This window comes from Frigoribacterium sp. 9N (assembly GCF_902506305.1).
GTDB lineage: Bacteria > Actinomycetota > Actinomycetes > Actinomycetales > Microbacteriaceae > Frigoribacterium.
Genome location: NZ_LR733392.1, coordinates 2009409 through 2064090 on the forward strand (window position 1 = coordinate 2009409; position 54682 = coordinate 2064090).

The following is a 54682-nucleotide window of genomic DNA, read 5'->3' on the forward strand; positions in this document are numbered from 1 at the left end:
CGATCCGTGGTCGGGCGGCGGGCCGGACCGGTCAGACCGAGAAGCCGCCGTCGGCCTTGATCAGCTGGCCCGAGATCCAGCGTCCCTCGGGCGACAGCAGGAAGCGCACGACCCGACCGAGGTCGGTGGGCGTGCCGAGACGGCCGGTCGGTTGCCGCTCGATGCCGCTCGCGCGGATCTCGTCGTCCATCCAGCCCGTGTCGATCGGCCCGGGGTTCAGGGCGTTCGACGAGACGCCGAGGTGCCCGAGCTCCCGGGCGGCCGCGATGACGAGCCGGTCGAGGGCACCCTTGCTCGAGCCGTAGGGCAGGTTGTGCACGACGTGGTCACTCGTCAGGGCGACGATGCGGGCACCCTCGTCGAGCAGGTCGACCGGGGGCAGCTGCTCGGCGAACGCCTTGATCGCGAGCCACGCCGCCCGCACGTTGACGGCGTAGTGCGCGTCCCAGCTCTCGAGCGTCGTGTCGAGGATCGACGAGTCCACGCTGTGCGAGTGCGACAGCACGAGCGCCGTCACCGGCCCCAGGTCGTCGTTCACCGCCCCGAGGAGGCGCGCGGGGGTAGCGGGGTCCGCCAGATCCGCCGGGTACACGGCCACGCGCGCACCCGCGGCCTCGAGCTCGGAGACGAGCGAGCCCACGTCGACGGCCGCGAGTCCCCAGGGCATGGCAGCGTCGTAACCGTCCCAGGTGGTCAGCGCGAGGTCCCAGCCGTCGGCGGCGAGCTCGTGGGCGATGCCGTTCGCGATCGAGTTCGTGCGGCCGGCACCGGTGAGCAGACAGATCTTCTTCGACATGCGGGGCTCCTTCGACACCCGCTCAGCTTGGCAGACCGGCCGGCCCGTCGGCGAGGGGGTCAGCGCCCTCGGCGCGGTCGGCTGCGACCCGTGCCGCGCTGGGGCCCTCGGCCCTTCGGCGGCGTGCGCTTCGGCTTCGCCCCGCGCGGGTCGGGAGCCGACCCCTTGCGGGCCGGGGCCTCCTGCTCGGGCTCGTCGCGCCTCCTCGACCGGGAGCTGCGGGCCGTGCGACCCCGCACGACGCCGATGAAGTCGTCGAGGTCGTCGGTGAGCTCGCCCTCGGGCCAGACCAGCGCGATCGTGGTCGGCGGCAGGTCGGCGACGTAACGGTAGGTGACCTCCTTCCGGGCGTGCAGCCGTGCCAGCGACTGCGGCATGACGGCGACGCCGGCCCCGGTCGCGACGACGGCCACGGCGTCGGCGAGCGACAGGGACGGGTCGAGGTCGTGCCGGTGCTCGTCGGCGAACGCCGCGGCCTCGACCTCGTCCTCGGCGCCGGCCGCGGCGACGGCGTGGTCCTTCGGCACGACGACGACGGCCCGCTCGTCGTAGAGGCGGATGACCGACAACCCCTCGACCTCGATCGGCAGTCGGGCCAGGACCATGTCGACCCGGTCGTCGCCCCGATCGTCGTCGAGGGCGGGCACCGCGTCGAGGTCGGTGAGCGGCACGAAGGCCAGCGGGGTCTCGGGGCGGCGCTCCTCCCAGAGCCTCGACCACTTCGACAGGGTCACGCCGGGCACGACCCCGATGCGGAACGGGACGCGGGTCGGCTCGGTCGTCATGGGTCGAGGGTATCGGCCCGGTACCCTGGGCAGATGACCTCCGACGCGCCGTCCGGCAAGCAGCCGCAGACCCTCAAGCCCTTCACGGCCGCCAAGAAGCTCGGCGTGTACCTGCCGGCCACGCCCGCCGAGTTCCAGGCCGCCCCCGTCACGCGCGAGGCCTTCGCCGAGCTCAGCACGAACCCGCCCGAGTGGTTGTCCGACCTGCGCCGCACCGGTCCGCACCCGCGGCCGGTCGTCGCCCAGAAGCTCGGCATCTCGACCTCGGGCCTCGCCCGCGCCGGCGTCGACGACGTCATGACCACCGACGAGATCCACGCCCTGCTCGACGAGATGCCCGACTGGCTGCGCACCGAACGCGGCATCCACGCCGACGTGCGCGAAGAAGAACTGCGTGTCAAGGAGCGCAACGCCGGCCGCGAGGTCCTCCGCAAGGAGCGCGAGGCGAAAGAAGCCGCCGAAGGGCACTGACCCCCGCCCTGCGCTACCGTCGGCGACATGTCCTTCAACGATGACGCGCGCCTCGACGGCAGCAAGGTCAAGCGACGCGGTCGCGGTCGCACGGTGGGTGTCGCCGGCGGCGGCATCGGCATCGTCGGCGTGATCGCCGTCTTCCTCATCAGCCAGGTCACCGGCGTCGACGTCTCGGGACTGCTCGGCGGTGGGACGGCCGGCGGAGGCGCCCAGCCGGTCAGTGAGGGCGACCTGTCGTCCGAGTGCACCACCGGCGCGCAGGCCAACGACAGCGTCGACTGCCGCATGGTCGGTGCGGCCGACTCGCTCGACGCGTACTGGGCCGCCGAGGCCCCGGCACTCGGCGTCACCGACTACCGCACCCCCGACTTCTTCCTCTTCAGCGGCTCGACCGACACCGGCTGCGGTGGGGCGACGAGCGCCACCGGCCCGTTCTACTGCCCGCCCGACGAGGCCCTCTTCGTCGACACCGACTTCTTCGAGCAGCTCCGGTCGCAGTTCGGCGCAAGCGGCGGCCCCCTCGCCCAGATGTACGTCGTCGGCCACGAGTGGGGCCACCACGTCCAGCAGCTGACCGGGGCCTTCGACCGCGCCGACCGCAGCGACACCGGGCCGGGCTCCGACACCATCCGGCTCGAGGTGCAGGCGGATTGCTACTCCGGGGCGTGGGTCGGCTCGGCGTCGACCATCGCGGACGCCGACGGCACCACGTTCCTCGAGCCCGTCACCGACCAGCAGGTCGCCGACGCGCTCGACGCGGCCGCGGCGGTCGGCGACGACCGCATCCAGTCCGCGAGCGGCGGCCAGGTCGACCCCGACACCTGGACGCACGGCTCGGCCGAGCAGCGTCAGAGGTGGTTCGAGACCGGGCGCAGCCAGGGCGCGACGGCCTGCGACACCTTCTCGGTGCCGACCGACCAGCTCTGACGACGAGGCCGACCCGCGCCTCCCGACGGTCGGCGCCGCACCGCGGCACGGTGCGTCCAGGCAACTCGAAGCGCGTCCTCCGGGCGACGGCGGTCCGGAGGGCGCACACTTCACTCACCCTCGCGACGGCACTGGCGCCGCCGCGACGACAGCAGTGGAGGCGCGTCATGGCACGACCGGGCAAGGCCATCGAGTTCGACGGGTACGGAGACGTCTCGCAGCTGCACTTCGTCGAGCAGCCGCTGCCGACGCCCGCCGACGACGAGGTCGTCGTCGAGGTGATCTGCGCCGGCCTCAACCACATCGAGAACTTCATCCGGCAAGGGGACTTCGTCGACCGGCTGCCCCTCGACTTCCCGGCCCGCGAAGGGTCGTGCTTCGCCGGCATCGTCAAGAAGCGCGGGGCCGCCGTGCGCAACTTCTCCGTCGGCGCCGAGGTGATCGGCCACGCGGTGGGCGGCGGCGCGCACGCGACCTACATCGCCGTGCCGGCCAGCGCCGTGGTGCCCAAGCCGCAGCACGTCCCGTGGGAAGTCGCCGGTGGGCTCTACCTCGCCGGGGCCACCGCCTACGACACGGTCCGCAGCCTGCACCTCGGACCCGACGACGTCGTGGTCATCACGGCCGCGGCGGGCGGCGTCGGCCACATCGAGTGCCAGCTCGCCCTGCAGCTCGGAGCCAAGGTGATCGGCACCTGCAGCCCGGGCAACCACGACTACCTCCGCTCGATCGGGGTCGTGCCCGTCGACTACGGCGAAGGCCTCCGCGAGCGCATCGACAAGGCCGCGGGCACCGACCGCCACGTGACGGCGTTCATCGACAACTTCGGCGGGGACAACCCCGCCCTCAGCACCGACCTCGGCGTGCTGCCGGCGCGCTTCAGCTCGAGCGAGGACCGCCTCGAGCGCGAGATCCGCTTCATCGGCGCCGAGCGCGACGACACCGAACCCGCGATGATCCTCTCGGCCCTCGCGAAGCTCATCGCCGAGAACAAGCTGCGCGTGCTCGTCTCGGGCTTCTACCCGTTCGACTACATCGCCCAGGCGTTCGAGGACCTCGCCGAGCAGCACTCGCGCGGCAAGGTCGTCGTCGGCATGCAACCGGTCGAGACCGGCGCCCGATCGCACTGGTACCTGTCGGGCAAGGCGCGGGCGGTCGCCGAGTCGCTGGGCTGAGCCTCCCGCCCGGCGGGCGAGGCGGGCGGGCGCAGGAGGCGCGCACCACCGGACCCGCCGACGTCACCGGGGCAGCCGGAGGAGCGCTCCCGGAGCCCTGACCGTCGCCGCCGCCACGTCCATGGCCCGCCCGAGGGCGGCCGCCCAGTCGACCGAACCGGGCCCGCGCCGCTCGGCGAGCAACGAGGCGACGATCGACGCGAAGGTCGCGTCGCCCGCACCCATCGTGTCGACGACCTCGCCGTCGGCGTCCGAGATGCCGCGGGTGAGCGAGGTGCCCGCCGTGTCGCCGGCCGACGGGGCCAGCACCAGACCCGCCCCGGCCGAGCCGCGGGTCGCGAGCACTCCCCCGGTGCCCGCCGCGAGCAGCGCCTCCTGCCAGTCGTCGAGCGAGCGCCCGGCGACGAGTTCGGCGTCGTCGTCACCGATCTTGACGAGCAGGGCCGAGGCCGCGACCCGCTCGAAGCCGGCGGCGAAGTCGGCGATCTGCGCGGCCCCGCCGGGCAGGAACCCCGGCCGCGGGTTCGGGTCGACGACGAGCCGCACGGGGTCGGTGCCGACCGCGCGCAGCAAGCGATCGGTCAGCGGGGCGTCGTCGAACGGGTACGAGCTGACGGCGACCACGGGGGCGGCGTCGAGCACGGCCCGCTGCCCGGGCGAGAAGTCGAGACCGCGGGCGACGGCGGCGTCGGTGAAGACGTAGGTCGGCTCGCCGGCCACCCGCAGCGAGACCGCCCGGCCGGTGCCGAGGGGGTTGATCGTCGGGACGAGCTCGACGCCGTGCTCGGCGAGGAACGACCGGATGGCCTCGCCGTCGGCGTCGTCCCCGATCGAGGCGAGCAAGGTCGTGGGCACGCCGAGGCGAGACAGCCCGACGGCGACGTTGAGGCCGGCCCCGCCGACGTGGTCGGTCGAGCCCTCGTCGGTCCGGAGCTCGTCGATGAGGGCGTCGCCGAGAACGGCGACCCGACCGTCGGTGGTGTCCATGGGGGTGCCTTTCGTCAGCGTGCCGGGAGCCACCCTATTCCGGCACGCGGTCGGGCCGCACTCCCCCGCTACGCTGGCCGACGTGACCGATTACGCACTGGCCGTCGACGTGGGCGGAACGAAGGTCGAGGCGGCGCTGGTCGCCTCCGACGGAGCCCTCCTCGACGGAAGTCGCGACCGACGCCCCACCGGTGCCGGGTCGACGTCCGACGAACTCGCCGAGGCGGTCCGCGCGGTCGTCGCGCACGCCCTCGACGCCCTGCCCGACGGTCACGTCCTCGTCGGGGCGGGCATCGGCAGCGCCGGGCCCGTCGACCTCGTGCACGGCACCGTCTCGCCGATCAACCTGCACGCCTGGCGCGGCTATCCGCTGCGCGAGCAGGTGGCGGCCCTGGCGGCGTCGACCCTGCCCGACGCGGCCCCGGTCACGCTACGGCTCGACGGCGTCAGCCTCGCCCTCGCCGAGCACTGGGTGGGTGCCACGCAGGGGGCGGACAACGCCCTCGCGATCACCGTCTCGACCGGCGTCGGCGGCGGCCTGATCGTCAACGGCCGGCTGCTCTCGGGAGGCACGGGCAACGCCGGTCACATCGGCCAGATCCAGATCGCGGACCGCCCCGAGGGCGAGAGCGCCTGGGCCGCCACGCTCGAGGTCATCGCCTCGGGCCCGAACGTCGTCGCCTGGGCCCGGCAACGAGGCTGGACGGGCGAGCGCGGCGAGGACCTCGCCGCCGGCTACGTCGCCGGGGACGCGATCGCCGTCGCGGCGGTGCGTCGCTCCGCGAACGCCGTGGGCGAGGCGATCTCGTCGGTCACGACCCTGCTCGACCTCGACGTGGTCGCGATCGGCGGCGGCTTCTCGCGCGTCAGCGACGACTACCTCGACCTCGTCCGGGCCGCGGTCCAGGAGGCGCCGGTCAACGAGTACGCCCGTCGCGTCCGGGTCGTCCGCTCGGGCCTGAGCGACGAGAGCCCCCTGGTCGGGGCCGCGGCGCTCGTCTGGCAGGCCGAGCTGCTCGGCTGAGCCGCGCCTCCTCGGGTCGACGACCCGCGCCTCCTCCGGTCCGCCGCTTCTCTGGGAGCCGCTGTCGGGGGCGCCGCCTAGGCTGGGTTGCATCCCACAACGTCGTCGGAATCCGTCGCGCCCGCGGGGCGCGCACCACCACCGCACCACCACTCGCAGAGAGGTCATCTCATGCCCACCACCGTCCCCGTCCTGCTCACGCCGTCCGCCGGCGCCCCCTTCGAGCACTCCACGGTCGAACTGCGCGACGTCGGCCCGAACGACGTCCAGATCGACATCGCGTTCGCCGGCATCTGCCACAGCGACATCCACCAGGCCCGCGAAGAATGGGGCAAGGCCATCTTCCCGATGGTGCCCGGCCACGAGATCGCCGGCATCGTCACCGAGGTCGGCTCCGACGTCACGAAGCACAAGGTCGGCGACCGCGTCGGCATCGGCTGCTTCGTCGACAGCTGCCGCGAGTGCGAGAACTGCCTCGCGGGCGAGCAGCAGTTCTGCGTCAAGGGCAACGTCGCGACCTACAACGGCCGCCAGTACTCGGGCGAGCCCACCTACGGCGGCTACGCCAAGCAGATCGTCGCCGACGAGAACTACGTGCTGTCGATCCCCGAGGGCATCTCGCTCGACGAGGCCGCGCCGCTGCTCTGCGCCGGCATCACGACCTACTCGCCCCTCAAGCACTGGGGTGCCGGTCCCGGCAAGAAGGTCGCGGTCGTCGGCATGGGCGGGCTCGGCCACATGGCCGTCAAGATCGCCCACGCGCTGGGCGCCGAGGTCACCGTCATCAGCCAGACCCTGTCCAAGCAGGAGGACGGCCTCAAGCTCGGTGCCGACCACTACTACGCCTCGAGCGACCCCGAGACGTTCACGCAGCTGCGCAGCTCGTTCGACCTGATCATCAACACGATCTCGGCCGACATGGACATCGACGCCTACGCCCGCACCCTGCGCCTGAACGGCACCATGGTGTTCGTCGGCCTGCCCGAGAACCCGCAGTCGTTCAGCGCCGGCTCGCTGATCGGTGGCCGGCGCAGCCTCGCCGGCTCGAACATCGGCGGCATCCCCGAGACGCAAGAGATGCTGGACTTCTGCGCCGAGCACCACATCGGAGCCGAGATCGAGACGATCGGCGCCGACGAGGTCGACGAGGCCTACGAGCGCGTCGTCGCCAGCAAGGTCCGCTACCGCTTCGTGATCGACACCGCGACCATCTAGCACCCGCCTGCACGCACGAAGGCCCCCTCCCGTCACGGGAGGGGGCCTTCGTCGTCGCGGGGCGGGGCGCTGCCAGACGGCTCCGGCGCTACCCGGCGGGGGTGTTGAACCGGCGCAGCCAGCCGGCGAACTCGGCGAGCTCGTCGTCGGACCAGCCCTCGACGTGGTTGCGGAACACGGCGCGGTTCTCGTGGCGCACCTCGAGCATGCGGCTCTCGGCGCGCTCGGTGCTGCGCAGGGTCATGACCCGTCCGTCGGCGGCGTCGGGCACCACGTCGACGAACCCGGCCTCGCGGAGCAACGTGACCTGCCGGCTGACCGCGCTCTTGTCCATCGCCATCGCCTTGACGATGTCACCGGCGCTGCACGGCTGGTGCTTCATCACGTAGCGCAGCACGTAGAAGGCCGTGGGCGGCACGTCCGGGTCGAAGCGCGACGCCGCCGCGGCGATCGTGCGCTTGGCCTCGACCATCATCGAGCCGATCTCGTCGACCACGCCGGCCATGAGGCCCTCGCGGCCGTCGTCGTCGGGACCCGGGAGGTGCGGTGCGGCCTGCCCTGCGGCCCCGAGGAGGTGCGGTGCGGCCTGGTCGGCAGGGTCGCCCCCCGAGGGGCGCGGCGCGTCGAGCACCGCACCCTCGGGCTGGCCGTCAACGGTCGGCTGCGACATCTTTCTCCTCGACCAGGGACGAGAACACCGGACTCTCGGCCAGTTCGTCGGCGGGCACCGGGTGCCCTGCCACCTCGGCGGCGCCCGTCGCGATGATCGTGTCGATGGTACCGGTGGCGGTCGTCGTGTGGCCGTGGTGACGGCGCTGGCCCTCGTCGATCGGCGAGACCGGTGCCGGCGTCGACTCCGTCGCCGGGGCGCTCGACACGGCGGGGGCCAGGCCGGCCGTGGCCGCGGCTCCCTTGGCGGCCGGGGACGCGGCGTTCGCGTCGACCGGAGCCGCGCCTCCGTCGTGCTCGACCGAGGCCGAGGCCGAGGCAGCGCCGTCCGCCGGGTCGTCCGTCTTCGCCGCCGCACGCTGGAGGCCGGTCTTGGTGCCGAGCTCGACGTTGGGCAGCAGGCAGACGAACACGATGGTGATGATCGCCAGCGGGGCCGCGATCAGGAACACGTCGGCGACGCCCTGACCGTAGGCCGATTCGATGATGGTCCGGATCGGGCCGGGCACGGTGCTGAGGTCGGGGATGCTCGTCGAGCCGCCGCTGCCGAGCGCGCTGGGGTCGACCCCGGCGTCGGTGAGGCCGTCGGTGATGTAGCCCGAGACCTTGGTGCCGAGGACGGCACCCATGACCGAGACGCCGATCGTGCCGCCGAGGCTGCGGAAGAACGCGACGCTCGACGAGGCGGCACCGACGACGCTGACGTCGACCGAGTTCTGCACGACGAGGACGAGGTTCTGCATGACCATGCCGATGCCGAGCCCCATCATGGACATGAAGACCGAGACGATGGCGAAGTTCGTGTCGTACTCGATGGTCGACATGAGGAAGAGGCCGGCGGCGAGCAGGACCGATCCGACGATCATGTAGGGCTTCCACTTGCCGTACTTCGAGATGAGCGCACCGGCGACCATCGACGAGATCAGCAGGCCGAGCACCATCGGCAGGGTCAGGATGCCGGCCATGGTCGGGGACTGGCCGCGCGCGAGCTGCATGTACTGGCCGAGGAAGACGCTGGTGCCGAACATCGCGACGCCGACGCTGAGCGAGGCGATCACCGCGAAGGTGAAGGTGCGGTTCGTGAAGAGCGTCAGGGGGATGATCGGCTCCTTCGAGCGGAACTCCACGACGACGGCAAGCGCGAGCAGGACGGCCGCGCCGACGCCCATCAGCCAGCTGGTGGTCGAGTTCCAGTCGAATTGCTTGCCGCCGAGCGACACCCAGACGAGCAGCAGCGAGACGCCGCCGGCGATCAGGCCCGCGCCCCAGTAGTCGACGACGACGGCCTTCTTGGGCTTCGGGGGCAGGTGCAGGGTGCGCTGGATGACGATGAGGGCGGCGACGCCGACGGGTACGCCGACGAAGAAGTTCCAGCGCCAGCCGATCGAGTCGGTGAGCACGCCGCCGAGCAGCGGCCCGCCGATGGTGCCGACGCTCATCACGGCGCCGAGGTAGCCCATGTAGCGGCCGCGCTCACGTGGGCTGATGATGTCGCTCATGACGACCTGCACCAGTGCGGTGAGGCCACCGGCGCCGAGCCCCTGGAAGACGCGGAAGGTGATCAGCGTCGCGGTGTTCTGCGAGAAACCCGCGGCGACGGAGGCGAGCACGAACAGCACGAGGGCGACCTGCAGCAGCACCTTGCGGTTCGTCAGGTCGCTGAACTTGCCCCACAGCGGGGTGCTGACGGTGGTGGCCAGCAGGGTCGCGGTGATGACCCAGGTGTACGAGGTCTGGCTGCCGTTGAGGTCGCTGACGATGCGCGGCAGCGAGGTCGACACGACGGTCGACGAGAGGATCGCCACGAGCATGCCCATCAACAGGCCCGACAGGGCCGTGAGGACTTCGCGGTGGCTCATGCCGGGCGCTTCGCCCGGTTCGTGAGGTGCCGCGGGCTTCGTGCCCGCGGCGGTCGTGGTCTGCGACAAGGTGCGCTCCGGTGGTTCGAGATGGTGAGGACTGACCGCCGTTGGCCGGGTCCGTTGGTTGCCGAATGTCAACCATACGCTTTCGTTGACGATCCGCAACCATTTGAGTGCAGTTGCTGCACATTTCTCTCGAACGCCCGCGCGAGGGGGGCTCTCGACCGCGGACGCGCAGGAGGCGCGGTGCGAGTCGTCCTCGCACCGCGCCTCCTGCGGGCCCCGCCTCGCCCGTGAGCGCTAGCGGACCTCTTCGGGCCGCTTCTGGCGGAACATCTCGGCCGGTTGGTGGTCGCCGTTCCAGACCTGGGTGATGCCCCAGACGACGGCCATGAGCGGCACGGCGATGACGGCCCCGACGACGCCGCCGAGGATCGTGCCGGCGGTCAGGGCGACGAGGATGACGAGGCCGTGGAGCTGCAACGTGCGGCCCATCAGCACCGGCTGCAGGAAGTTGCCCTCGAGCTGGTTCACGACGACGACGATGCCGACGACGATCAGCGCCTGGACGGGGCCGAGCGCGACGAGGGCGACGAGCGCCGCGAGGATGCCCGCGGCCGTGGCGCCCACGAGGGGGATGAACGCCGTCAGGAACACGATGACCGCGAGCGGCAGGGCCAGCGGCACGCCGACGATCCAGAGGCCGACGCCGATCCCGATGGCGTCGACGGCGGCGACCGTCGCCGTGCCGCGCACGTAGCCGCCGAGGGTGGTGACCGTCTTGTCGCCGATGCGACGGGCGCGGGCGTAGTTCTCACCCTTGAACGGACGGAGCAGGAACTCCCAGATCGCCGGGCCGTCCTTGAGGAAGAAGAACAGCACGACGATCATCAGCACGAGGCCCGTCGCGAAGCTGCCCACGGCCGAGGCGCCGGCGAGTGCGCCCGAACCGAACTGCGAGCTCGTCACGAAGTCGACGGCCGTGTTGCGGACGTCGTCGATCTGCTGGTCGCTGATCGAGAACGGAAGGGTCGTGACCCAGTCCTGCAGCTTGTTGAAGCCCGAGGTGGCCGAGTCGGCGAGCGAGCTGGCCTGGCTCTCGACGGCCCAGACGATCAGCCAGGCGACGAGCCCGAGGATGATCAACACGGCGAAGAGGCAGATCAGGGTCGCGAGCACCGAGGGCACCTTGTGGCGCCGCAGGAAGGCGACGACCGGCAGCATGGCCGAGGCGAAGATCAGCGCGAGCAGCACCGGCAGGGTGACGAGGCTCAGGCTGAGGAAGACGTAGATGACGCCGATCGCGACGACGAGCACCGCGATGATCTGGACGGCGCGCGTCGCGAGCGTGCCGAACGCGTCGGCCCAGAGGGAGTGCCGGACCGCGGCGTCCTGTTTGGCCACCTCGGCTTCTTGGCTGCGGAAGAGTGCCACGGTGTCGTCCTCGTTTCTGGGGGTGCGGGGGTCGAGAGGGGCGCCGGGAAGGGCACGGCCGGGCACGGCCGCGTGCCGGTGCGCCGACGGAGGCGTCGGGGGTGATCGGCCCGACTAGGACAGCCAACCCCGTCACGAGAATATCGGGCCGGATCGGTGCCCCCGCGACCCGACGCGCGCCTAGCGTGGGAGGCATGCCGACCTCCGTCCTCGTCGTGTCCGACACCCACGTGCCGCAGAAGGCCAAGGCCGTTCCGGGTGCCGTGTGGACCGCGGTCGAGAGGGCCGACGTCGTCGTGCACGCGGGCGACTGGACCGGCGAACCGCTGCTCGACGAGTTCGAGGCCCGCGCGCGCCTCCTGATCGGGGTCTGGGGCAACAACGACGGCGACGCGCTGCGCGCCCGGTTGCCCGAGGTGGCCCGCACGACGATCGAGGGCGTGCGCCTCGCCGTGGTGCACGAGACGGGAGCCAAGGAGGCGCGCGAGCGACGCATGGACCGTGACTTCCCCGAGACCGACCTGCTGCTGTTCGGGCACAGCCACATCCCGTGGGACACGACGACCCCTGCGGGCTTGCGCCTGCTGAACCCGGGGTCGCCCACGGACCGGCGTCGCCAGCCGCACGCCACCTACCTCACGCTGACCCTCGACGCGGGCGAGGTGCGCGACGTGGTGCTGCACGAGCTGCCCGTGGCCGCCCGGGACCGCACGGGGGTGCTTCCGCACCCCCGGATGACGACCTAACCGGCCGGCGTCTCGGCCGGGGCCGACTCGGCAGGAGCCGACTCGGTCGGGGTCGGCGACGGGCTGGCCGTGCCCGACTCGGTGTAGCTGTTGCCGGCCGCCGTCACGACGAAGCTGCGGAACTCCTGCACCGTGAACGGACGGCTGCCGTCGTACTTCTGCCCGTTGACGAGGACCGTCGGCGTGCCCGTCAGGGCGTCGAGGTCGCTGTTCGGCAAGGGACCGTCGATGGCCCGCTGGGTCGCCGCCGTCACCCACGAACCGAACTCGTCGTCGTCGATGCACCTGGTGATGTCGCTCGCCTTCGTCACCCCGTCGACGCCGGTCGCGATGTCGGCGAGCTGCGAGTCGTCGAGACCGCGCGTGCCCTCTTCGGGTTGCTGCTCGAACATCGCGGTGTTGAAGTCGAAGAACGAGTTCGGCGAGTAGTTCGCCACGCAGGCCGCCGCGTTGGCCGCCCGGTTGCTGTACTTCGTGCCGAGGGACTGGTTCGTGAGGATGGCGACCGGGTGGTACTCGACCGTCGCCGCCCCCGACTCGACGAGGCCGCTGATGTAGTCGTTGTTCGCCTGCTCGAACTCGCCGCAGATGGGGCAGAGGTAGTCGAGGTAGACGACGATGTCGACCGTGTCGCTCGACGCCGTGGACGCCGACGCCGTGGGCTCGTCGTCGGGGCCGAGGGCCCCGGTCTGCACGGCCTCGAAGCCCTGACCGATCTTGATGCCGTCGCTGGCCATGTTGGCGGGGCCGGGGCCGGCCGGGCGGATGCTGTTCGTGATGACCAGCACGACGCCGACGACGATCGCGATCACCACGAGGGCGAGACCGCCCTGCAGCGCCCACTTGCCCGCGCGCTGGCGCCGCTTCTGCTTCTGGCGCGCCAGCTGGGCCTTCTGGCGGGCCGCCGCGCGCCGCTGGTTCTTGGTCAACGACGAGTCGTCGGGATTCAGGTCAGTCATGGGGCTCCGGTGCGCGACGGCCTCGCATGGTCGCGTCGAGCGGGTGGTGGGGACGGTCGCCACGAGTCGTGGCCACGAAACATGGTACGAGGCGAGCCTGGCAGAAGTCCGCCAGGCGCGGGCGAGAGCGGGTGGAGAAGAGGCGCTCCCGTGGTGATCCGAGAGATTTTCATGGCATGCTGATCGGTGGTGGTCACCGCAGACCTCTGAAGTTGATCACCGTCCATTCACAACGGATCGTCCGGCACGTACCTGCCGGTGAAGGAGAAGATCATGGCGTCAGTCACGTTCAGCAAGGCAACTCGTCTCTACCCCGGCAGCACCCGCGCCGCGGTCGACGGCATCGACCTCGAGGTCGCCGACGGCGAGTTCCTCGTCCTCGTCGGCCCCTCCGGCTGCGGCAAGTCGACCACCCTGCGCATGCTCGCGGGCCTCGAAGAGGTCAACTCGGGTGACATCTACATCGGCGACCGCAACGTCACCGACGTCCCGCCGAAGGACCGCGACATCGCGATGGTCTTCCAGAACTACGCGCTCTACCCGCACATGACGGTCGCCGAGAACATGGGCTTCGCCCTGAAGATCGCCGGCGTCGGCAAAGAAGAGCGGGCCACCCGCGTCCTCGAGGCCGCCAAGCTGCTCGACCTCGAGCCCTACCTCTCGCGCAAGCCCAAGGCCCTCTCGGGTGGTCAGCGTCAGCGCGTCGCCATGGGCCGCGCCATCGTGCGTCAGCCCCAGGTGTTCCTCATGGACGAGCCGCTGTCGAACCTCGACGCCAAACTGCGCGTGCAGACCCGCACCCAGATCGCGTCGCTGCAGCGCCGACTGGGCGTCACCACGGTCTACGTCACGCACGACCAGACCGAGGCGCTCACCATGGGCGACCGCATCGCCGTGCTGAAGGACGGCGTCCTGCAGCAGGTCGGCACGCCGCGCGACCTGTATGAGAAGCCGCAGAACGTCTTCGTCGCCGGCTTCATCGGCTCGCCCGCCATGAACCTGCTGCCCGCCGACGTCGTCGACGGTGGCATCCAGTTCGGCACCGCCGTCACCGCGGTCGACCGCGACACCGTCGGCCAGGCCAACGGCAAGAGCGTGACCGTGGGCGTGCGTCCCGAGGACGTCGTGGTCAACACGACCGGCGAGGGCCTCGCGGTCACCGTCGACGTCGTCGAAGAGCTCGGCGCCGACGGGTACCTCTACGGCCACACCGAGGTCGACGGCAACCGCGTCGACGTCGTCGTCCGTGTCGACGGTCGCAACCACCCCAAGCTGGGCGAGACGATCTACGTCACCCCGCAGGCGCACCACGTGCACGTCTTCGACACCGAGAGCGGCGAGCGCCTCGGCGACAAGGCCGTCGTCAGCGCGTAGCACCCCGTCGGGTCGGCCCGTCGAGTCCGCTCGGAGCACTCCTCCGATCGACCCGGCGGGCCGTCCCGCGTTCCGGCCCCGCGCCTCCCGAACCTCCCCCGCCGCCTCGCCTCAGGCGGCGCTCCCCCGCACGAGAGGCCCTCATGCCCGACTCCCTCAACATCACCTCGGCCACGGCCGACCCGGCGCTGCTCGACCTGCCCTGGGCCCTCCCGCTCGAGGAGTGGCCCGACGAGGCCATCGCGACCCTGCCCAAGGGCATCTCGCGCCACCTCGTCCGGTTCGCGCACCTCAGCGGCTTCGTCATCGCCATCAAGGAGACGTCGGGCGAGATGGCCCGCGGCGAGTACGAGATGCTGCGCACGCTGCAGCGCATGGACATCCCGTGCGTCGACCCGCTCGCGGTCATCACCAACCGCCAGGACGCCGACGGGTCGCCGCTGAACCCGGTGCTCGTCACACGGCACCTGAAGTTCTCGCTCCCCTACCGGGCGCTGTACTCGCAGACGCTGCGCCCCGACACGGCTCGTCGCCTCGTCGACGCGCTCGCCCTCCTGCTCGTCCGGCTGCACATCATCGGCTTCTACTGGGGCGACGTGTCGTTGTCGAACACGCTGTTCCGCCGGGACGCCGGTGCGTTCGCGGCGTACCTCGTCGACGCCGAGACGGGCAAGCTCTACCCGGGCGGCCTCTCGAACGGGCAGCGCGAGAACGACCTCGAGGTCGCCCGCGTCAACATCGCCGGCGAACTGCTCGACCTCGAGGCCGGGGGTCGCCTCGACGACAACCTGGACCCGGTCGACGTGAGCAACGGCATCGTCGCCGCGTACCGCAGCCTCTGGACCGAACTGACCGGGGCCGAGACCTTCGACAGCTCGGAGCGCTGGCGCATCAACGACCGCGTCGAACGCCTGAACGACCTCGGCTTCGACATCGAAGAACTGGCCATCAAGACGGCCGAGGGCGGCAGCCAGGTCAAGATCCAGCCCAAGGTCGTCGATGCTGGGCACCACTCGCGCCGCCTGCTCCGACTCACCGGCCTCGACGTCGAAGAGAACCAGGCCCGTCGACTGTTGAACGACCTCGACGCGTACCGCATGCGCACCGACCAGTCGGACTCTGACGAAGAGATGATCGCCCACGAGTGGGCCTCGCGCGTCTTCGAGCCCGTCGTGCGCTCGATCCCCCGCGACCTGCGCGGACGGCTCGAACCCGCCGAGGTCTTCCACCAGCTGCTCGAGCACCGCTGGTACCAGTCGCAGGCCGAGAACCGCGACGTGCCGATCGCCGAAGCCCTCACCTCGTACATCAACGACGTGCTGCGCCACCGTCGCGACGAGCAGATGGTGATCGAGCCCGCGACCGAGTCCCTCACGCTGCCCGAGGCCGCCCAGCTCGAGGCCGACGAGGCCGACGCGGACGAGGACTGGCGCAGCAAGGTCTGAGAACGCAGGAGGCGCGGGCCGGCGACCAGCCGACCCGCGCCTCCTCGAGGCCCCGCGTCTCGCGGGCGCCCGCGCTACTTCTTCTTGCGCTCGGCGCGGAGCTTCGAGATCTCGTACAACGTGACCGAGGCCGCGATGCCGGCGTTCAACGATTCGACGGCACCGGTGATCGGCACCGACACGATCGCGTCGCAGGTCTCGGCGACGATGCGCGACAGGCCCTTGCCCTCGCTGCCGACGACGACCACGATCGGGCGGTCGGCGAGCTCCAGCCCCGGCAGCATGACGTCGCCGTCACCGTCGAGGCCCACGACGAACACGCCCTGCTCCTTGAACGACTTGAGGGTCTGGGTCAGGTTCGACGCCATCGCGACGGGGATGCGCGCGGCTGCGCCGGCCGAGGTCTTCCAGGCCGACGCCGTCAGGCCGACCGAACGACGCTGCGGGACGATGACGCCCTGCCCGCCGAACGCGGCCACCGAGCGGATGATCGCTCCGAGGTTGCGCGGGTCGGTGATGCCGTCGAGCGCGACGAAGAGCGGCTTCTGCTGGCGCTTGACCGCGGCCTCGAGCATGTCGACGGGGTGCGCGTACTCGTACGGCGGCACCTTGAGCGCGACGCCCTGGTGCACGGAGTCGTGCCCGGTGATGCGGTCGAGCTCGGGGCGCATGACCTCGAGGATCGGCAGGCCGCGGCGGGTGGCGAGCTGCAGGATCTCTTTCGTGCGCTCGTCCATCTCGATGCGGGCGGCGATGTAGAGCGTCGTCGCGGGGATGCGCGTCCGCAGGGCCTCGACGACGGAGTTGCGACCGGTCACCATCTCGTGGTCGTCGGCCGACTTGGGGCGACGACGGGGGGCGTCCGGTCCGCCGCGACCGGCGATCGGCGATCCGGCACGGGGACCGGCTCCGCCACGACCACGGGCCGCCTCGAGTCGCTCGCGCGCCGCCTTGGCCTTGCCCGCGGGGTGGTACGGGCGGTCCTCCGCCGCGGGGGTGGGCTTCTTGCCCTCGAGCGCCTGGCGCCCCTGGCCGCCGCTGCCGACCTGCTTGCCCTTGCTGCCCTGACGCACGGCACTGCTGCCGGGACGGCCCTTGCGTGCTCCGCTGGTGTTCTTCACTGTTCGAGGCTCCAATGCGACCCGCTGGGGGTGTCTTCGATGGTGATGCCGGCGCCCGTCAGGACGCCTCTGATCTCGTCGGCCCGCGAGAAGTCGCGATCGGCCCGGGCTTGCTGGCGTTCGGCCAAGAGTACGTCGACCAGCGTGCTGAGCGCGCGGTGCGCGTCGGCCTCGTCACCGGCACGCCACTCGGGCGCCGTCGGGTCGATGCCGAGCACGGCCACCATGGCGGCCACGTGCTGCCAGGAGCGCGCGGCGGTGTCGAGGTCGCCGTCGTCGAGGGCCACGTTGCCGGCGCGCACCGTGTCGTGCAGCACGGCCACGGCCTGGGGGACGTTGAGGTCGTCGTCCATCGCCTCGCCGAACTCGTCGGGCACGACGCGGGCACCGACACCGGCGAAGCGCGTGTCGGCGAGGCGACGCTGAGCCCGTTCGAGGAACGTCTCGACGCGGTCGAGGGCTGCCTCGGCCTCGAGCAGCGCGCCCTCGTGGTAGTCGATGGTCGACCGGTAGTGCGCGGCGCTGAAGAAGTAGCGGACGACGACGGGACGGGCCTGCGCCAGGAAGTCGGCGGCGAAGATGGAGTTGCCGAGGGACTTCGACATCTTCTGGCCCTCGACGGCGACGAGGCCGTTGTGCATCCAGTACGAGGCGAAGCCCATGCCGGCCGCGGTCGACTGCGCCAGCTCGTTCTCGTGGTGCGGGAACCGCAGGTCGAGCCCGCCGCCGTGGATGTCGAACGCCTCACCGAGGTAGCGGGCCGACATCGCCGAGCACTCGATGTGCCAGCCGGGTCGCCCGTCACCCCAGGGCGAGGCCCACGAGGCGGACTCGGGCTCGTCGGCCTTGTGGCCCTTCCAGAGGGCGAAGTCGCGGGAGTCGCGCTTGCCCCGCGGGTCGGCGTCGGCCGCGGGTGCCATGTCGTCGATCGACTGGTTGGTCAGGGCACCGTACGTCGGCCAGGCGGCGGTGTCGAAGTAGACGTCGCCCGAGCCGTCCGGGGCGACGTAGGCGTGCCCCTTCTCGAGCAGGGTCGTGATGATCTGCTGCATCTCGCTGACGCTGGCGGTCGCCCGGGGCTCGTAGGTCGGCGGCAGGATGCCGAGCGCCTGGTAGCCGGCGGTGAACTCGAGTTCGTAGCGGTAGGCGCGCGCCCACCATTCTTCGGTCGTGTCGGCGGCCAGCGCGAGGATCTTGTCGTCGATGTCGGTGACGTTGCGCACGAGGGTGACGTCGAGGCCACGGTAGGTGAACCACCGACGCCAGAGGTCGTAGACCAGAGCCGAACGCAGGTGCCCGATGTGGGGCGACGACTGGACGGTGGGTCCACAGACGTACAGCCCGACCTGGCCGGGCACGAGCGGGACGAAGTCGACGAGCGTCTGCTGACGGGAGTCGTAGAGCCTGATGGTCACGTGATCAGCCTATTTGACGCGGCTTCGGTCGCGTCGCCCGGGGACGCCCCGTGGCCCGTGGACGACCCGTCGCGCGTGACGAGTGCCGTCGCGATCACGGCCACGCCCTCGCCCCGACCGGTGAAGCCGAGCCCGTCGGTCGTCGTGGCCGACACGCTCACCGGGGCGCCGACCACGCGCGTCAGCCCCGCCTGCATCTCGACGCGGCGGGAGGACAGCCGGGGCCGGTTGCCGACGACCTGGACGGCGACGTTGACCGGAGCGGCCCCCGCCGCCGCGAGCAGCTCGAGGGTCGCCGTGAGGAAGACGTCGCCGGACGCCCCGGCGAACCGGGGGTCGTCGGTGCCGAAACTCGACCCGATGTCGCCGAGGCCCGCGGCCGAGAGCAGGGCGTCGACGATCGCGTGGGCGACCGCGTCGCCGTCGCTGTGGCCCGCGAGGCCCGCCTCGCCCGGGAAGTGCAGCAGCCCGAGGTGCATCGGCTGGGCCGCGTCGAACGCGTGGACGTCGGTGCCGACCCCGGTCAGGAGGCGCGGGGCCGGTCGAGCGCTCGCGTCAGGACCCGGCCGGGTCGCCTCGGTCTCGGCGACGACCGTCTCGGCCCGGCGCAGGTCCCACGGGGTGGTGATCTTGAAGGCCACGGGGTCGCCCGCCACGACGCGGACGCGGTGACCGGCGGCGGCGAAGAGCGCCGCGTCGTCGGTGTGCTCGACGGACGCCGTCGCGTAGGCGTGGTCGAGGGCGGCGCGCGGGAACCCCTGCGGCGTCTGCATGGCGACGAGTTCGCTGCGGTCGACGGTGTCGACGACGAAGGCGGCGTCAGAGTCGACGCGTTTGATCGTGTCGGTGACCGGGAGCCCCGGGACGACGCCGTCACCGCTCGCCTCGACGGTCGTCGCGACCAGGTCGAACTGGGCGGTGGGCGTGAACGGTCGGGCGCAGTCGTGGACGAGCACGGTCTCGACGTCGGGCCCCAGGGCCGTCAGGCCGGCGGCGACCGATTGCTGGCGGGTGGCACCGCCGACGACGACGGAGGCGTAGTCACGGGCCGGGCCGGCGAGGGCGTCGACGAGGGTGCGGGACTCGTCGACGAGCGCCTCGGGCACGACGACGACGACTTGCGTCGGCACGGCCGAGGCGAAGACGGCGTCGAGCGAGCGTTCGAGGATGCTGCGCCCGGCCACCTCGACGAAGGCCTTCGGCTTGCCGAGGGCGAGGCGCGTGCCGCTTCCGGCCGCAACGACGACGACCGCCCGACCGGCGGCGGACGGGGTGTGGACCCCGCCGTCGTCGACCGAGCGGTCGTCGGGAGTGCTAGGACGCAAGGACCTCGTCGAGGACGCTCGACGCCTTCTCTTCGTCGGTCTTCTCGGCGAGCGCGAGCTCGCTGATCAGGATCTGACGAGCCTTGGCGAGCATGCGCTTCTCGCCGGCCGAGAGGCCACGGTCCTGATCGCGACGCCAGAGGTCACGGACGACCTCGGACACCTTGATGACGTCACCGCTGGCGAGCTTCTCGAGGTTCGCCTTGTAGCGGCGCGACCAGTTGGTCGGCTCTTCGGTGAAGGGGGCGCGGAGCACGTCGAAGACGCGGTCCAGCCCTTCTTTGCCGATGACGTCTCGCACGCCGACCAGGTCGACGTTGTCTGCGGGTACTTCGATGGTCAGATCACCCTGGGTGACGCGAAGCTTGAGGTACAGCTTCTCTTCGCCCTTGATGATCCGCTTCTTGACTTCTGAGATTGTCGCTGCCCCGTGGTGCGGGTATACAACGGTCTCGCCGACCTCGAACTGCATGAATCAGGCTCCATTCTGCGACACCCAGGATACCATAAGCCGGCGTTGGTAAGGCTGCCCTAAGGAACCGACCCCTGCGGGCGCGGATAAGCTGGACGACGTACGTTTGTCGTGACGCTGATCCTGGAGGACACCTGTGCGAGCCCCAACCCTGAAGTCGCGTGGCTTGACGACGCGGCTCGTCTCGGCCGCCGCCGTCGGTGCCGTGGTCGTCCTGACCGCCGCCGGCTGCAACTTCATCAGCCCCCAGGCCACCACCAAGCAGTACGACGCGAGCGACGGCACGAGCGTCAACGTGGGCGCCATCCAGGTGCGCAACGCGATCGCCCTCACCGCGAGCGAGGGCGACGGCGGCACCGCCAGCCTCAGCATGGTCGTGCTCAACACGAGCGACGAGGCCGCCGAGGTCTCGTTCGAGTACCCCACGACCGACGGCAAGAAGACCCAGACCGTCGACCTCGACGGCTCGTCGCAGGTCTCGCTGGGCACCGAGCCCGGTCAGGACCAGTTCCTCATGGAGTCCCTCGACTCCGACCCGGGTGCCCTCGTGACGATCTTCGTCCAGTACGGCAGCGAGACCGGCAAGTCGTTCGTCGTGCCCGTCCTCACGGGCGCGCTGGGCGAGTACGCCACCCTGCTGCCCTCGCCCACGCCGTCCGGCGAGGCCACGCCGTCGTCGACGCCGTTGCCCGAGGCGACCCAGCAAGCGCCCTCCTCGTCGCCGACGCCGTAGCGTCTCCACCACGTCAGCCGAGAGGCCCGGCCCGCCGAGTGCGGTGCCGGGCCTCTCGCGTACTCCGTGCACCGCGCCTCCTCGGGGCCGTCGGCGCGGTGGGGACGGGCCGACGGCCCGCCCTCGGGATCAGGCCTCGATGCGGTAGCCGAGACCGCGCACCGTCACGAGCGCCTTCGGCTCGGACGGCACGGCCTCGATCTTCGAGCGGATGCGCTTGATGTGCACGTCGAGCGTCTTGGTGTCGCCGAAGTAGTCCGAACCCCAGACCCGGTCGATCAGCTGACCGCGGGTGAGCACGCGGCCGGCGTTGCGCATGAGCAGTTCGAGCAGCTCGAACTCCTTGAGGGGCATGGCGACGTCGTCCCCGCGGACCGTCACCACGTGACGCTCGACGTCCATGCGGATGTCGCCTGCCTCGAGCATCGAGTCGGACAGGTCGTCGGGGTCGACGCGGCGGCGCAGCACCGCCCGGATGCGGGCGAGCAGCTCCCGGGTCGAGTACGGCTTCGTGACGTAGTCGTCGGCACCCAGCTCGAGGCCGACCACGATGTCCACCTCGCTGTCCTTGGCGGTGAGCATGACGATCGGCACCTGGGACCTCGTGCGGATCACGCGGCAGACCTCGGTGCCCGGGATGCCCGGGAGCATGAGGTCGAGCAGCACGAGGTCGGCACCGGTCTTGTCGAACGCCGCGACGGCGGCCGGTCCGTCCTCGGCCACGCTCACCTGGTAGCCCTCGCGCTGCAGGATGTAGGCGAGCGGCTCGCTGAGGGACTCTTCGTCCTCGACGATCAAGATGTGGGTCATCGGGTCTCCATGGTCATCGTGTCTCCTGGTGCTCGGGTGCCGAGGCGGCCGTGGTCGGGATCGATCGGGTGACGGGGTCGACGTCCGCCGCCGGCAGGCGCAGGGTGAAGGTCGACCCCTTGCCGACCTGCGACCAGACGCGCACGTCGCCGCCGTGGTTCTGCACCACGTGCTTCACGATGGCGAGTCCGAGTCCCGTGCCGCCGGTCCGTCTCGAGCGGGCCGGATCGACCCGGTAGAACCGCTCGAACACCCGGTCGAGCTCGTCGTCGGGGATGCCGTAGCCCTGGTCCGTCACCGAGATCTCGACCACGCCGGCCTGGTCGAGGGTGGCGCCGATGCCGACCCGCGAACCGTCCGGCGAGTAGTTGATCGCGTTGGCGACCAGGTTGTCGACGGCAGTGACGAGCATCGCCTGGTCACCGATCACGTGCGCGTGCTTGCCACCCCGGACGACGAGGTCGATGCCCCTCGCCTCGGCACCCACGCGGTTGCGGTCGACAGCGGTGTCGACCACGTGGCGCACGTCGACCGACTCGCTGGTCTCGAGGGCGTCGGTCGCCTGCAGACGCGACAACTCGATGATGTCCTGCGTGAGGCGGCCGAGGCGGCCGGCCTCTCGGGTCAGCCGAGCGGCGAAGTGGCGCACCTGCTCGGGGTCGGACGACGCGGACTCCAGCGCCTCGGCGAGCAGGCCGACGGCCCCAATCGGCGTCTTGAGCTCGTGGCTGATGTTCGCGACGAAGTCACGGCGCATGTCGTCGAGCCGACGACCCTCGGTGCGGTCCTCGGCGAGCACCAGCACGAATCGTCCACCGAGTGCAGCAGCCCGCACGTGCACGGCGATGGTGGCCTCGCTGCCGGGCAGGCGCGGGAGGGTGAGCTCATCGACCACCGGGTCGCCGTGCCGACGCACCGCGTCCACGATCGTCTCGACCTCGGGATGCACGAGGTGCTGTTGGGCCGAGACCAGGCCGAGCTGACGTGCCGCCGCCGAGGCCTTGAGCACGTTGCCCGACGGGTCGACCACGAGGCCCGCCGACTCGAGTGCGTCGAGCACGGCGTCGATGCCGTCGGGCAGGGCGACGTCGACGAGTGCCGCGGCACGCACGGCTCGTCGGTGGGCCGAGACGACGACCACCACGATCGCGGCGCCGACGACGACCCCGAAGGCCAGCGACAACGGCACCAGCCAGGCGGATTCCATGTCGTTCACAGTAGTGACCCCCCAGCGGGCGGATGAACGGGAGGTCGTCCCATCCGCTGTACTTTGGTCAGAGTTCAGGCGGTGATCACCGGTCGTTAACCTTCACCGGAGAGCATCGTCGGGACTGTGCGGGCGACTCTGCCCCCACGTCACGAGCCGAGCGTGCGTCCCGCACGTCGCTCACAGCCACCGTGCTCCCAGGGCCACCGAGCCCCAACGACGAGAGGGTCGAACACGACATGCGCGAGGTATTCCAGCAGGAACTCCTGGAGGTGCAGGAGCGTCTCGTCGAGATCGCCGGCCTCGTCGCCGTCTCGATCGCGAACGCGACCACGGCCTTCAACGAGTCGAACGTCTCGTTGGCCGAGCAGGTCATCGCCGACGACGACAAGATCGACGAGCGCGCCATCGCCCTCGACGAGCTGGCCATCGACATCCTGGCCCGCCAGAACCCGGTCGCCCGCGACCTGCGCATCGTGGTCAGCGCGCTGCGCATCAGCGCCTCGCTCGAGCGCATGGGCGACATGGCCGAGCACATCGCCCAGCTCGCCCGCTACCGGTTCCCCGAGAAGGTCGTGCCCAAGTCGCTGCGTCCGACGTTCAAAGAGCTCGGCGAGCTCGACGTCGCCATCGCGAACAAGCTCACCGAGCTGCTCACGACCGAGGACGTCCGCCTGGCGGAAGAGATCCGCAACGACGACGACCGCATCGACGAGCTGCACCTCAGCGTCTTCGACAAGGTGCTCGGCGAGACCTGGAAGGGCGCGGCCGTCGACACGGTCGACTCCACCCTCGCGTCGCGCTACCACGAGCGCTTCGCCGACCACGCCGTCTCGATCGCCAAGAAGGTCCAGTACCTCGCGACCGGCGACTGGGTCGCGCCCGAGGTCTGATCGACCCTCGGACCACAGGAGGCGCGGTGACCGTTCGACGGGCACCGCGCCTCCTGCGTCCGGTCCGGCCTGCGTCGTCCGCGAGGATGGGGGCATGGCTTCAGTCGCGATCCTCGTCAACGGTCTGCCCGGATCGGGCAAGACCACCCTCTCGGCCACGCTCGCCGGGGTGCTCGGATGCCCGCTGCTCGCGAAGGACCCCGTCAAGGAGGCGCTGGTCGACCTGGCCGGGCCGATGATCGCCCCCGAGGCCCTCGGTGGCATCGCGATGGACACCGTCTGGGCGATGGCGGGCGAGGTCGAGGCGGGGGTCGTCGTCGACGCCTTCTGGCACCGGGAGCGCGACCTCGAGTTCGCCCGGGCCGGCGTCGAGCGTGCCGGGTCGCCCCGCACGGTCGAGGTGTGGTGCGACGTCGACCCCGACACCGCGCTGCAGCGCGTGGTCGACCGGCTCGCGTCCGGCGGCCGTCACCCGGCGCACGGCACGGTCGAATCGGCCCGGGCCTCGTGGCCGACATGGGCCGCTGCGGCCGGGCCACTCGGCGACTGGCCCGTGATCCGCGTCGACACGAGCGCACCCGTCGACATGGACGACCTGGTCATGCAGATCAGCGAGCGGTTCGTCTGACGACCGCCCCGAACCCGGGGGTGCCGGGGGTGCCGGACGCCGAAGCGCCCCACGCCCCGAGAACGGGGCGCGGGGCGCGGGAACGTCGGGAGGCGCTACTTCTTGCCCTGGTTCGCGACGGCGGCGGCACCGGCGGCGGCGGCCTCGGGGTCGAGGTAGCGGGCCGGGCCGGTGGGCACGAAGTCGTCGTCGAGCTCGTAGACGAGCGGGATGCCCGTGGGGATGTTCAGCTCGGCGATCTCGTCGTCGCCGATGCCGTCGAGGTGCTTCACCAGCGCGCGCAGCGAGTTGCCGTGTGCGACGACGAGGGTGACGTCACCGGCGGCCAGGCTCTCGGTGATGTCGCTGTGCCAGTAGGGCAGCATGCGCTCGATGACGAGGGCGAGGGATTCGGTGCGCGGCGCGTCGATGCCGAGTTCGGCATAGCGCTTGTCGTGCGCCTGCGAGAACTCGCTGTCGTCGTCGAGCGGGGGCGGCGGCACGTCGAACGAGCGACGCCAGGTCTGGAACTGCTCGGGCCCGTACTGCTCGAGCGTCTGGGCCTTGTCCTTGCCCTGCAGGGCGCCGTAGTGGCGTTCGTTGAGTCGCCACGACCGCTTGACGTCGATCCAGAGCCGGTCGGCCTCTTCGAGCGCGATGTCGGCGGTCTGGATCGCCCGGGTCAGGCGCGACGTGTAGAGGATGTCGGGCAGCAGGTCGGCCTCGCGCAGCAGCTCGCCGGCCCGCTTGGCCTCGGCGCGGCCCTGCTCGGTGAGCCGCACGTCGACCCATCCGGTGAAGAGGTTCTTCGCGTTCCATTCGCTGTTGCCGTGACGCAGGAGGATGAGGGTCGAAGTCATGCCGCCAGCGTATCGCGACGGCCCGATGGCAGACTTGGCTCATGCCCATCGGTTCCGTCACGCGCGGCACGACCGGCACCAACCGCCTGCGCCGCGTCGATCGCTGGATCGCCGCGCACCCGTCGTTCCGGCGGGCGGACGACCCGATGGTCGTCGACCTGGGGTACGGGGCCAGCGCGACGACTCCTCTCGAACTGCACCAGCGCCTCCTGAAGGTGCGAGACGACGTCGAGGTCGTGGGCATCGAGATCGAGCCCGAGCGCGTCCGGCTGGCGAGCCTCTCGGCGCGGCCGGGCGTGAGCTTCCGGCGGGGCGGCTTCGAGGTGCCGCTCGACGGCGACCGGCGACCCGCGGTGATCCGGGCGTTCAACGTGCTCCGGCAGTACGACGAGTCCCAGGTCGCCGACGCCTGGGCGTTGATGACCGGCCGGCTGCAGCCCGGAGGCGTCCTCGTCGAGGGCACCTGCAACGAGGTGGGGCGGGTCGCGAGCTGGATCGACGTGACCCCCGAGGGGCCCACGACGTTCACGATCTCGCTGCGCCTGGCCGGGCTCGAGCTGCCCTCGATCGTGGCCGAACGGCTGCCCAAGGCCCTGATCCACCGCAACGTGCCGGGTGAGCGCGTGCACGACCTGCTCGTCGACCTCGACCGGCAGTGGGCGGTGGCGGCCCCGCTCTCGGTCTACGGGCCGGTCCAACGGTGGCTCGCGACGGCGCAGGGGCTCCGCGACATGGGTTGGCCGGTGCTCGGCGGGGCGGGTGTCCTCAGACGTGGGCGAGTCGGCCTCGGGCCTCGTCGTGGTCCAGGCCGGTGGCCATGAGCAGGTCGACGAGCAGCGGGCGCAGCATCAGCACGACCATCGCCTCGGTCACGGGTGCCCCGGGCAGCACGACCGTCGGATCGAGTCGACGGGCGACGGCCGACAGGGCCTCACGGGCGACGGGCCGCTGCTCGACGTCGTGCACCGACCGGCCCAGCACGGCGACCGCGCGCGAGGTCGACTCGAGGAGGTCGGCCAGGGCCGACCGGTCGACGCCGTCGCCGAGCTGCGTGTCGAGCCGTCGCGCCACCACGCGCAGGTTGCGCACGGCGAGGTCGACGTAGCGCCGGACCGTCGCCTGCTGCCGCAGGTCGGGCAACCGGGAGCGGAGGAACGGTGACAGCCGCGCGATCGACTCGGCGGACTCGAGGGTGGACGACCAGTCGTCGAGCACCGGCTGGGTCGACCGCAACCGCTCGAGGGCGTCGTCGGCCCGCGGGGCGTCGTCGGCGCGGAGGGCGCCGACGAGCGCCGCGAAGGCCCGGTCGAGCTCGTCGAACAGGCGCCGGGCGTCGTGGCGGGCCAGGCCGACCGGGTTGCGCGGCACGATCGCCGTGACGAGCAACGCCACCGCTCCCCCGACCGCGCCGTCGATGCTGCGGACGAACGCCCCTCCGTCGGGGTCGGGCAGCAGCATGACGAGCATCGACTGGGTCGCGGCGGCCGCCGCGAAGGCGCTGCTCGACGAGAAGAACCGGGCGACGAGGAGCGTCACGAACAGCACCAGGGCGATCTGCCACAGCCCCTTGCCCACCACCATGAGCAGAACCTCGCTGAGCGCGATGCCGATGAGCACGCCGACCGCGTTCTCGAGCACCCGACGCGGACGGGCGTCACGGGCCAGGCCGAGCGACGAGATCGTGACGGTCACGGCCAGCAGGGGGACCGCGTGCCCGAGTCCGTAGTGCGTGATGGCGTAGGCCCCCGCCACGGCGAGCACGATCTGGACGATCGCCGGACCGGACGCGATCGTCCGCGCCGTCGCGTCGCGCACGTCGAAGGACGAGGAGGCGCGGTGCCAGCCGCGTCGCAGCCCGCCGCCGCGCGTCGGCCCGGTCACGACCGGGCCCGGGTGCACCGCGTCACCAGGCCGTCAGCGGCGGACGGCGCCGAGGCGCGGCAACCGGGGGACGCCTGCGGCGGCACCGGCCGAGGCGGGCACGACGATCTCTTGCGCGGCCGCGATCATCAGGTCGTCGACGACGACGACGAGCGGTGCGGCCTCGTCGGTGCCGCGCTTGACGAGTGCGAGGGCCACCGGGCCCAGCTCGTGGTGCAGGGCGACGCTCGTGACGTGCCCGACCGACTTGGGTGCGGTCGCCTCGGGATCGGACACCGCGCCTCCGGCGGTGACGGCCGCGTCGGGGGCACCGCCGGCGGCCGGGGCCAGCACGACCTCGGCACCGCGCGGGGGCAGCACGCCGTCGCTGCCGTCGAGGTGGAGCATGACGAGCCGACGCGGCGGGTGACCGATGTTGTGCACCTTGGCGACGGTCTCTTGCCCGCGGTAGCAACCCTTGGTGAGGTGGACGGCGCTGCGCATCCAGTCGAGCTCGTGCGGGATGGTCCGCTCGTCGACCTCGGTCGAGAGCCGGGGACGCCAGGCCTCGATGCGGAGGGCCTCGAGGGCGAGGGTGCCCGCGACGGCGAGCCGGTCGGCCGGCGACGCGGCGAGGGCGTCGAGGTCGGAGCGCCGGACGAGGCTCTCGCGGTAGGTCCAGTCGTGACCCGGGTGACGGTCGGAGTCGGCGTAGCTGTGACCGCCGGCCGCGACCTCGTGCCAGGGGTCGACCCACACGAGCGCCGTGTCGTGTGACGTCAGGACCGGGACGAGCGGAGCGGAGCCGTCGGGGCCGTCGGGGCCGTCGAGCAGGTCGTGCATCGAGCCGATCGTCGCGACGTCGGCCGTGCGGTCGGCGACCTCGACGCGCAGCATGAAGCGCATCCGGTCCAGCCAGGTGCCGAGCGGTTCGACCTCGGAGCGGTCGACGAGCAGCCAGGTGGTCTCGCCGTCGTCGAGGACGCGGGCGGCGTGCTCGAGGCGGCCGTTGGCGTCGAGCAGCAGGGTCTCGGTCGAGACGCCCGGCGCGAGACCGACCAGGGCCTGGCTCGTCAGCGAGTTGAGCCAGCTGAGCCGGTCCGGCCCCGTGACGGTCAGCACGCCACGGTCGGAGAGGTCGACGATCGCCGCCCCCCGGGCGAGCAGTCGCTGTTCGCCGAGCGGATTGCCGTAGTGGGACGCCACGCCCGAGCCGTCGTCGACGAAGCCGTCGCGCGACGAGAAGGGCGAGACCACGGGCCCCGTGGTGTCGGGGGACGCGTCGGCGACGTCAGTCAACGCGCGCCAGCTGCCCGGATGCGTGCGAGCGCAGTTCTTGCCCGAGGGCCGCGATGTCCCACGCCCAGAAGAGCTTGCCCTCGACGAGGCCGTACATGCGGGTGGCCGCCGAGTACTCCTTCGCGTTGCTCGACCGGACGACGGCGTCGGTCGCGAGGTCGATCCGCGGCCCCTTGACCCGACCGAGGTAGAGCTCGTTCACGCCGGTCGGGTGGGCGATCTGCACCTCGAGGCCGAAGCCGTCGTCGGGCGTGCGGAGGATCTCGACCGCCCGGGCCGACGTGAAGGGCTGGACTCCGACGCCGGGCAGCATGCCCGGGCCGCGGTCACCCGGCTCGGCCGGACGTTCGAGCCGCCAGTAGCCCGTCTCGCTCGTCAGTGGCGTGTGCTCGTCGTCGAGCAGCCAGGTGAACGAGCTGTAGTTGAGGAAGGGCAGGCCGTCGTGGCTGAAGCTGATGCGCTGCCCGAACTCGTGGGTGCGACGCTCGGTGCCCGGTTCGGAGTCGGGGTCGCCCTCGCCGATCTTGTAGTCGACGACGCCGGTGCCCTGCCAGACGCCGATCAACCAGGAAAGGGGGACGAGCTCGGACGGCAGGTCGGTGGGGATGTCGATCATGGAGCGGTCAGCGCTGACCCTTGAACAACTTGAGCAGGACGACGACCGAGACGAAGCCGATGGCGATGGTGGCGAGGCCGAGGAGCCCGATGTAGAACACCTCGAGTGCGAGCAGGGAATCCATGCCGTCGAGCCTACCCGGCGACCGCGGACGTGCCCAGCCCTTCGGGGCGACCGTTCAGACGAGCCGGGGGTCGGGCGTTCAGACGAGTGCGAAGACGCCCGTCACGACGGCCAGGATCACCAGGCTGCCGCAAGTGCTGAGCATCGTTCGCGAGACCAGGCCGTCCTTCTGGCTCGTGGCGAGCTGCAGCACGAAGGTGAGGACGATGGCCCCGCCGAGGGCCAGGACGACGTGGTCCCAGTACTCGGAGGCGGGCGACCGCAGGCCGATCAGCACGGCCACGACGAGCGTGGCGGCCCAGACCGGGACGACCGTGATCGGCTTGAGCCGTGCCGTCGTCGCGTCGACGTCTCGTTCGCCTGTCTGCACCGTTCGTCCCTCGTTCGTGTCCGCCGTTCTGCCGACCTGCCCTAGCATCGGATGGTCGGAGTGGCGGGGTCTCATGTTTTAGACTGCTCGACAGTACATTCACTGGAGGTCGTGTGGCGCAGCTCTTGGTACTGACGTCTGCGGGCGGCCCCGAGGTCCTGCCGTCTCTCGCCCTGCTAAGCCACCGTACCCGGCAGATCCCGGCCGAACCCGCGCAACTGGTGAACGCCCCCTCGAGCGACCTGATCTTCGTCGACGCCCGCGTCGACCTCGCCAGCGCCAAGTCGCTCTGCAAGATCCTGCGGACCACGGGCGTCACGGTGCCGCTCGTCCTGGTGCTCACCGAGGGCGGACTGACCGCCGTCAACAGCGAGTGGGGCGTCGACGACGTCATCCTCGAGACGGCCGGCCCCGCCGAGATCGACGCCCGCATCCGACTGGTCACCGGTCGCCTCGCCCAGTCGCAGAACGGCTCGAAGATCCACGCCTCCGGTGTCGTCATCGACGAGGCCAGCTACTCGGCGAAGGTGCACGGTCGCCCCCTCGACCTCACCTTCAAAGAGTTCGAGCTGCTGCGCTTCTTCGCCACGCATCCCTCCCGCGTCTTCACCCGTGAACAGCTGCTCAGCGAGGTCTGGGGCTACGACTACTTCGGCGGCACGCGCACGGTCGACGTGCACGTCCGGCGACTCCGGGCCAAGCTCGGCGACCTCGAGTCGTTGATCGGCACGGTGCGCAACGTGGGCTACCGGTTCAACGTCTACGACGACGACGCCCAGGCGGTCGTCTCGTGAGCACGGTGTCGCGGTGACCGACGCCGCCGACGCGACCGGCGCCTCCTTCGTGCCCACGCTCGCCCGAGCGGCCACCACGGCCGACGGCAGCCCGCCGTTCTCCGACCAGACCCTGGTCGACGTCCGGTCGGGCGTCGCGACCGTCGTCGGCGATGCGCACGCCGCGGCGGTGCTGCGCGAGGGCGAGGCCGAGCTCGTCGTGCATCCCGACGACCGCCGACAGGGTCGCGGTGCCGAGTTGCTGCAACGACTCGTCGACGAGACCGAGGGCCCGCTGCTGTTCTGGGCACACGGTGACCACCCCGGCTCCCGCGTGCTCGCCGCGCGCTTCGGCCTCGCCGAGACCCGTCGCCTGCTGCAACAGCGTGCCGACGTCCCCGCCGAACCCCGTGCGCCCCGCCTCCGCGACGCCGACCGGGTCGCCTCGTTCCGGCCGGGAGTCGACGACGAGGCCTGGCTCGACCTCAACGCCCGCGCGTTCGCCGACCACCCCGAGCAGGGCTCGCTCGTCCAGGCGGACCTCGACGCCCGGCAGGCCGAGTCGTGGTTCGACGCCGACGACTTCCTCCTGCTCTGGCGCGGCGACGACCTGCTGGCCTTCTGCTGGCTGAAGCTCGACGAGGGTCAGCCGGGGGAGTTCTACGCGGTCGGCGTCTCGCCGGACCACCAGGGCGAACGACTCGGAGGCGCGGTGGTCGACGCCGGGTTCGCGCGCCTCGCCGAGCGCGGTGCCGGCACCGCGGCGCTGTACGTCGAAGGGGACAACACCGCCGCCCTCCGGCTCTACGCGGCCCGCGGGTTCACGGACCACGCCGTCGACGTGCAGTACACCCTCACCCGCTGAACCCCGCCCGGGCACGGCCCGTCCTCGGGGGGTGCGGGCCCCTCCGGTCCACCGATATGCTGCGGATCGGATGACAGCGATCGAGGGGGCATCATGACCGATCAGACCAGACCGGACGGCGACGACCAGGGGCACGACGAGCCGCAGCACGACGGGGCACCGGCCGGGGGCCACGAGCAGCCCGCCGCGTTCCCGTACCAGGGACTGCCGTACGGGCAGCAGCCCGAGGGGAACCCGCACCAGGCGAACGGCTACGGGGACCAGCTCTACGGCTCCTCGCCGCAGCCGGGCGACCAGGGACAGCCGCAGGGGGCGTACCAGCAGCCGTACGACGCCTCGGGCCAGCCGACCTCGCAGTTCGCGTACGCGCAGGCTCCGACTCCCCCGGCACCGAGGACGCCCGAAGAGGCCGCACGACGTCGACGACTGCTGATCGGCCTGATCGGTGGAGCAGCCCTGCTGCTCGTGCTGGTCGTGGCGGGTGCCGTGACGTTCGCCACGATGAGCGCCTCCCACCGGCCCGAGGCGACCGTCCGCGACTACCTCGGCGCCGTCCAGGCCGGCGAGATCGAACGCGCCCTCGCGCTCGACGGCACCGAGGTCGCCAAGGGCGACGTGCTGCTGACCGACGTGGCCTATGCCGCGGCCGGCGACCGGGTCGACGGGTTCCAGGTGGGTGCCGTCTCGACCGACGGGGACGACGCGCAGGTCGAGACCGTCGTGCACCGCGGCGACGGGTCGACCCACGCCCAGGAGTTCACGCTCGTGCGCGACGGGCGCGATCTGCTCTTCTTCGACCGATGGGCGCTCCAGCCGGTCGACCTCGGCACGGTCTCGGTGCAGGTCGCCGGACCGGCATCGGCGGAGATCGCCGTCGACGGGGCCCCCGTGACCCGGGGGTCCGACGGATCGGTGAGCCTCAAGGCCTTCCCCGGCAGCTACGAGGTCGCCCTCGCCGCCGAGAACGAGTCGTACTCGGCGACCGCCGCCACCGCCGTGGTCGAAGGCGCCGACGCCATCGCCCAACCGACCCTGCTCACGACCGCGCTCACGCCCGTCGGCACCGAGGCGGCGACCGCGGCCGTCGACGCCTGGGTGGCGGGCTGCATCGCCTCGACCGACCTGCGTCCGGAGGGCTGCAGCTTCGGCCTGTACGACACGGAGTCCGGTCGGTACACGCTGTCCGGCCAGAAGTGGACCCTCGAGTCCGCGCCGCAGTTCACCGTCGGCGACTGGCAGGACGGCGGGTGGACGGTGAGCACCACGACACCGGGCTCGGCCTCCTTCACCGCCCAGGGCGTCGACGCTGCGGGCAACAGCGGCGTCTACGGCTCGCTCGCCCCGGTGCCCGTGCGGGTGGGCGGTCTCGTCAGCGACGTGACCGCCGACGGCGCCACGTTCACTTCGAGCGTCGCCACGCCGCTCACCTGACCCGAGGGGTACAACCGGGGTACAGAAGCGGGGCGGCGAGGCATACTCCTGGGGTCAGAGCCGGCCTGCCACCGCACTCCCAGCACCGGGGAGTGGATTGAGGCACCGCGCAAGGCACGCATCCCATCGTCAGGAGAACAACATGAACCCCGTCAAGTTCCTTTCCGATCTCGGCCTCCAGAGCAAGCACGCCTACTGGGGCGGCTTCGCCTCGATCGTCATCGCCCTCGTGGCCTGGCTCGCCTCGCAGGGCAAGGACTCGTCCGACAAGGCGCAGTCCGACCGCTGGGGCATCTTCATCGGCCACTGGGCGCCGACCTTCTTCGCCCTGGGCCTCGCCCTGAAGAACGAAGAGAAGTAACCGCAGGACCTCCCCACGACGACGCCCCCGCCCACCCGGTGGGGGCGTCGTCGTCCCCTCGACCGCTCCTCCCCCGCGGCCGGGTGTCCACACGTCATCTCGCGTTTACCCGGGACGACGCTGCGAGGCGGTCGGGGGTGGCACGATGGTGCGATGGACAGCAGCGAACCCCGCGTCGACGGCGCCGGCGTCACCCCCGACTTCCTCGACGACTTCGACGAGATCGTCAGCTTCGAGGACGGCACCCTGCCGGCCGAGCGCTACCTCGACCGCGAGCTGAGCTGGCTCGCGTTCAACCAGCGCGTGCTCGAGCTCGCAGAGGACCCGACCACGCCGCTGCTCGAACGGGCCAACTTCCTCGCGATCTTCGCGAGCAACCTCGACGAGTTCTTCATGGTGCGGGTCGCCGGCCTCAAGCGCCGCATCGCGACGGGCCTCGCCGTGCCGACCAACGTGGGGCGCGGGCCGAACGAGGTGCTGGCCGACATCAACCGGAAGGCCCACGAGCTGCAAGAGCGCCACGCCCGGGCGTTCCTCGACCTCGTCAAGCCCGACCTCGACGACGCGGGCATCCACATCGAGAACTGGTCCGACCTCGAAGAGGCCGACCGGGTCCGCATGCGCGAGATCTTCGCCGAGCAGATCTTCCCGGTCCTCATGCCGCTGGCCGTCGATCCGGCCCACCCCTTCCCCTACATCTCGGGGCTGTCCCTGAACCTGTCCATCCGCGTCCGCAACCCCAAGACGATGCGACAGGAGTTCGCGCGCCTCAAGGTGCCGCAGATGCTGCCGCGCTTCGTGCAGCTGCCCGACAACGACAGCGGGCGCGTGCGGTTCATCCCCCTCGAGGACTTGATCGCCAACCACCTGCAAGACCTCTTCCCCGGCATGGAGGTCGTCGAGCACCACGTGTTCCGCGTCACCCGCAACGAGGACGTCGAGGTCGACGAGGACGAGTCGGAGAACCTCATCCAGGCCCTCGAGCGCGAGTTGCTGCGCCGCCGGTTCGGTCCGCCGATCCGTCTCGAGATCACCGACGACATGGACCCGGTCACGCTCGAGCTGCTCGTGCGCGAACTCGACGTGACCGATCAAGAGGTCTACAAGCTGCCGGCCCCGCTCGACCTGGCCGGCCTGTTCGAGATCACCAAGATGCCGCGGGCCGACCTCAAGTACCCCAAGCACCTGCCGACCACCGCCGTGCAGCTGCAGCAGACCGAGCCGAACATGAAGCCCGACATGTTCGCGAGCATCGCCCGGCAGGACATCCTCGTGCACCACCCGTACGAGTCGTTCGCGACCAGCGTGCAGGCGTTCCTCGAACAGGCCGCGGCCGACCCCAACGTGCTGGCCATCAAGCAGACGCTCTACCGCACCAGCGGCGACAGCCCGATCATCGAGGCGCTCATCGACGCCGCCGAGGCGGGCAAGCAGGTCCTCGCGCTGGTCGAGGTCAAGGCGCGGTTCGACGAACAGAACAACATCACCTGGGCCCGCAAGCTCGAGAAGGCCGGCGTGCACGTCGTCTACGGCCTCGTCGGGCTCAAGACCCATTGCAAGCTCGCCCTGGTCATCCGCCAGGAGAAGGGCACGCTCAAGCACTACACGCACATCGGAACGGGCAACTACAACCCGAAGACCAGCCGCATCTACGAAGACATGGGGCTCTTCACCGCCGACGACCAGGTCGGGAAAGACCTGACGCGCCTGTTCAACGAACTGTCGGGCTACGCGATCGAGAAGAAGTTCAAGCGGCTGCTCGTGGCTCCCCGCTACCTCCGCCGAGGTCTGCTCAAGCAGATCCAGAACGAGATCGAGAACGCCCAGGCCGGCCGACCCGCCGGCATCCGCATCAAGATCAACTCCATCGTCGACGAGCAGATCATCGACGCCCTCTACAAGGCGAGCCAGGCGGGGGTGCCCGTCGACGTCTGGGTACGCGGCATCTGCACCATCAAGCCGGGCGAGCCGGGCCTGAGCGAGAACATCCGGGTGCGGTCGATCCTCGGGCGGTACCTCGAGCACAGCCGTCTGTTCTGGTTCCTCAACGACGGCGACCCGCAGGTCTTCATCGGGAGCGCCGACATGATGCACCGCAACCTCGACCGTCGCGTCGAGGCCCTGGTGCGCCTGACGCAGGCCGACCACCTCGCCGAGGTCGCTGACCTGTTCGAGCAGGCGATGTCGGACGAGACCGCCTCGTGGTGGCTCGAGGCCGACGGCACCTGGACCCGCCACGCGCGTGACGCCGACGGCCGCTCGCTGACCGATCTGCAGAACGCCCAGATGAAGGCCATCACGCAGCGGAAGCGCTCCAAGCGATGACCATCACCTCGACGACGGTCGTCGCCGCGGGTGCCGTCTGCTGGCGGCTGGTCGACGGCAAGGTCCGGGTGCTGCTGATCCACCGCGACCACCACGGCGACGTCTCGCTGCCGAAGGGCAAGGTCGACCCGGGCGAGGCGACGCCGCAGACGGCCGTGCGCGAGATCCACGAAGAGACGGGCTACCGGGTGACGCTGGGCGCCCCGCTCGGCACGGCCGAGTACCTGCTGCCCGGCGGTCGCGACAAGGTGGTGCACTACTGGTCCGCCGAGGTGACCGACGAGTCCTTCGCCGCGGCCGGGACGTTCACGCCCAACCACGAGGTCGCGGCCATCGAGTGGGTCGGCATCGAGAAGGCGAAGGCCATGCTGACCTACGCCCGCGACGCCGACGTGCTGCAGCGCTTCGCCGACCGGGTGGCGACGGGCACGGCCCGCACCTTCCCGATCGTGGCCCTGCGCCACGCCAAGACGACCTCGCCGTCCGACTGGCACGGCTCGGACGCCACGCGCCCCCTGCTGCCCCAGGGCCGCCGCCAAGCGAGGTCGGTCGCCCCCGTCATCGCCGCCTGGGCCCCCACCCGCATCGTCAGCAGCACGGCGGCGCGGTGCCTGGCCACCCTCGAGCCCCTCTCCGAGCTGACCCGGGTCGGCGTCAAGCAGACCGACGCGATCAGCCAGGACGCCTTCGAGCAGGGCACGGACGACGTCGCCGGCGTCGTCAAGAAACGCCTCAAGAAGAAGGCCGCGGCCGTCATCTGCAGCCACGGCCCGGTGCTGCCCGAGGTCATCCGACAGATCTCGTTGGGCACCAAGGGCGGCGACCGCATCGACCTGCGCCGTGCCTCGTCGCTCGGCACGGCCGAGTTCACGGTGCTGCACGTCTCGGTCGACGACACGGCGCTCGTCGCGATCGAGACGCACGGCCCGGCCGCCTGACCCGCGCCTCCTCGGCTCGCCGCGACGCCGAGACGGTCGACCCCCGCCCGCACCGGGCCGGGGTCGACCGCCGTCCGGACGCGCCTGTCCGGGCCGATGTTCCCCCCTCGTTCACCTTCCGTTCACCGGGGCAGGCGACCGTGGTTAACCCGTCGCCGTAGCGTCTCGCACGGGTCGGCACCTGGCCCACAGCACCCAGCCATCACATCCCGAAAAGGACCCCCCTGTGAACTTCAAGCGCACCGGCAGCATCGTCGCGATCGCCGCGGTCGGAACCATGCTCCTCGCGTCCTGCGCCAGCAACGAAGGCGGCGCTTCGCCCTCGGGCGACGCATCGGCCAGCGACCTCTCCGGCTCCATCTCGGGCATCGGCGCCTCGTCGCAGCAGGCTGCGCAGGAGGCCTGGGTCGCGGGCTTCCAGACCGCCAACCCCGACGTCACGATCAACTACGACCCGCAGGGTTCGGGTGGCGGCCGTGAGAGCTTCATCTCGGGCGCCGCGGACTTCGCCGGCTCCGACCGTGCGTTCAAGACCGACGAGATCTCGTCGAGCACCTTCGCCGGCTGCACGCCCGACACCGGCATCATCGAACTGCCCGCCTACGTCTCGCCCATCGCGGTCGTCTTCAACCTCGACGGCGTGAAGGAGCTCAACCTCACGCCCGCCACCCTCGCCGGCATCTTCAGCGGCAAGATCACCACCTGGGACGCCTCCGAGATCAAGGCCGACAACCCCGACGCCGACCTGCCCAGCACGGGCATCACGGCCGTCCACCGCTCGGACGACTCGGGCACCACCGAGAACTTCACCGACTACCTGCACGCCACGGCGGGCGACACCTGGACCGAAGAGGCCGACGGCACCTGGCCGACCGCGTTCGGCGGCGAGGGCGCCTCGGGCACCACCGGCGTGATCGACGCCGTCACCAACGGCACCGGCACCATCGGCTACGCCGACGCCTCGCGCGCCGGTGACCTCGGCGTCGCCAAGGTCAAGGTCGGCGACGACTTCGTCGGCTACTCGGCCGAGGCCGCAGCCGCCATCGTCGACGAGTCGCCCGAAGAAGAGGGTCGCACCGACGGCGACATCGCCATCGAGCTCGACCGCACCTCGAGCGCCGCAGGCGTCTACCCGATCGTCCTGGTCAGCTACCTGATCGCCTGCGAGTCCTACGAGGACGCCGCCAAGGGCGAGCTCGTGAAGGCGTACCTCTCGTACGTCACCAGCGAGGACGGCCAGAAGGTCGCGGCCGACGCCGCCGGTTCGGCCCCGATCTCGAGCACCCTCTCGGGTCAGGTCGCCGACGCCATCGCGCTCATCAAGTAACACGGCACCACCCCGGGGGCCCGGGAACGCACCGCGTGCGTTCCCGGGCCGTCGGCCTGACAGGCACCACCAGCACCAGCACCAGCACCAGCACCCGTGTTCGTCCCCGAACCCCACCCGAGCCTCCGGAGGACCCCGTCCGATGACCGCCCCCGCCACGACCTCGGCCCCCGCCGTCGTCCCGAAGCCCAAGCGACGTCCTGCCGACCGGATCTTCTCGGGCAGCACGGTCGTCGCCGGTGGTCTCATCCTCGCGATCCTCGCGGCCGTCGCGCTCTTCCTCATCGTGCAGAGCATCCCGGCCCTCACGGCCGCTCCCGAGGACGTCTCGCTCTCGGGTTACCCCGGTTCGTTCTGGGAGTACGTCGGACCGCTGGCGTTCGGCACGGTCTACGCCGCCGCGCTCGCCCTGCTGATGGCCCTCCCCGTCGCCATCGGCATCGCCCTCTTCATCTCGCACTACGCCCCCCGCAAGCTCGCCCAGGGGCTCGGCTACGTGATCGACCTCCTGGCCGCCGTGCCGTCGGTCGTCTTCGGCCTGTGGGGCAGCATCGTGCTCGCCCCCGCGATCCAGCCCTTCTACGACTGGCTGGTCAGCACGTTCGGCTGGTTCCCGCTCTTCGCCGGCCCGGTCTCGGGCACCGGTCGCACCCTCTTGACCGCCTCGATCGTGCTCGCCGTGATGATCCTGCCGATCATCACCGCCTTGAGTCGTGAGGTCTTCCTCCAGACGCCGGTACTGCACGAAGAGGCCGCCCTCGCCCTCGGCGCCACCCGCTGGGAGATGATCCAGATCGCCGTGCTGCCGTTCGGTCGCCCCGGAGTCATCTCGTCCGCGATGCTCGGCCTCGGTCGTGCCCTGGGCGAGACCATGGCGGTGGCGCTCGTGCTCTCGCCGGCCCTCGTCATCAACCCCGCGATCCTGACGTCGACGAACTCCTCGACCATCGCGGCGAACATCGCCCTCCGGTTCCCCGAGGCGCACGACATCGGCATCAACACCCTCATCGCGACCGGCCTCGTGCTGTTCGTCATCACCCTGATCGTCAACTCGATCGCCCGCTACGTCATCAACCGCCGCAAGGCCTTCTCGGGAGCGAACTGATGGCCACCACCACCGCCGGCGTGCGCCGGTCCACCCGCACGGTCAACGCCCTCACGACGGGGCGCCTGCCCAAGGCCGCGCCCCTCGTCATCCTGCTCGGCAGCTGGGTCGTCATGGGCGTCGTCTTCGCCCTCCTGAACGCGGCGGGCGTCACCGAGTCCTTCAACTGGGTCGGGGCGATCATCCTCGGCACCGTGCTCTACGCCGTGCTCGTCTTCGTCGTCGCGATGCAGATCGAGGGCATCCGCCGTGCGAAGGACCGCGTCGTCACGACCGCCGTCAGTGCGGCGTTCATCATCGCGCTGGTTCCGCTGGTCTCCTTGCTCTTCACCGTCGTCACGTCGGGCTCCAACCGGTTCGACGCCGACTTCTTCGCGATGTCGATGCGCAACGTCGTCGGAGCCGGCGGCGGTGGTCTGCACGCCATCACCGGCACCCTGCTGATCACGGCGCTGGCCGCCGTCATCTCGGTGCCGATCGGCCTGCTGACCGCCATCTACCTCGTCGAGTACGGTCAGGGCCGCCTGGCCCGCGCCATCACGTTCTTCGTCGACGTCATGACGGGCATCCCCTCGATCGTCGCCGGCCTGTTCGCCTACGCCCTGTTCGTGATCTTCTTCGGCGAAGGGGTCCGCATGGGCGCGGCCGGCTCCGTGGCCCTCGCCGTCCTGATGATCCCCGTGGTGGTGCGCAGCACGGAAGAGATGCTGAAGCTCGTGCCGAACGAGTTGCGAGAAGCGGCCTACGCCCTCGGCGTCCCGAAGTGGCTGACCATCGTCAAGGTGGTCATCCCCACCTCGGTCGCGGGCATCACGACCGGCGTCATGCTGGCCATCGCGCGCATCATCGGCGAGACCGCTCCGCTCTTGATCACGGCCGGCTTCACCGCGAGCATGAACTACAACCTCTTCGACGGTCGCATGCAGTCGCTGCCGGTGTTCGCCTACAGCTCGTACGTCAGCCAGGGCACCGACGCGGCGGCCTTCATCGACCGGGCCTGGACCTCCGCCCTCACCCTGATCCTGATGGTCATGGCGCTGAACCTGCTGGCCCGCCTGATCGCCCGCGTGTTCGCCCCCAAGCTCGGCCGCTGACCCGGCCGCCCCGACCCACACCCCGTCCCGGCTCCCGCCCGGCTCCCACCCCGAAGGAATCACCGTGTCCAAGCGCATCGAGGTCAACGACCTCAACGTCTACTACAGCAAGTTCAAGGCTGTCGAAGACGTCAACATCACCATCGAGCCCCGCACGGTCACCGCGTTCATCGGCCCGTCCGGCTGTGGCAAGTCGACCTTCCTGCGCACGCTGAACCGCATGCACGAGGTCATCCCCGGTGCCTACGTCGAGGGCGAGGTGCTGATCGACGGCAACGACCTCTACAGCCCCGGCGTCGACCCCGTCCTGGTCCGTCGACAGGTCGGCATGGTGTTCCAGCGCCCCAACCCGTTCCCGACGATGAGCATCCGCGACAACGTGCTCGCGGGCGTCAAGCTCAACAACCGTCGCATGTCGAAGAGCGACCAGGACGGCCTCGTCGAGTCGTCGCTGCAGGGCGCGAACCTCTGGAACGAGGTCAAGGACCGCCTCGACAAGCCCGGCTCGGGCCTCTCGGGTGGTCAGCAGCAGCGCCTCTGCATCGCGCGCGCCATCGCGGTCTCCCCCGACGTCGTGCTGATGGACGAGCCCTGCTCGGCCCTCGACCCGATCTCGACGCTCGCCATCGAGGACCTCATCGAGGAGCTCAAGCAGCAGTACACGATCGTCATCGTGACCCACAACATGCAGCAGGCCAGCCGCGTCAGCGACAAGACCGCGTTCTTCAACATCGCGGGCACCGGCAAGCCCGGCAAACTCATCGAGTACGACGACACCGCGAAGATGTTCTCGAACCCGAGCGTGCAGGCCACGGAAGACTACGTGTCGGGACGCTTCGGCTGATCGGCGCCGCGCCTCCTCGGGGTGAGGCGCACCCGCACGACGCGTGTCCGCGAGGGGCACACGAGAAGAGGCGGTCCACCACGTGGTGGACCGCCTCTTCTGGCGTGGCGACGGGTCAGGCGCTGGGGATGGCGACGACCGGGTCGCTGGTCGGCGAGGACGAGCCTCCCGCCGGCTCGACCGTGATGCCGATCGTGTCGCCCGCGTTCATCTCACCCTTGAGCAGGTGCGTGGCCGGGGCGCTCGACGAAGCGTCGAAGGTACCCGCGGGGACGGCGCCGTCATCGTTGATGTACCAGAGCTCGTAGGTCTGGTCGCCGGGCAGCGAGGTCATCCCGTCCACGACGACGGCCGAGCGACCGAGCTCGTCCGACCAGATGAGCGTCGCCTTGCCGCCGGTGCTGACGTCGGCCACCGAGCGTTGGAAGTCGCTCGCGGCGTAGATCTCGTCGATGCCCGAGGCCTGCTGTTCCTGCTGCTGGCCGGACTGACCGAGGCCCTCGACGAGGGCTCCACCGCCGAAGAAGAGCGCGGCGGCCGCGGCGGCCGCCCCGAGGACGGCGACGGGGCGCGTGAACCAACGACGGTGCGCGGCTCCGGTCGGCGTGAGGACGCGAGCACCCTCGGATTCGCTCGGCTCCATCTCGGGGGCGGGGGTGCGCTCGACGCGACGTGCGTGGTCGTCGTCACCCGCGCCTCCTGCGGTCGTCGCGATGTCATGGTCTGCCGTGGGGCTCGTCGGTGCCGCCGTCGCCGTGAGCGGCGCGAGCTGCGGCGTCGACGCGATGAGGTCGAGCACGCTTGCGCGGAGCCCGGCCGACGGGGTGACGGGCCGGGCCGCGTGAGCGAGCAACAATGCGGTCTCTCTCAATTCGGCCACCTCCGTCCTGGTGTCGTCGTGCTGGTCTGATGTGTCGTCGAGGAGTGCCTCGAACGCGTGTCGTTCGTCGTCGCTCAGTGCGTTGAGCACGTAGGCGCCGGACAGGTTGTCGGTGTCGGTTCTCGTGGTGCCCGCGTCGTCCGCGTGGCGGCCGTGCGTGGGCTCGTCGTGGTCGGTCACGAAGCCACCCCCATCTCGTCGCGCAGACGGATCATGCCGTCGCGCAGTCTGGTCTTGACCGTGCCGATCGGCACGTCCAACAGTTTCGCGACCTCGCTGTGGCTGAGGCCGCCGTAGTAGGCGAGCTTCACCGCCTGCCGTTGCAGTTCGGTGAGGCGTCCGAGGGCCCGCTCGACCCGCTCGTGCTCGATGCGGATCTCGACGGACTCGGTGACCGAGTCGAAGTCGGTCTCGAGGTCGCGCACGCCGATCTTGAGGTCGCGATCGCGGCCGGCCTGGGAGGCGCGGATGCGGTCGACGGCTCGTCGGTGCGCCATCGTGAGCATCCAGCTGGCGGCGCTGCCCCGGGTGGAGTCGAAGCGCGTGGCGTTCTGCCAGATCTCGAGGAAGACCTCTTGGGCCACCTCTTCGGACTGGGCGTGGTCTTTCAGGAGGCGCTTGATCAGACCCAGCACGCGGGGCGCCGTCTGGTCGTACAGCTCGGCGAAAGCGGCCTGATCACCCTGCGCGACCCGCGGCAACAACATGTCGGGGGTCGACGGAGCAGGCCCGCTCTCGGGTGTCTCTGTCTCTCGGGTCACGAGTTCGAGCATGTCAGGGTTCACCTCCGGTCGCACTGTTCGTCGGGTCGTGGGTCACGATCCGGGGCGGATCGTGATGTGGTGCGGTGTGTTCGTGGTGCGGTGTGTTCGTGGTGCGGTGTGTTCGTGGTGCGGACGGGACTCCCTGCGATGCGTCCGTCTGGGATGGCGTTCAGGCCCGGTGCATCGCAGGGAGACCAGCCCGCCGACGCCCGAAACCAAGGGAGGACGGGTGTCGGCGGGGGATCGTGGATCCCTCACGTCAATGATTCGGCACGGGGGGCCCGCCGGATTGGGTGAACATCCCGGCACGCTCGTGGTGCCCGGCCGGACCCCGGGTGTCGAACCCGAGAGGGGCGGACCGACAGCCGTCCAGGAGCCGACGGGTTCGCCCCGACGCGTCGCTCACCGTCACCCAGCGATCGCCAGACGCCGTCGCCTGCTCCCGACGTACCCGAACCGACGAGCCGAGGAGGCGCGGTGCCGGCGGGGAGGAGGCCGACGGTCGGTCGTCACGTCGGCTCTCGACCGAGGACCCACCTCGGGAGGAAGAGGCGCCGGACCGCAGAAACGCCTCTCGGCGCGAGGCCGCTCGAAGCGGCTAAATTTGGAGCCCGGGGTTACTGCGGCCCGACAGGGAAGACTTTACCCGCCTCGGGCCGAGCGGTCCGCCCAGTTCGCGTCGTGCGAACGCGAGGCGGGTCCGCGCGTGTCGAGCGGGGGGCGGTCGGCCGTCAGCGGTCGCCCTCGGCCGTGCCGCCCTCCCGCAGCGCGGCGCAGGCCCGCCCGCGCGGCGCTGGCGGCGGCGTTCAGTCGAGGCTGTCGTCGCGCCACAGGTGGGCGCAGGCGACGAGGTCGACCCCGAGCTCGCTGAAGCGCAGGGCCCGACGGGTGAGTTCGCCCGCGCGGTCGGACCCGACGGCGTCCTGGTCGTCGGCGACCGAGGTGGCGCCGGCAGCGGCGAGGCGGCAGAACGCGGCACCCCGCTCGAGCGCGATGGCGAAGTCCCCGACGAAGACCCCGCGGAGGATCAGGTCGGCGAGTTCGAGGATCTCTTCCGGGCTCGCCGGAGCGGGCGCACCCGCGACGACCGGGTCGATCGTGGTGGCGACCTCGACCCCGCGCTCGAAGAGCTGGGTGACCTCGACCGGGTTCTGCCGGATGACGGCCCGCACGAGGTAGATGCGCCAGAGGGCGCCCGGCAGGCTGTGGGGACTGGCCCGGGCCCAGAGCTCGGCGACCGCGTCGATGCCGTGCTGGTCGGTGAAGGTGACGAGTCGGTCGAGGATCTCGGGGCTCGGGTCGTGCTTGACGCGCGCGACGAGGGCCGAGGCCGACTCGTGGGCGACGCGGTTCATCGTCGCGGGGTCGTCTCCGCCCTGGAAGGCTTCGAACTCGGACCCCGAGAACTGGGTGGGGCGGTGGAATGGTCTCGGCACCGGACCCACGATAGGCGCGACCACCGACACCGAGCCGGGCGTTCGCCCACGGCACCACCGCCTGCACCGGGCGCACCCGTCGACGCCCGTCGACACCGAGGAGGCGCGGGTCGGCCTGGCGGCCAGGAGGCGCGGCATCCCGTAAAGTGGACGCGCACGGGCCTCTAGCTCAGTTGGTAGAGCATCGGACTTTTAATCCGCGGGTCGTGGGTTCGAGCCCCACGGGGCCCACCTGTGTTTTAGAGGGGCCCGATGTGGTCCGGCGTTCGTCCGCAGATCTGAACCCCTCTAAAACCCCTCCTAGCTCAAGTGGCTCGTCAGAGCACTACGCGCCTTGTCGATTTGGGCATCTAGGTGGAACTTTTCCTTGGGGCCGGTGAACGACGAAACGAGATCACGGAGAGCAATGGCAGGGATGCCAATGAGCTTGGGCCTGAGCATGTCGAAGTACTCGGTGAAGTGAAGCTGAGGGGTGTCGAAGCTCAAAATTGCGGAGTGGTTCGGGCCCGTCACCTCGAGAAGCGCGAGAGCTGCTTCGTCAGGCGTGAAGTTTCGAATGAGAGCCTGATAGGTGGGCATGGCAGCGAGAGCAATGCCGCTCTTTCGGCCCAAATACACGGTGGTGAGAACCCGGATGTACTTCTCCCGAACCCCCAGAGGTACCGGCTGATCACCGATGAAGTCTTGGATCTTCCGAGCTACAGGCGGCTCGTGATAGAAGTTGTCCCACTCATCGTGCACCCGTCCGAGCTGATCAATCAGTCCGTCCAACTCGCTGATACGAATGTCGTCCGGCAGGTACACCGAACCGCCCACTGCGTCCAGGAACTCGCGCGCGAAGGCCGCTTGGGCCTGATCAAGGTTTGCCTTGTAGCGGGCGTATCGAACACCGAAGTTGGCCCGCACTTCGGGGGCGACGTGAGGCCACAGGTAGGTCAACAGCTCGCGCACGTTGTCGCGGTGCTGCGGGGCCGACGTAGTCGACACGTAGATCCCAAAGAGCCCATTGGCAAGGGCGTCCGTCTGATCTCGCCGCAATCCTGCGAAGAGCGGGGCAAAACTTGCCGCCTCTTCGGCCGACACCGTGGCTTGCTTGACGTTGGCCAGGAGCCGAGATGTCGCCACCATCGTCGGCGATTCCGGGAGCATGATGACTTCCTTGACGCACGTCTCAGCGAACGACAAGAGAGCAAACGACCCAAGCTCATGCTGGTTCGGATGCGCAGCGCTCGCGTGGTTCCGCATGTGCCGCACCAAATCCAGCTGCGCCTGACCTAGCTGCGAGATAAAACCAATGGCCGCCGCAGCCCGGATGAGCTCGTCGTCAGTGATTTTGGCCAGGTCGTCAGGGCCCTTCAAATCTTTCCGCTTTTCGGGCGAGGTGACGGCGAGGTCAAAGAAGTAACTGAGGTCGTAGTTGACGATGCGCTTCCGCAACTCCGTGATGGTCTCGTCCCACAGATAGTTGAGGGCGGCGTCAAAGAGGCCCGCTCCGACAGCGAACATGAACTTCGACAAGTACATGGACGTCGCTCGTTTTTCGGCGGGAAGTTGCGCCAGCGCGTCGTCAAGGTTGTTGAGCACCGTGACGCGACGCCCTACTTCGACGAGAACTCCAGCACTTGGCAAACCCATCTCATGCGCCTTGGCCAACATCACGGACTCGTAGGTATCGATAGTGCGCGACAAGTCCCCTGCGGGAACGCCAAGCGGCGTAAGCGCGCTCATGCCTGCACCTCCCCCGGGCTCTTGAGCCACGAGGGCTCACGAACGGCCCAGTCAACGAGGCTGTCGCGAAGCTGTTTGAGGTCCTGGCGGCGGCTCCGGGGGCCGTAGGAGCCTGGGATGAAGACGTCGTTCGGGACGTGCTGCACCCAGATGCTGTCTTCACTGGCCGGGCCCTCGAAGTGGGGCGCAAGGCTGTTGAAGAATTCTGCGATCTCCTCGTCGTCCAACTTGTGGCGAGCGCTTTTGAGGTCTGCATGCACGCCCGCGAGTACGCGAAGGACAACCAGCGAACCAAGCATGCTGGAACGACGAAGCTCTTCCGGGCTCAGCTCTCCGTCCGCAACTGCGGCGAGGGGTGGGAACGCGTTCAGCAGAACGTCAAGAAAGTCGTTAGTTTTTTCGACCAGCTCGGCTTCGCTCAGCTCGTCCTCGAGCCTGCGACCGATGCGCCCCTCCAGGCCTACGGCAAGAGTGCGGACAATCTCCCCGACCTGTTTGGCGCCGATGAGATTCGGATTCGTCCGTCCGATCCGGTCCTGCTCAAGATCGACACGGCCCTTGAGAAGAGCGTGGTTCATGACTTCTTCCAGGCTGCGGTTCACGACCTTGCGGCTGTCGAAGCGCGCTTTCACCGATGAGCTGATGCCGAGAGCATTGTCTGCGATGTCGAAGAACATCTGCTTGTAGGCAACCGAGTCGTCCTCTACGAAGATCTGGAGCGTCGTGCGCTCAAGCGAGAAACGTTCTCGCTGCTTGAGCAGGGCCTCGATGCGCCGCTGAATGTCCTCAATGACTGCGGGCGACTCTTCGTTCCTCTTGGACGCAGCCAGGGTAGACCTCGTCTTTTCAAGCTCAGCCCCGATGCTCTGGATCGCCAGGTGGATGCCAAGAATGCGGTGCTGCCCGTCCAGAATCTTGAGGTCGTCCTTCGCGTGCTTCGGGAACGCGAGGACACCGAACTCGGTACCACCCACGGTTTCCCGCACCTCGAACTCGAAGATGTCTGGGGCGCGGAGCACCAGCGCGGGGGCTACCCAGTTCTGTTCAGTGCGGACGTAGTCGCCGAAGGCTCGCGCATGCGACTCCTTTACCTGGCGATTGCCTTCATTTGCCCGCTCCGACGAAGGCGCAGGAATCAGCGCCGAGATCTGAGTCAGGGAGAGATCGATCGAGTAGACCGTCCTCCCCCCTTGCTTGTACCGAGTCGCGAAGAACGTCTCGTTGGGGTCGTAGCCAGTTACTTCCATGGGTGCCTCCTAGATCTTGTCGAACTGAACAAGATCTAGAATGACGATTAAAACTTTGTTTGTCAAGACTCGATCTTGACGGATCACTTAACTTTCAGAAAAGCATCGAACCGGTCTAGGTGGGCCGAGTAGTCGCTCGGGTAGAGGTGGGCGTAGATGGTGTCCGTCGTGGCGAGGTTGGCGTGCCCCATCCACCGGCTCACCTCGTAGGGCGGGAACTGCGCTGCGAGCATCAGCGACGCGAACGTGTGGCGCAGGTCGTGGAAACGCATCCCGTCGTCCATCTTCAAGCTGCGCAGCGCGGGCTTGAGGTAGTTGCGACGGAAGCTGGCCACGTCGAACACGCGCTCGTAGGTGACCGCGTGCGATCCAGGGTTGCGGCCTGGCCACACCAGAGCGTCAGGGTCACCCGAGTGCGGGTGCGTCACAAGGTACGCGCGTAGATCGGCCACCAGGGCTCGGCTGACGAGCGGCACGTTGCGGGTAGAGCGGGCGGACTTCGGCGTCCCGACGACCCACTCCCCCTTGATGTGCTGCAAGGTCTGCCGTACCTCTACGTGCCCGGCCTTGAGGTTGAGGTCGCGGATGCGTAGGCCTGTCAGCTCGGCTGCGCGGAGGCCGGTGTACGCCGTGAACCGCACCAGCAGTCCGTAGGGCTCCTGCTTGTCCAGCTCTGCGGCGAGCGCCTCCACCTGCGTGGCTGCAAGGAACACGGGCTGGAAGCCGCCTGCGTCGTGGCTTTTCGGGAGCCGGACCCCGTCGCACGGGTTGTAGCTGATGAGCCGGTCGTCCAAGGCGTAGCGCATGACCTTCTTCAAGGCAACGTAATGCCGGTGCACCGTCGCCGAGGCCAGGCCGTCTCCGTGCAACTCAGCTACCCACCCCTGCACGTCTGCGCGGGTCAGGGTGCCGATCTTCCGAGCGCCAAACTTCGGCAGGATGCGGTTGTCGTAGATGGACACGTAGCCGTTGTAGGTGCGGGGCTTCAGCTCCGGCTTGGTCGCGGCGAGGGACGCCTCCACAACCTGGCGCAAGGTCCGGCTGTTCTTCACCAGCAGCTCTGTGGTGTTGCCCTCGGCTAGCTCGGACTCGACCTTCAGCGCGAAGCGGTCGGCCTCGCGGCGCACGGTGAAGGAGCGCTGCTTGAACCGGTCACCTGCTCTCCACCGCACCTCATACGCCCGGCCGCCCTTGCGCTCTACTTCCCTGACGTGAGCCATTAGACGGCCCTGTCCACGGGTGTGCTGTTGAGGAGCTTGCTGCCCCCGAGAATCCAGGCCAGCTCTTGCGAGCCCTGCCAGATGTACCGGCAGTACACGGTGACCCAGCGCGTCGTTTGTGCACCGTAGGCCACACGCACCACTACAGCGGGGTAGCCGTGCGACTCCACAACCACGTGGCCGGCTCGGAGCGTGCCAGCCGGAACAGCCTTTGTCTTGGGGTAGAGGTCCAAGTCGGTCATGCGCTCACCGCCCTGTCCGCTGCGGCGTAGGCACGGCGGACGGTGGACTCATGCCAGGTTGCCAGCCCCGTCGGCGTCAGGTGGCGCTCGGCGGTCAGGCCTGCCGCGATCTGCGCGAAGGACGCGCCCTCCTCGCGAGCCAGGACGATGCGCCTGAGCAGGCCCGCAGGGATCGCGCTCTGTCGCCCGTTCACCAGGCCGCGCGCTTTGCGGGCCGCAAGCGCCTCCTTCGTGCGCGTCGAGATGAGGTCGCGCTCCAGCTCGGCGAAGGTCGCGAGCATGTTCGCCATGGCCCGTCCGCCCGGCGTCGTGAGGTCGAGGGCGTTGTCCAACACGGTCAGAGTCCACCCGCGGGTCTGAGCGTCCTCGATGATGGCGCTCGCGTGCCGCACGCTGCGGGCCAGGCGGTCCAGCTTAGCGACCACCAGACCGTCGAACTGTCCCGAACTGAGCAGGTCGAGGGCGTGGCGCAGGCGCGGGTTGACGTGCTTGCCCGAGCAGCCGAGGTCTTCCATCAGCTCAACCGTCCAGCCGCGCCGGTCGGCTTCACTCAGGATCGCCTCACGCTGCGCTTCCACGCCCAATCCCGAACGCTCCTGCTCTTCTGTCGAGACGCGCACGTACCCGACCATGTGCTGCCGCTCCCCCGTCATCGGTCCGCCTCCGGCTGGGCGTTGCGCGCCAGAGTCAGCACGGCGTCGCCGTCGTCCTCGCGCAGACCGGTAGTCCGGCCGTCCGTGCCGGCCACGACTTCGAAGCGCACGCGGGTGTCCGGGTCGAACTCTCCGAGCAGGTTGATCAGCTCTGCAACTGTCATGATTTGGTCCCTTCGGTTCCAGGCGGAAGGCGGAAACGTCCGTTTCAGCCTCGAACGGGAAGAGAACTCCATATCAGTTGGGATGGCAACACGCTCGGGAGCTTGGCTGCTGCTGGGCGAGAATCGGTCGGGATGGGTAGCTCTCCCAGATCGGCAGGCTCGTTGGCAGACGCCCCAACGCTGGGCCAGCGCGTGGCAGCCGCGGGTCATCGTCGCGTCCTCGCTCGGGTCACGCTCGGGGTTTCTGCCCCGGATGGGGTCTTGCCCTTGGCGATACGCCGACGGCGCGCTGCGTCGCGGCGCTCCATGGCGGCGTCTTCCTCGGCCTCGTCTTCTTCCACGACCTCGGCGTCGATGATGTTGTCGTCGACCTCTCCGAGAGCGTCGAGCGGATCGGCCCTGTCGACGTCGACCAGGATGTCGAGGGCGACCTGCTCGAACTTATGCAGCCGGACGTCCAGCTCGATTTCCTGCTTGCCGACGAGCCCTGCACGGTCCAGGAGGTCGCGGGCTGCTGCGAGCTGAATTGCGGGCGGGATGGTCTTGTCTTGCATCATCTCCACCAGCCGGGCCGCGGCCTTGTCGCTGGCTTCGAGGATGCGCATCTGCGCCGCACGGCGAACCTGCGGCGCGGCACCACCATGGAGGCGGCAAACACTGGATCCAAGCATCGGGGCGTTGCGGCAAGGCTCGCCGCTCCGACGTCGAGCCGTGCAATAGACCTTCTCCTCGGGTGCCCTGCGGGCGATGCGCTTAGTCATTGGGCTGCTCCTCGCTGGCGAAGGGCAACCCAGCCGCAATGGCTTCAACCTGTGCCCGTCGTGTTTCTTGGGGCACGTCGCGGATGGCCGTTGCGAGGGCGGCACCTTGAGTCAGGGCAGCTAGAAGGAACTCATTTTTCGACAGGGGTGGATTCGGCAAGTTTGCCCAAGCCGCATCGACAGCTTCCATGGCTGCGGCGGTCCCGATCAGGACGCTGGTTTCAAAGTCGTAAGTGTTGTTGAGCATTGCAATTCCTTTGTTTGGAGTGGTTCGTGCTGGGTTTTGGGCTTCCGCCGGGGCGAGGCTGCGGCTGCGCGTCAGAGGCAAACCACCTCTCCCCACACCCCGGACCGCGACATGTATAGGGTCCGTTTGTGTAAGGGGTCGCCCCGCCGAAGTTGGACAGTTGGCGTTCCTGCACCAGCGGTCGAGTCCGGATCGGAACAACCGCTATGCGCTGGCCCTCTTGCCCGGTTTCGCCCGTACCGCGGAGGGCAGTGCGATCCCCGGGGCTTGCCCTGTGCTTGCTGGGCAGGCGTGTCTCGCGGTGAGTGTGTTCCCCTACGGGGAGGCACACACTCTCCCCAGTGCGATCCCGGTGGGTGGGTTCGATTCAGATCGCATGGGATCGCACTACTCATTCCGAGGTCGATTCAGTGAGCTTGTGCTTTGCAGGCAAGGGCTCGCCGACTTCGTAGAGCGTCGAGTTACCGGGACCGGGAGCCTTGAGGATGTAGCCGCGTTCAACTCCGTATTCGAGGGCTGCCCGCTTCGCGGAGATCTTCCCGGTAAGACGCGACTGCAGCTCGTTCGCCTTCAGCGGCCCGTCCGCCTTCTTCAGCGCGTCGATCGCGGCAAGCATGAGCTTGTGGCGACGGTCCTGCGACGGGGTTGCTCGGCTGCCGTTCCAGCGAAGCATGCGTGTGCTGGGGTTCATGTGCAGACCCCCGAACGGTTCCATGTCGACGTCTCGCCCGAGCGCGGACAGGTAGCGGGGGCTGTCGAACCGCCCCTGATAGGACCACAACACGTCGGCCCAACCTTCCAGCCGGGTAGCACCTCGCCCCCGCAAAAGGCGCGGCGCTTCCTCGTCGGCGTCGTCCGTGTCCGGGCTGTCCGAGGCGTGGTGGACGAGGAACACCGTCTCGACACCCGCGCGACGCTTGATGCGGTCGATAGCCTTCAGCCATTCCCCGTTCTCGGTGTTGGAGTTCTCTTCACCACTGAACAGGGCGGACTTAGGGTCGATGGCCCAGACCATGACCTTGCGTTCGCGTAGCCACTCCACCGCCCAGTCCTCGACCTGCGGAACGTCAAAGGGCATCGCGTAGCCGCGCAAGTGCAAGGGGTGGAAGTCGCCTGCCCTCGAAAAGTCCATTGCCCGCAGCCAGTCGACAGCTTGCGGCTGCGTGAGTTCGGCGTTCCACCAAGCCACGCTTCGCCCCGCGGGCACGGGCCGAGCCTCAAAGTGTCCGAACAGCGGGTCGCCCGATACGAGGGAGTGCAGGACGTTGAGCATCAGGACCGTCTTGCCCGACTTCGCCGCAGCCACCACGACGACGTTTCCGCCAACGAAAGCGAGCTGGGGGATGTGCCACTCGACGGGTATCGGTTCTTCCGCGAGCTGGTCAGCTAGCGACCCGCCCAACGACGGTGGCTCCCACCCCTCGGCGTTGAGGAGCGACCGCGCCTCACGCTGGACAGACATGTTCTCGTAGGCGTCCTGGACCCGCTCCCCGCGATCGCCGTCCGGCTGCTCCCGGCGGAGACGGTCAAACTCCGTCAGCAGCGCCGCAGCGGACCCGTTGTACTTGTGGAAGTAGTCGCTGACGTCGGCCTTGTCTTGGCTAGCTGGCACGCCCACCCGGGAGAGGTCGAGAACGTACGCCCTCGCCCCCGCCTTCTCGAGAGCGGCCTGGACCTTCTTGGCTCCTGCGCGGCCAGCGTCGTCCAGGTCGTACGCGACGAACACCTCGCGCCCACGGAGGAGTGACAAGTCCCGGGGAGCAGACTTCGCCCCAGACGTGCCAGTGACAGCCACGTAGAGGCCATTGCTGTGCTGGTCCGCCAAGACGGCGTCCCATTCGCCCTCGCACAACAGCACCGGCACGTCGGGGCGCTCAGCGATCCACTGCTCGGGCCACAGGCGAGCCTTGGCCCCGTTCGTCTGATACGGCCTCTCCTTCTTTCCATCTCGATATCGAATGGACTTGGTCTGCACATACTCCCCGGCGACCTGCACAGGGAAGACGAAGGCATTAGCCCTAAGACCGACCTCGGCACGAGCTAGAGAGTCGGCCGTAATGCCGCGCTCTCTCGATACCCACGCGAGCCGCGCCTTGTTGCCCTGGAGCGCGCGGGCGTACTTGTGCGGGGCCTCCTGATCAGGGAGGGGTCGCTGCGAGACTGCTTCAGGCTTAGAAGTTTCGACTGCTGCAGGTCGATCGAAGCGATCTCGCAACCGCAGCGCTTGTACAAGGCTGTAGATCGAGCCCTCGTGGTCGCCCGTCAGGCAGTTCCAGACGCCCTTCTCTGCGTTCATCGACGCCGAAGGACTGTTGGAGGTCGCGGGGTCTTCGCAGACAGGGCAGAACATGCGCTGTTCGCCGTCTCCGGTTTCTTCTCCCTTGTGCCAAGGCTCGAAGACAGCTCGCACTTCGGCAGGGTCGTAGCGGCGGAGTCGTTGGACTGTTCGTGAGGCGCCCATGTTTACGACCGGGGCTCGTCTGAGGATGCGGCAGAAGGACGGTGCCTGTCCGCAGCTTGTCGAGCGGGGCGTCGTTTTGCAATCTCAAAGGGCTCGACTTGGCAGCCAGCCTCAACACCTACATAGAGCCAAGCGCGCTGCAATTTTCTTGTCATGCGCTGGTCCGCCTATCGCACTGCCAAGACGGTGGATCGTTCGATCCAGTCTCGGAGGTGGTCATCCGAGAACAGCACCTGGGTCCCGGGCTTGATATACGTCAAGCGCCCAAGATGCACGGCGCGCTGCAGCTGTCTCGTGGAGATGCCGAGCCCCCGCAATGCAGGCGACTCCGGTGCGGTCTTGTAGGTGTAGTAGGTGGGATTGTCCATGCTCATGTTCCTTCCGGTGGGGGCCGGAACAGACACAGAAAAAGGACCTGTCGATTCCGGCCACTTGTTTGTGGCGGCGCATCGACCGGTCCTTCCGGTACATATGTTTTGTTCAATTGTGGGTCAGGAGCTAACTCCCGTTAGCGATTACCTTACGCCCGAAGCAGGCTTCCGCGCTGGCGCGCCTCGGTCGGCAGCAGCAAGCCGCGGCAGAGCTCACCGAGTCGATGCTGACCACCCTTGTCAAGGGCAATCCGGACACCGTGCTGCGAGCTGGTCTCGTCAATTCGACGCAGCAGATCGAGACCGCGCAACGGACGGACGGCCCCGTGACTGCGAGGCCAGTAAAAGCCCTGCAACTCTCTCGCGAGGTCCCAGCCGGTGGCCTGTTCGAGTCGCCCGTCCAACTTCCAGACGCCGACGCGCAAAGCCGCCTCCCCGACGAGGGATAGCCTGGCCGGCTCCCGCAAACCCGACTCGGGGGCGAGTACGCGGAGACAGCCAATCTGCGTGTTCGTCAACCACCGCACCGGACTCTCGTCCGGGCTGAGTAATAAGTCCGGCTCCGCGGGTTGGGCAGCTCGTTCCCAGAAGCGGTAAAGCGTAACGATGGGGTCGCGAGGTAAAATTGCCTTGTTCATGAGGCACCTTTCAGAACGGCCCTGGCGGACAACCAGGGCCGTTCGCACTTGTCAGCGGTTACGGAGCGCCGGGTAGGCGCGCAGGGTCTCGTTGTAGGTGCCGTAGGCGTCGTCGCACCGGGCGGCATGGAACTCGGCTTGCTTTGCAGCTTCACGCAGGCGCGCAACCGTGGACGTCGCCTTGGACAAGGCTTTCTGGTAGCGCTCGATGGTCGGCTGGTCAGCGTCGAGCGTGCCGGACGCCAGCGGAAAGCACAGCTCGTCCCGCAGCTCCGTGGTGACCGCCGTGGCATCAGCCACCACGCCCTCCTGCCGAGCGATGTGCCCCTCGGCAGTAGCCTTCAGGCTGCGTTCGAAGTTGCGAACCCTGTCGAAGGAGTACTCATCGGCGGCTGCGACGGCAGCGTCCTCTGCGGCTCGGTTGGGGTAGACGGTGGATCGTACTTCCAGGCGGAAGTCGTGCAGATCGTTCGCGGGCATGTTCTCTTCTCCTAACGGGGGACGCGGGTGGCGGTGGACGAGCGGCGGGCGAGGCGGTCGCGGGTAGCTTGCAACTCGTCCTGTCGAGCGAGGGCGGTTGTGAACGCTTCTTCGGTGTCGCGGATCTCTGCCTCGATCGCGTCGGCCTTCTCCGTCCACTGCGCTGCTCGACGACGGAGCTGGCTAGCCGCGGCCTTCCCGTTGGCGCCGTTGTATGCGGGTAGATCACTCATCGGTTGCTCCTAGATTTCTGCGACCACGGGTCGCGGTGGGGGTGAGTGTCCGCAACAGGTCGGGATAAATGGCCCCGGCCTGGTTCAAGTTCACGAGCACCATCTGACGGACGAGATGGGCCTTGCTGAGACCGCTGATTGCCACGAGCTGGTTCAGCGCCTCGTCTACGTCAGGCGCCACAGGGACGCGCAGCTCGACGGTGTTGCCGAGCGGCTGGGGACCACGTTTGCCCATGTTGACCTCCTTGATCGGACGTCATTACTTTACCCCGTTATGTTTATGCCGCGCTACTCAGGCTTGCTCCAAAGAAGCCTTTGAACAGGCTTTTTGCACTATGGCTCTAGGAGTGCGACAGACCGGAACAGTAAAATGAGCGCAGACAATTAGGAGCTCTCATGACCCCCGCAGACAGCAACTTCCAAGGCCCCGACTCGGAGGACACCCCTACCGAGTACGGCGGCCAGGCGCACATCGAGCCTTCGGAGGCCCAGCGATTCCGCAGTGCCATGG

The 54682-nt window shown here is 69.5% G+C and carries 57 protein-coding genes and 1 tRNA gene; 23 read left to right on the forward strand and 35 right to left on the reverse strand.

All coding sequences use genetic code 11. The features are described 5' to 3' along the window. Positions 1-31: 31 nt before the first annotated feature. Positions 32-796 carry an SDR family oxidoreductase gene (locus ARTHRO9V_RS12440; protein ID WP_159827613.1) on the reverse strand — a complete coding sequence of 255 codons (765 nt, stop codon included), beginning with the start codon at positions 794-796 and terminating at the stop codon, positions 32-34. A gap of 59 nt (positions 797-855) precedes the next feature. Next, positions 856-1581 carry a LysR substrate-binding domain-containing protein gene (locus ARTHRO9V_RS12445; protein ID WP_159827616.1) on the reverse strand — a complete coding sequence of 242 codons (726 nt, stop codon included), beginning with the start codon at positions 1579-1581 and terminating at the stop codon, positions 856-858. A 33-nt stretch (positions 1582-1614) separates the two neighbouring features. Between ARTHRO9V_RS12445 and ARTHRO9V_RS12450 the strand changes: the two genes are divergently transcribed. From ARTHRO9V_RS12450 to ARTHRO9V_RS12460, 3 genes are all read left to right on the forward strand, one after another. Next, positions 1615-2052, forward strand: coding sequence for a DUF5997 family protein (locus ARTHRO9V_RS12450; protein WP_123571708.1), 438 nt, complete (start codon positions 1615-1617; stop codon positions 2050-2052). Positions 2053-2079: 27 nt separating this feature from the next. Continuing rightward, positions 2080-2982 carry a neutral zinc metallopeptidase gene (locus tag ARTHRO9V_RS12455; RefSeq protein ID WP_159827619.1) on the forward strand — a complete coding sequence of 301 codons (903 nt, stop codon included), beginning with the start codon at positions 2080-2082 and terminating at the stop codon, positions 2980-2982. A 167-nt stretch (positions 2983-3149) separates the two neighbouring features. Continuing rightward, on the forward strand, positions 3150-4157 hold the full coding sequence (locus ARTHRO9V_RS12460) for an NADP-dependent oxidoreductase (RefSeq protein WP_159827622.1): 1008 nt from the start codon (positions 3150-3152) through the stop codon (positions 4155-4157). Positions 4158-4220: 63 nt separating this feature from the next. Here ARTHRO9V_RS12460 and ARTHRO9V_RS12465 read toward each other — a convergent pair whose 3' ends face one another. After that, positions 4221-5144 carry a carbohydrate kinase family protein gene (locus ARTHRO9V_RS12465; RefSeq protein ID WP_159827625.1) on the reverse strand — a complete coding sequence of 308 codons (924 nt, stop codon included), beginning with the start codon at positions 5142-5144 and terminating at the stop codon, positions 4221-4223. 82 nt (positions 5145-5226) lie between these two features. Between ARTHRO9V_RS12465 and ARTHRO9V_RS12470 the strand changes: the two genes are divergently transcribed. Continuing rightward, positions 5227-6168 carry an ROK family protein gene (locus tag ARTHRO9V_RS12470; RefSeq protein ID WP_159827628.1) on the forward strand — a complete coding sequence of 314 codons (942 nt, stop codon included), beginning with the start codon at positions 5227-5229 and terminating at the stop codon, positions 6166-6168. A 171-nt stretch (positions 6169-6339) separates the two neighbouring features. Then, positions 6340-7383, forward strand: a complete 1044-nt coding sequence (locus ARTHRO9V_RS12475; protein WP_056043170.1) for an NAD(P)-dependent alcohol dehydrogenase — start codon at positions 6340-6342, stop codon at positions 7381-7383. 88 nt (positions 7384-7471) lie between these two features. Here ARTHRO9V_RS12475 and ARTHRO9V_RS12480 read toward each other — a convergent pair whose 3' ends face one another. From ARTHRO9V_RS12480 to ARTHRO9V_RS12490, 3 genes are all read right to left on the reverse strand, one after another. Next, positions 7472-8053: a MarR family winged helix-turn-helix transcriptional regulator gene (locus ARTHRO9V_RS12480; RefSeq protein ID WP_056043173.1), complete on the reverse strand. Its 582-nt coding sequence runs from the start codon at positions 8051-8053 to the stop codon at positions 7472-7474. Next, positions 8034-9911, reverse strand: coding sequence for an MDR family MFS transporter (locus tag ARTHRO9V_RS12485; RefSeq protein WP_159827631.1), 1878 nt, complete (start codon positions 9909-9911; stop codon positions 8034-8036). The genes ARTHRO9V_RS12480 and ARTHRO9V_RS12485 overlap by 20 nt, the downstream gene beginning before the upstream one ends. A 303-nt stretch (positions 9912-10214) precedes the next feature. Next, positions 10215-11348 (reverse strand): AI-2E family transporter, encoded by a 1134-nt coding sequence (locus ARTHRO9V_RS12490; protein ID WP_159827634.1) that lies wholly within the window; start codon positions 11346-11348, stop codon positions 10215-10217. 194 nt (positions 11349-11542) lie between these two features. On the opposite strand from ARTHRO9V_RS12490, the gene ARTHRO9V_RS12495 reads away from it, so the two are divergent. Beyond that, positions 11543-12094 carry a metallophosphoesterase gene (locus tag ARTHRO9V_RS12495; RefSeq protein ID WP_159827637.1) on the forward strand — a complete coding sequence of 184 codons (552 nt, stop codon included), beginning with the start codon at positions 11543-11545 and terminating at the stop codon, positions 12092-12094. On the opposite strand, the gene ARTHRO9V_RS12500 is transcribed toward ARTHRO9V_RS12495, so the two are convergent. Next, the gene (locus ARTHRO9V_RS12500) at positions 12091-13053 is read right to left on the reverse strand and encodes a thioredoxin domain-containing protein (RefSeq protein WP_159827640.1); all 963 of its coding nucleotides are present in this window, start codon (positions 13051-13053) and stop codon (positions 12091-12093) included. The genes ARTHRO9V_RS12495 and ARTHRO9V_RS12500 overlap by 4 nt on opposite strands. 273 nt (positions 13054-13326) lie before the next feature. Between ARTHRO9V_RS12500 and ARTHRO9V_RS12505 the strand changes: the two genes are divergently transcribed. Together ARTHRO9V_RS12505 and ARTHRO9V_RS12510 are read left to right on the forward strand one after the other, a co-directional pair. After that, on the forward strand, positions 13327-14427 hold the full coding sequence (locus ARTHRO9V_RS12505) for an ABC transporter ATP-binding protein (RefSeq protein ID WP_043597318.1): 1101 nt from the start codon (positions 13327-13329) through the stop codon (positions 14425-14427). Between the two features lie 143 nt (positions 14428-14570). After that, positions 14571-15872, forward strand: coding sequence for a DUF4032 domain-containing protein (locus ARTHRO9V_RS12510; protein WP_056043184.1), 1302 nt, complete (start codon positions 14571-14573; stop codon positions 15870-15872). Between the two features lie 74 nt (positions 15873-15946). Here the strand turns inward: ARTHRO9V_RS12510 and rlmB are convergent, their stop codons facing one another. Genes rlmB through ARTHRO9V_RS12530 form a run of 4 tightly spaced genes read right to left on the reverse strand, consistent with a single transcriptional unit; the run spans position 15947 to position 20205 of the window. Beyond that, positions 15947-16993: a 23S rRNA (guanosine(2251)-2'-O)-methyltransferase RlmB gene (gene rlmB, locus ARTHRO9V_RS12515; protein ID WP_056043187.1), complete on the reverse strand. Its 1047-nt coding sequence runs from the start codon at positions 16991-16993 to the stop codon at positions 15947-15949. Further along, entirely contained in the window at positions 16990-18408 is a 1419-nt protein-coding gene (gene cysS / locus ARTHRO9V_RS12520; RefSeq protein WP_159827643.1) for a cysteine--tRNA ligase, read from the reverse strand. Before cysS ends, rlmB begins: the two co-directional genes overlap by 4 nt. Next, on the reverse strand, positions 18405-19733 hold the full coding sequence (ispD, locus tag ARTHRO9V_RS12525; protein ID WP_123571715.1) for a 2-C-methyl-D-erythritol 4-phosphate cytidylyltransferase: 1329 nt from the start codon (positions 19731-19733) through the stop codon (positions 18405-18407). The genes cysS and ispD overlap by 4 nt, the downstream gene beginning before the upstream one ends. Further along, the gene (locus ARTHRO9V_RS12530) at positions 19723-20205 is read right to left on the reverse strand and encodes a CarD family transcriptional regulator (RefSeq protein WP_043597211.1); all 483 of its coding nucleotides are present in this window, start codon (positions 20203-20205) and stop codon (positions 19723-19725) included. Before ARTHRO9V_RS12530 ends, ispD begins: the two co-directional genes overlap by 11 nt. 166 nt (positions 20206-20371) lie before the next feature. Here ARTHRO9V_RS12530 and ARTHRO9V_RS12535 point away from each other — a divergent pair, with 166 nt between their 5' ends. Continuing rightward, the gene (locus ARTHRO9V_RS12535) at positions 20372-20938 is read left to right on the forward strand and encodes a hypothetical protein (protein WP_159827647.1); all 567 of its coding nucleotides are present in this window, start codon (positions 20372-20374) and stop codon (positions 20936-20938) included. 129 nt (positions 20939-21067) lie between these two features. Here ARTHRO9V_RS12535 and ARTHRO9V_RS12540 read toward each other — a convergent pair whose 3' ends face one another. Both ARTHRO9V_RS12540 and ARTHRO9V_RS12545 read right to left on the reverse strand, forming a co-directional pair. Then, positions 21068-21748, reverse strand: a complete 681-nt coding sequence (locus tag ARTHRO9V_RS12540; RefSeq protein ID WP_056043202.1) for a response regulator transcription factor — start codon at positions 21746-21748, stop codon at positions 21068-21070. A gap of 13 nt (positions 21749-21761) precedes the next feature. Further along, the gene (locus ARTHRO9V_RS12545) at positions 21762-22955 is read right to left on the reverse strand and encodes a cell wall metabolism sensor histidine kinase WalK (RefSeq protein WP_159827650.1); all 1194 of its coding nucleotides are present in this window, start codon (positions 22953-22955) and stop codon (positions 21762-21764) included. Positions 22956-23194: 239 nt separating this feature from the next. On the opposite strand from ARTHRO9V_RS12545, the gene phoU reads away from it, so the two are divergent. Beyond that, a complete protein-coding gene (gene phoU / locus ARTHRO9V_RS12550) occupies positions 23195-23848 on the forward strand; it encodes a phosphate signaling complex protein PhoU (RefSeq protein ID WP_043597221.1) in 654 nt (217 codons plus the stop codon). Positions 23849-23942: 94 nt separating this feature from the next. Continuing rightward, on the forward strand, positions 23943-24476 hold the full coding sequence (locus ARTHRO9V_RS12555; protein ID WP_159827653.1) for an AAA family ATPase: 534 nt from the start codon (positions 23943-23945) through the stop codon (positions 24474-24476). A gap of 95 nt (positions 24477-24571) precedes the next feature. Here ARTHRO9V_RS12555 and ARTHRO9V_RS12560 read toward each other — a convergent pair whose 3' ends face one another. After that, on the reverse strand, positions 24572-25315 hold the full coding sequence (locus ARTHRO9V_RS12560) for a phosphoglyceromutase (RefSeq protein ID WP_159827656.1): 744 nt from the start codon (positions 25313-25315) through the stop codon (positions 24572-24574). Positions 25316-25356: 41 nt separating this feature from the next. Between ARTHRO9V_RS12560 and ARTHRO9V_RS12565 the strand changes: the two genes are divergently transcribed. Then, positions 25357-26136 carry a class I SAM-dependent methyltransferase gene (locus ARTHRO9V_RS12565; protein WP_236557043.1) on the forward strand — a complete coding sequence of 260 codons (780 nt, stop codon included), beginning with the start codon at positions 25357-25359 and terminating at the stop codon, positions 26134-26136. Here ARTHRO9V_RS12565 and ARTHRO9V_RS12570 read toward each other — a convergent pair. The 4 genes from ARTHRO9V_RS12570 to ARTHRO9V_RS12585 form a co-directional block, all read right to left on the reverse strand. Continuing rightward, a complete protein-coding gene (locus tag ARTHRO9V_RS12570; RefSeq protein WP_159827659.1) occupies positions 26081-27196 on the reverse strand; it encodes an aromatic acid exporter family protein in 1116 nt (371 codons plus the stop codon). The genes ARTHRO9V_RS12565 and ARTHRO9V_RS12570 overlap by 56 nt on opposite strands. A gap of 33 nt (positions 27197-27229) precedes the next feature. Further along, on the reverse strand, positions 27230-28432 hold the full coding sequence (locus ARTHRO9V_RS12575) for a folate-binding protein YgfZ (protein WP_159828727.1): 1203 nt from the start codon (positions 28430-28432) through the stop codon (positions 27230-27232). Between the two features lie 34 nt (positions 28433-28466). Further along, on the reverse strand, positions 28467-29090 hold the full coding sequence (locus ARTHRO9V_RS12580) for an FABP family protein (RefSeq protein WP_043597230.1): 624 nt from the start codon (positions 29088-29090) through the stop codon (positions 28467-28469). Positions 29091-29292: 202 nt separating this feature from the next. Beyond that, positions 29293-29583, reverse strand: coding sequence for a hypothetical protein (locus ARTHRO9V_RS12585; RefSeq protein WP_056043223.1), 291 nt, complete (start codon positions 29581-29583; stop codon positions 29293-29295). 113 nt (positions 29584-29696) lie between these two features. On the opposite strand from ARTHRO9V_RS12585, the gene ARTHRO9V_RS12590 reads away from it, so the two are divergent. The 10 genes from ARTHRO9V_RS12590 (at position 29697) to pstB (ending at position 40646) form a co-directional block, all read left to right on the forward strand. Further along, positions 29697-30377 carry a winged helix-turn-helix domain-containing protein gene (locus ARTHRO9V_RS12590; protein ID WP_056043227.1) on the forward strand — a complete coding sequence of 227 codons (681 nt, stop codon included), beginning with the start codon at positions 29697-29699 and terminating at the stop codon, positions 30375-30377. Positions 30378-30390: 13 nt separating this feature from the next. Further along, the gene (mshD, locus tag ARTHRO9V_RS12595) at positions 30391-31221 is read left to right on the forward strand and encodes a mycothiol synthase (protein WP_159827662.1); all 831 of its coding nucleotides are present in this window, start codon (positions 30391-30393) and stop codon (positions 31219-31221) included. A gap of 93 nt (positions 31222-31314) precedes the next feature. Then, positions 31315-32652 carry a proline-rich domain-containing protein gene (locus ARTHRO9V_RS12600; protein WP_159827665.1) on the forward strand — a complete coding sequence of 446 codons (1338 nt, stop codon included), beginning with the start codon at positions 31315-31317 and terminating at the stop codon, positions 32650-32652. A 142-nt stretch (positions 32653-32794) separates the two neighbouring features. Continuing rightward, entirely contained in the window at positions 32795-33013 is a 219-nt protein-coding gene (locus ARTHRO9V_RS12605; protein ID WP_123355311.1) for a hypothetical protein, read from the forward strand. A gap of 153 nt (positions 33014-33166) precedes the next feature. Beyond that, entirely contained in the window at positions 33167-35338 is a 2172-nt protein-coding gene (locus ARTHRO9V_RS12610) for an RNA degradosome polyphosphate kinase (protein WP_056043235.1), read from the forward strand. After that, positions 35335-36276, forward strand: coding sequence for an NUDIX hydrolase (locus ARTHRO9V_RS12615; protein WP_056043236.1), 942 nt, complete (start codon positions 35335-35337; stop codon positions 36274-36276). Before ARTHRO9V_RS12610 ends, ARTHRO9V_RS12615 begins: the two co-directional genes overlap by 4 nt. 226 nt (positions 36277-36502) lie before the next feature. Next, positions 36503-37603: a phosphate ABC transporter substrate-binding protein PstS gene (locus ARTHRO9V_RS12620; RefSeq protein ID WP_370516202.1), complete on the forward strand. Its 1101-nt coding sequence runs from the start codon at positions 36503-36505 to the stop codon at positions 37601-37603. A gap of 142 nt (positions 37604-37745) precedes the next feature. Continuing rightward, on the forward strand, positions 37746-38708 hold the full coding sequence (gene pstC / locus ARTHRO9V_RS12625) for a phosphate ABC transporter permease subunit PstC (protein WP_054146878.1): 963 nt from the start codon (positions 37746-37748) through the stop codon (positions 38706-38708). After that, positions 38708-39802 (forward strand): phosphate ABC transporter permease PstA, encoded by a 1095-nt coding sequence (pstA, locus tag ARTHRO9V_RS12630; RefSeq protein ID WP_159827668.1) that lies wholly within the window; start codon positions 38708-38710, stop codon positions 39800-39802. The genes pstC and pstA overlap by 1 nt, the downstream gene beginning before the upstream one ends. 64 nt (positions 39803-39866) lie before the next feature. Next, entirely contained in the window at positions 39867-40646 is a 780-nt protein-coding gene (pstB, locus tag ARTHRO9V_RS12635) for a phosphate ABC transporter ATP-binding protein PstB (protein ID WP_043597259.1), read from the forward strand. Positions 40647-40761: 115 nt separating this feature from the next. Here pstB and ARTHRO9V_RS12640 read toward each other — a convergent pair whose 3' ends face one another. The 3 genes from ARTHRO9V_RS12640 to ARTHRO9V_RS12650 form a co-directional block, all read right to left on the reverse strand. Further along, positions 40762-41706, reverse strand: a complete 945-nt coding sequence (locus ARTHRO9V_RS12640) for an anti-sigma factor domain-containing protein (RefSeq protein ID WP_056043248.1) — start codon at positions 41704-41706, stop codon at positions 40762-40764. Further along, positions 41703-42299, reverse strand: coding sequence for a sigma-70 family RNA polymerase sigma factor (locus ARTHRO9V_RS12645; protein WP_056043251.1), 597 nt, complete (start codon positions 42297-42299; stop codon positions 41703-41705). The genes ARTHRO9V_RS12640 and ARTHRO9V_RS12645 overlap by 4 nt, the downstream gene beginning before the upstream one ends. A 797-nt stretch (positions 42300-43096) precedes the next feature. Further along, complete coding sequence (locus ARTHRO9V_RS12650; protein WP_055977451.1) at positions 43097-43726, reverse strand: hypothetical protein; 630 nt, start codon at positions 43724-43726, stop codon at positions 43097-43099. A gap of 158 nt (positions 43727-43884) precedes the next feature. Here ARTHRO9V_RS12650 and ARTHRO9V_RS12655 point away from each other — a divergent pair. Continuing rightward, positions 43885-43957 (forward strand) — tRNA-Lys (locus ARTHRO9V_RS12655). 69 nt (positions 43958-44026) lie between these two features. Here ARTHRO9V_RS12655 and ARTHRO9V_RS12660 read toward each other — a convergent pair. From ARTHRO9V_RS12660 to ARTHRO9V_RS12725, 14 genes are all read right to left on the reverse strand, one after another. After that, complete coding sequence (locus tag ARTHRO9V_RS12660) at positions 44027-45454, reverse strand: hypothetical protein (protein WP_159827671.1); 1428 nt, start codon at positions 45452-45454, stop codon at positions 44027-44029. Beyond that, the gene (locus ARTHRO9V_RS12665) at positions 45451-46701 is read right to left on the reverse strand and encodes a DNA sulfur modification protein DndB (RefSeq protein WP_159827674.1); all 1251 of its coding nucleotides are present in this window, start codon (positions 46699-46701) and stop codon (positions 45451-45453) included. The genes ARTHRO9V_RS12660 and ARTHRO9V_RS12665 overlap by 4 nt, the downstream gene beginning before the upstream one ends. An 83-nt stretch (positions 46702-46784) precedes the next feature. Continuing rightward, the gene (locus tag ARTHRO9V_RS12670; protein ID WP_159827677.1) at positions 46785-47921 is read right to left on the reverse strand and encodes a site-specific integrase; all 1137 of its coding nucleotides are present in this window, start codon (positions 47919-47921) and stop codon (positions 46785-46787) included. Next, positions 47921-48163, reverse strand: a complete 243-nt coding sequence (locus tag ARTHRO9V_RS12675) for a hypothetical protein (RefSeq protein ID WP_159827680.1) — start codon at positions 48161-48163, stop codon at positions 47921-47923. The genes ARTHRO9V_RS12670 and ARTHRO9V_RS12675 overlap by 1 nt, the downstream gene beginning before the upstream one ends. Next, the gene (locus ARTHRO9V_RS12680; RefSeq protein WP_159827683.1) at positions 48160-48795 is read right to left on the reverse strand and encodes a recombinase family protein; all 636 of its coding nucleotides are present in this window, start codon (positions 48793-48795) and stop codon (positions 48160-48162) included. The genes ARTHRO9V_RS12675 and ARTHRO9V_RS12680 overlap by 4 nt, the downstream gene beginning before the upstream one ends. A gap of 17 nt (positions 48796-48812) precedes the next feature. Continuing rightward, positions 48813-48980 carry a hypothetical protein gene (locus ARTHRO9V_RS12685; protein WP_159827686.1) on the reverse strand — a complete coding sequence of 56 codons (168 nt, stop codon included), beginning with the start codon at positions 48978-48980 and terminating at the stop codon, positions 48813-48815. A 206-nt stretch (positions 48981-49186) separates the two neighbouring features. Continuing rightward, positions 49187-49741 carry an HGGxSTG domain-containing protein gene (locus ARTHRO9V_RS12690; RefSeq protein WP_159827689.1) on the reverse strand — a complete coding sequence of 185 codons (555 nt, stop codon included), beginning with the start codon at positions 49739-49741 and terminating at the stop codon, positions 49187-49189. Next, positions 49734-49988 carry a hypothetical protein gene (locus ARTHRO9V_RS12695; protein ID WP_159827692.1) on the reverse strand — a complete coding sequence of 85 codons (255 nt, stop codon included), beginning with the start codon at positions 49986-49988 and terminating at the stop codon, positions 49734-49736. Before ARTHRO9V_RS12695 ends, ARTHRO9V_RS12690 begins: the two co-directional genes overlap by 8 nt. A gap of 391 nt (positions 49989-50379) precedes the next feature. Further along, positions 50380-52398 carry an AAA family ATPase gene (locus ARTHRO9V_RS12700; protein ID WP_159827695.1) on the reverse strand — a complete coding sequence of 673 codons (2019 nt, stop codon included), beginning with the start codon at positions 52396-52398 and terminating at the stop codon, positions 50380-50382. Positions 52399-52616: 218 nt separating this feature from the next. Then, the gene (locus ARTHRO9V_RS12705; RefSeq protein ID WP_159827698.1) at positions 52617-52817 is read right to left on the reverse strand and encodes an excisionase family DNA-binding protein; all 201 of its coding nucleotides are present in this window, start codon (positions 52815-52817) and stop codon (positions 52617-52619) included. Between the two features lie 152 nt (positions 52818-52969). Further along, positions 52970-53458 carry a hypothetical protein gene (locus ARTHRO9V_RS12710; RefSeq protein ID WP_159827701.1) on the reverse strand — a complete coding sequence of 163 codons (489 nt, stop codon included), beginning with the start codon at positions 53456-53458 and terminating at the stop codon, positions 52970-52972. A 51-nt stretch (positions 53459-53509) separates the two neighbouring features. Further along, a complete protein-coding gene (locus tag ARTHRO9V_RS12715) occupies positions 53510-53938 on the reverse strand; it encodes a hypothetical protein (RefSeq protein ID WP_159827704.1) in 429 nt (142 codons plus the stop codon). An 11-nt stretch (positions 53939-53949) separates the two neighbouring features. After that, positions 53950-54171: a hypothetical protein gene (locus ARTHRO9V_RS12720; RefSeq protein WP_159827707.1), complete on the reverse strand. Its 222-nt coding sequence runs from the start codon at positions 54169-54171 to the stop codon at positions 53950-53952. After that, on the reverse strand, positions 54164-54406 hold the full coding sequence (locus ARTHRO9V_RS12725) for a hypothetical protein (RefSeq protein WP_159827710.1): 243 nt from the start codon (positions 54404-54406) through the stop codon (positions 54164-54166). Before ARTHRO9V_RS12725 ends, ARTHRO9V_RS12720 begins: the two co-directional genes overlap by 8 nt. Positions 54407-54682: the final 276 nt, after the last annotated feature.

What these genes read in the sequence shown, in the direction of transcription:
- ARTHRO9V_RS12440 (WP_159827613.1), bottom strand. Translation starts at nt 796, where the DNA reads ATGTCGAAGAAGATCTGTCTGCTCACCGGTGCCGGCCGCACGAACTCG.
- ARTHRO9V_RS12445 (WP_159827616.1), bottom strand. Translation starts at nt 1,581, where the DNA reads ATGACGACCGAGCCGACCCGCGTCCCGTTCCGCATCGGGGTCGTGCCC.
- ARTHRO9V_RS12450 (WP_123571708.1), top strand. Translation starts at nt 1,615, where the DNA reads ATGACCTCCGACGCGCCGTCCGGCAAGCAGCCGCAGACCCTCAAGCCC.
- ARTHRO9V_RS12455 (WP_159827619.1), top strand. Translation starts at nt 2,080, where the DNA reads ATGTCCTTCAACGATGACGCGCGCCTCGACGGCAGCAAGGTCAAGCGA.
- ARTHRO9V_RS12460 (WP_159827622.1), top strand. Translation starts at nt 3,150, where the DNA reads ATGGCACGACCGGGCAAGGCCATCGAGTTCGACGGGTACGGAGACGTC.
- ARTHRO9V_RS12465 (WP_159827625.1), bottom strand. Translation starts at nt 5,144, where the DNA reads ATGGACACCACCGACGGTCGGGTCGCCGTTCTCGGCGACGCCCTCATC.
- ARTHRO9V_RS12475 (WP_056043170.1), top strand. Translation starts at nt 6,340, where the DNA reads ATGCCCACCACCGTCCCCGTCCTGCTCACGCCGTCCGCCGGCGCCCCC.
- ARTHRO9V_RS12480 (WP_056043173.1), bottom strand. Translation starts at nt 8,053, where the DNA reads ATGTCGCAGCCGACCGTTGACGGCCAGCCCGAGGGTGCGGTGCTCGAC.
- ARTHRO9V_RS12485 (WP_159827631.1), bottom strand. Translation starts at nt 9,911, where the DNA reads ATGAGCCACCGCGAAGTCCTCACGGCCCTGTCGGGCCTGTTGATGGGC.
- ARTHRO9V_RS12495 (WP_159827637.1), top strand. Translation starts at nt 11,543, where the DNA reads ATGCCGACCTCCGTCCTCGTCGTGTCCGACACCCACGTGCCGCAGAAG.
- ARTHRO9V_RS12500 (WP_159827640.1), bottom strand. Translation starts at nt 13,053, where the DNA reads ATGACTGACCTGAATCCCGACGACTCGTCGTTGACCAAGAACCAGCGG.
- ARTHRO9V_RS12505 (WP_043597318.1), top strand. Translation starts at nt 13,327, where the DNA reads ATGGCGTCAGTCACGTTCAGCAAGGCAACTCGTCTCTACCCCGGCAGC.
- ARTHRO9V_RS12510 (WP_056043184.1), top strand. Translation starts at nt 14,571, where the DNA reads ATGCCCGACTCCCTCAACATCACCTCGGCCACGGCCGACCCGGCGCTG.
- ARTHRO9V_RS12530 (WP_043597211.1), bottom strand. Translation starts at nt 20,205, where the DNA reads ATGCAGTTCGAGGTCGGCGAGACCGTTGTATACCCGCACCACGGGGCA.
- ARTHRO9V_RS12540 (WP_056043202.1), bottom strand. Translation starts at nt 21,748, where the DNA reads ATGACCCACATCTTGATCGTCGAGGACGAAGAGTCCCTCAGCGAGCCG.
- ARTHRO9V_RS12545 (WP_159827650.1), bottom strand. Translation starts at nt 22,955, where the DNA reads ATGGAATCCGCCTGGCTGGTGCCGTTGTCGCTGGCCTTCGGGGTCGTC.
- phoU (WP_043597221.1), top strand. Translation starts at nt 23,195, where the DNA reads ATGCGCGAGGTATTCCAGCAGGAACTCCTGGAGGTGCAGGAGCGTCTC.
- ARTHRO9V_RS12555 (WP_159827653.1), top strand. Translation starts at nt 23,943, where the DNA reads ATGGCTTCAGTCGCGATCCTCGTCAACGGTCTGCCCGGATCGGGCAAG.
- ARTHRO9V_RS12560 (WP_159827656.1), bottom strand. Translation starts at nt 25,315, where the DNA reads ATGACTTCGACCCTCATCCTCCTGCGTCACGGCAACAGCGAATGGAAC.
- ARTHRO9V_RS12565 (WP_236557043.1), top strand. Translation starts at nt 25,357, where the DNA reads ATGCCCATCGGTTCCGTCACGCGCGGCACGACCGGCACCAACCGCCTG.
- ARTHRO9V_RS12580 (WP_043597230.1), bottom strand. Translation starts at nt 29,090, where the DNA reads ATGATCGACATCCCCACCGACCTGCCGTCCGAGCTCGTCCCCCTTTCC.
- ARTHRO9V_RS12600 (WP_159827665.1), top strand. Translation starts at nt 31,315, where the DNA reads ATGACCGATCAGACCAGACCGGACGGCGACGACCAGGGGCACGACGAG.
- ARTHRO9V_RS12605 (WP_123355311.1), top strand. Translation starts at nt 32,795, where the DNA reads ATGAACCCCGTCAAGTTCCTTTCCGATCTCGGCCTCCAGAGCAAGCAC.
- ARTHRO9V_RS12610 (WP_056043235.1), top strand. Translation starts at nt 33,167, where the DNA reads ATGGACAGCAGCGAACCCCGCGTCGACGGCGCCGGCGTCACCCCCGAC.
- ARTHRO9V_RS12615 (WP_056043236.1), top strand. Translation starts at nt 35,335, where the DNA reads ATGACCATCACCTCGACGACGGTCGTCGCCGCGGGTGCCGTCTGCTGG.
- pstC (WP_054146878.1), top strand. Translation starts at nt 37,746, where the DNA reads ATGACCGCCCCCGCCACGACCTCGGCCCCCGCCGTCGTCCCGAAGCCC.
- pstA (WP_159827668.1), top strand. Translation starts at nt 38,708, where the DNA reads ATGGCCACCACCACCGCCGGCGTGCGCCGGTCCACCCGCACGGTCAAC.
- ARTHRO9V_RS12645 (WP_056043251.1), bottom strand. Translation starts at nt 42,299, where the DNA reads ATGCTCGAACTCGTGACCCGAGAGACAGAGACACCCGAGAGCGGGCCT.
- ARTHRO9V_RS12660 (WP_159827671.1), bottom strand. Translation starts at nt 45,454, where the DNA reads ATGAGCGCGCTTACGCCGCTTGGCGTTCCCGCAGGGGACTTGTCGCGC.
- ARTHRO9V_RS12665 (WP_159827674.1), bottom strand. Translation starts at nt 46,701, where the DNA reads ATGGAAGTAACTGGCTACGACCCCAACGAGACGTTCTTCGCGACTCGG.
- ARTHRO9V_RS12670 (WP_159827677.1), bottom strand. Translation starts at nt 47,921, where the DNA reads ATGGCTCACGTCAGGGAAGTAGAGCGCAAGGGCGGCCGGGCGTATGAG.
- ARTHRO9V_RS12675 (WP_159827680.1), bottom strand. Translation starts at nt 48,163, where the DNA reads ATGACCGACTTGGACCTCTACCCCAAGACAAAGGCTGTTCCGGCTGGC.
- ARTHRO9V_RS12680 (WP_159827683.1), bottom strand. Translation starts at nt 48,795, where the DNA reads ATGGTCGGGTACGTGCGCGTCTCGACAGAAGAGCAGGAGCGTTCGGGA.
- ARTHRO9V_RS12685 (WP_159827686.1), bottom strand. Translation starts at nt 48,980, where the DNA reads ATGACAGTTGCAGAGCTGATCAACCTGCTCGGAGAGTTCGACCCGGAC.
- ARTHRO9V_RS12690 (WP_159827689.1), bottom strand. Translation starts at nt 49,741, where the DNA reads ATGACTAAGCGCATCGCCCGCAGGGCACCCGAGGAGAAGGTCTATTGC.
- ARTHRO9V_RS12695 (WP_159827692.1), bottom strand. Translation starts at nt 49,988, where the DNA reads ATGCTCAACAACACTTACGACTTTGAAACCAGCGTCCTGATCGGGACC.
- ARTHRO9V_RS12705 (WP_159827698.1), bottom strand. Translation starts at nt 52,817, where the DNA reads ATGGACAATCCCACCTACTACACCTACAAGACCGCACCGGAGTCGCCT.
- ARTHRO9V_RS12710 (WP_159827701.1), bottom strand. Translation starts at nt 53,458, where the DNA reads ATGAACAAGGCAATTTTACCTCGCGACCCCATCGTTACGCTTTACCGC.
- ARTHRO9V_RS12715 (WP_159827704.1), bottom strand. Translation starts at nt 53,938, where the DNA reads ATGCCCGCGAACGATCTGCACGACTTCCGCCTGGAAGTACGATCCACC.
- ARTHRO9V_RS12720 (WP_159827707.1), bottom strand. Translation starts at nt 54,171, where the DNA reads ATGAGTGATCTACCCGCATACAACGGCGCCAACGGGAAGGCCGCGGCT.
- ARTHRO9V_RS12725 (WP_159827710.1), bottom strand. Translation starts at nt 54,406, where the DNA reads ATGGGCAAACGTGGTCCCCAGCCGCTCGGCAACACCGTCGAGCTGCGC.